52 protein-coding genes (1 of these 52 cut by a window edge) are annotated in these 56,125 nt (G+C 63.5%); 20 read left to right on the top strand and 32 right to left on the bottom strand.

Translation table 11 applies throughout. The features are described 5' to 3' along the window. Window positions 1–1,187, bottom strand: the 5' portion of a protein-coding gene (zwf, locus tag VSR72_RS04110; protein ID WP_342951153.1) for a glucose-6-phosphate dehydrogenase. 289 nt of this gene lie to the left of the window's left edge; the window shows 1,187 of its 1,476 coding nt (coding positions 1–1,187); the start codon lies at window positions 1,185–1,187; its stop codon lies off the left edge, out of view. 227 nt (window positions 1,188–1,414) lie between these two features. Continuing rightward, window positions 1,415–2,758, bottom strand: a complete 1,344-nt coding sequence (locus VSR72_RS04105) for an Nramp family divalent metal transporter (RefSeq protein WP_342951152.1) — start codon at window positions 2,756–2,758, stop codon at window positions 1,415–1,417. Window positions 2,759–3,004: 246 nt separating this feature from the next. On the opposite strand from VSR72_RS04105, the gene VSR72_RS04100 reads away from it, so the two are divergent. The 3 genes from VSR72_RS04100 (at window position 3,005) to VSR72_RS04090 (ending at window position 6,301) form a co-directional block, all read left to right on the top strand. Beyond that, complete coding sequence (locus tag VSR72_RS04100) at window positions 3,005–3,991, top strand: beta-propeller fold lactonase family protein (RefSeq protein ID WP_342951151.1); 987 nt, start codon at window positions 3,005–3,007, stop codon at window positions 3,989–3,991. A 13-nt stretch (window positions 3,992–4,004) separates the two neighbouring features. After that, window positions 4,005–5,012 (top strand): sterol desaturase family protein, encoded by a 1,008-nt coding sequence (locus tag VSR72_RS04095; RefSeq protein WP_342951150.1) that lies wholly within the window; start codon window positions 4,005–4,007, stop codon window positions 5,010–5,012. A 167-nt stretch (window positions 5,013–5,179) separates the two neighbouring features. Further along, complete coding sequence (locus VSR72_RS04090) at window positions 5,180–6,301, top strand: 3-deoxy-7-phosphoheptulonate synthase (protein ID WP_342951149.1); 1,122 nt, start codon at window positions 5,180–5,182, stop codon at window positions 6,299–6,301. 5 nt (window positions 6,302–6,306) lie between these two features. On the opposite strand, the gene VSR72_RS04085 is transcribed toward VSR72_RS04090, so the two are convergent. From VSR72_RS04085 to dbpA, 6 genes are all read right to left on the bottom strand, one after another. Beyond that, the gene (locus tag VSR72_RS04085) at window positions 6,307–6,954 is read right to left on the bottom strand and encodes a DUF2894 domain-containing protein (RefSeq protein ID WP_342951148.1); all 648 of its coding nucleotides are present in this window, start codon (window positions 6,952–6,954) and stop codon (window positions 6,307–6,309) included. After that, entirely contained in the window at window positions 6,944–7,591 is a 648-nt protein-coding gene (locus VSR72_RS04080) for an OmpA family protein (RefSeq protein WP_342951147.1), read from the bottom strand. Before VSR72_RS04080 ends, VSR72_RS04085 begins: the two co-directional genes overlap by 11 nt. Next, window positions 7,588–10,467, bottom strand: coding sequence for a DUF802 domain-containing protein (locus tag VSR72_RS04075; protein ID WP_342951146.1), 2,880 nt, complete (start codon window positions 10,465–10,467; stop codon window positions 7,588–7,590). The genes VSR72_RS04080 and VSR72_RS04075 overlap by 4 nt, the downstream gene beginning before the upstream one ends. Window positions 10,468–10,489: 22 nt before the next feature. Continuing rightward, on the bottom strand, window positions 10,490–11,197 hold the full coding sequence (locus tag VSR72_RS04070; RefSeq protein WP_342951145.1) for a DUF3348 domain-containing protein: 708 nt from the start codon (window positions 11,195–11,197) through the stop codon (window positions 10,490–10,492). 100 nt (window positions 11,198–11,297) lie between these two features. Beyond that, on the bottom strand, window positions 11,298–11,948 hold the full coding sequence (locus VSR72_RS04065; RefSeq protein WP_342951144.1) for a DsbA family oxidoreductase: 651 nt from the start codon (window positions 11,946–11,948) through the stop codon (window positions 11,298–11,300). A 90-nt stretch (window positions 11,949–12,038) separates the two neighbouring features. Beyond that, on the bottom strand, window positions 12,039–13,436 hold the full coding sequence (gene dbpA, locus VSR72_RS04060) for an ATP-dependent RNA helicase DbpA (protein ID WP_342951143.1): 1,398 nt from the start codon (window positions 13,434–13,436) through the stop codon (window positions 12,039–12,041). Window positions 13,437–14,044: 608 nt separating this feature from the next. Between dbpA and VSR72_RS04055 the strand changes: the two genes are divergently transcribed. After that, window positions 14,045–15,199, top strand: a complete 1,155-nt coding sequence (locus tag VSR72_RS04055; protein ID WP_342951142.1) for a porin — start codon at window positions 14,045–14,047, stop codon at window positions 15,197–15,199. Between the two features lie 185 nt (window positions 15,200–15,384). On the opposite strand, the gene VSR72_RS04050 is transcribed toward VSR72_RS04055, so the two are convergent. The 10 genes from VSR72_RS04050 to VSR72_RS04005 form a co-directional block, all read right to left on the bottom strand. Next, entirely contained in the window at window positions 15,385–16,650 is a 1,266-nt protein-coding gene (locus VSR72_RS04050; RefSeq protein ID WP_342951141.1) for an MFS transporter, read from the bottom strand. Window positions 16,651–16,712: 62 nt separating this feature from the next. Beyond that, window positions 16,713–17,522 carry a siderophore-interacting protein gene (locus VSR72_RS04045; protein WP_342951140.1) on the bottom strand — a complete coding sequence of 270 codons (810 nt, stop codon included), beginning with the start codon at window positions 17,520–17,522 and terminating at the stop codon, window positions 16,713–16,715. A gap of 62 nt (window positions 17,523–17,584) precedes the next feature. Then, window positions 17,585–18,229, bottom strand: coding sequence for a PadR family transcriptional regulator (locus tag VSR72_RS04040; protein ID WP_342951560.1), 645 nt, complete (start codon window positions 18,227–18,229; stop codon window positions 17,585–17,587). A 934-nt stretch (window positions 18,230–19,163) separates the two neighbouring features. Further along, window positions 19,164–19,580, bottom strand: coding sequence for a plastocyanin/azurin family copper-binding protein (locus VSR72_RS04035; protein ID WP_342951139.1), 417 nt, complete (start codon window positions 19,578–19,580; stop codon window positions 19,164–19,166). A 245-nt stretch (window positions 19,581–19,825) separates the two neighbouring features. Then, window positions 19,826–20,341 (bottom strand): DUF2127 domain-containing protein, encoded by a 516-nt coding sequence (locus VSR72_RS04030; protein ID WP_342951138.1) that lies wholly within the window; start codon window positions 20,339–20,341, stop codon window positions 19,826–19,828. Further along, on the bottom strand, window positions 20,334–23,447 hold the full coding sequence (locus VSR72_RS04025) for an efflux RND transporter permease subunit (protein ID WP_342951137.1): 3,114 nt from the start codon (window positions 23,445–23,447) through the stop codon (window positions 20,334–20,336). Before VSR72_RS04025 ends, VSR72_RS04030 begins: the two co-directional genes overlap by 8 nt. A 41-nt stretch (window positions 23,448–23,488) precedes the next feature. Then, complete coding sequence (locus VSR72_RS04020) at window positions 23,489–24,556, bottom strand: metal transporter (RefSeq protein WP_342951136.1); 1,068 nt, start codon at window positions 24,554–24,556, stop codon at window positions 23,489–23,491. Next, a complete protein-coding gene (locus VSR72_RS04015) occupies window positions 24,553–25,950 on the bottom strand; it encodes a TolC family protein (RefSeq protein WP_342951135.1) in 1,398 nt (465 codons plus the stop codon). The genes VSR72_RS04020 and VSR72_RS04015 overlap by 4 nt, the downstream gene beginning before the upstream one ends. Window positions 25,951–26,061: 111 nt before the next feature. Continuing rightward, complete coding sequence (locus VSR72_RS04010) at window positions 26,062–27,351, bottom strand: HAMP domain-containing sensor histidine kinase (RefSeq protein WP_342951559.1); 1,290 nt, start codon at window positions 27,349–27,351, stop codon at window positions 26,062–26,064. Further along, a complete protein-coding gene (locus VSR72_RS04005) occupies window positions 27,341–28,030 on the bottom strand; it encodes a response regulator transcription factor (RefSeq protein WP_342951134.1) in 690 nt (229 codons plus the stop codon). The genes VSR72_RS04010 and VSR72_RS04005 overlap by 11 nt, the downstream gene beginning before the upstream one ends. 249 nt (window positions 28,031–28,279) lie before the next feature. Between VSR72_RS04005 and VSR72_RS04000 the strand changes: the two genes are divergently transcribed. After that, window positions 28,280–29,119, top strand: a complete 840-nt coding sequence (locus VSR72_RS04000) for a phosphatase PAP2 family protein (RefSeq protein WP_342951133.1) — start codon at window positions 28,280–28,282, stop codon at window positions 29,117–29,119. Between the two features lie 543 nt (window positions 29,120–29,662). Further along, window positions 29,663–30,004: a glycine zipper 2TM domain-containing protein gene (locus VSR72_RS03995; RefSeq protein ID WP_342951132.1), complete on the top strand. Its 342-nt coding sequence runs from the start codon at window positions 29,663–29,665 to the stop codon at window positions 30,002–30,004. A gap of 48 nt (window positions 30,005–30,052) precedes the next feature. Here the strand turns inward: VSR72_RS03995 and VSR72_RS03990 are convergent, their stop codons facing one another. The 3 genes from VSR72_RS03990 to VSR72_RS03980 are packed head-to-tail and all read right to left on the bottom strand — an operon-like array spanning window position 30,053 to window position 31,826. Next, window positions 30,053–30,253, bottom strand: coding sequence for a DUF1289 domain-containing protein (locus tag VSR72_RS03990; protein ID WP_342951131.1), 201 nt, complete (start codon window positions 30,251–30,253; stop codon window positions 30,053–30,055). A gap of 3 nt (window positions 30,254–30,256) precedes the next feature. Further along, window positions 30,257–31,546 (bottom strand): CDF family Co(II)/Ni(II) efflux transporter DmeF, encoded by a 1,290-nt coding sequence (gene dmeF / locus VSR72_RS03985; RefSeq protein ID WP_342951130.1) that lies wholly within the window; start codon window positions 31,544–31,546, stop codon window positions 30,257–30,259. Window positions 31,547–31,553: 7 nt separating this feature from the next. Beyond that, on the bottom strand, window positions 31,554–31,826 hold the full coding sequence (locus VSR72_RS03980; protein ID WP_342951129.1) for a metal/formaldehyde-sensitive transcriptional repressor: 273 nt from the start codon (window positions 31,824–31,826) through the stop codon (window positions 31,554–31,556). Window positions 31,827–32,162: 336 nt separating this feature from the next. On the opposite strand from VSR72_RS03980, the gene VSR72_RS03975 reads away from it, so the two are divergent. Beyond that, window positions 32,163–34,031: a GGDEF domain-containing protein gene (locus VSR72_RS03975; protein WP_342951128.1), complete on the top strand. Its 1,869-nt coding sequence runs from the start codon at window positions 32,163–32,165 to the stop codon at window positions 34,029–34,031. A 92-nt stretch (window positions 34,032–34,123) separates the two neighbouring features. Here the strand turns inward: VSR72_RS03975 and VSR72_RS03970 are convergent, their stop codons facing one another. Continuing rightward, window positions 34,124–34,570, bottom strand: a complete 447-nt coding sequence (locus tag VSR72_RS03970; protein WP_342951127.1) for a GNAT family N-acetyltransferase — start codon at window positions 34,568–34,570, stop codon at window positions 34,124–34,126. Window positions 34,571–34,987: 417 nt separating this feature from the next. Beyond that, on the bottom strand, window positions 34,988–35,242 hold the full coding sequence (locus VSR72_RS03965) for a hypothetical protein (RefSeq protein ID WP_342951126.1): 255 nt from the start codon (window positions 35,240–35,242) through the stop codon (window positions 34,988–34,990). On the opposite strand from VSR72_RS03965, the gene VSR72_RS03960 reads away from it, so the two are divergent. Continuing rightward, on the top strand, window positions 35,229–35,498 hold the full coding sequence (locus VSR72_RS03960; protein ID WP_342951125.1) for a hypothetical protein: 270 nt from the start codon (window positions 35,229–35,231) through the stop codon (window positions 35,496–35,498). The two genes, VSR72_RS03965 and VSR72_RS03960, sit on opposite strands and share 14 nt — an antisense overlap. 97 nt (window positions 35,499–35,595) lie before the next feature. Beyond that, window positions 35,596–36,228 carry a glutathione transferase gene (yfcF, locus tag VSR72_RS03955; RefSeq protein WP_342951124.1) on the top strand — a complete coding sequence of 211 codons (633 nt, stop codon included), beginning with the start codon at window positions 35,596–35,598 and terminating at the stop codon, window positions 36,226–36,228. 40 nt (window positions 36,229–36,268) lie between these two features. On the opposite strand, the gene VSR72_RS03950 is transcribed toward yfcF, so the two are convergent. After that, on the bottom strand, window positions 36,269–37,315 hold the full coding sequence (locus tag VSR72_RS03950; RefSeq protein ID WP_342951123.1) for a LacI family DNA-binding transcriptional regulator: 1,047 nt from the start codon (window positions 37,313–37,315) through the stop codon (window positions 36,269–36,271). A 242-nt stretch (window positions 37,316–37,557) separates the two neighbouring features. Here VSR72_RS03950 and VSR72_RS03945 point away from each other — a divergent pair, with 242 nt between their 5' ends. From VSR72_RS03945 to VSR72_RS03930, 4 genes are all read left to right on the top strand, one after another. Beyond that, window positions 37,558–37,869, top strand: a complete 312-nt coding sequence (locus tag VSR72_RS03945) for a MocE family 2Fe-2S type ferredoxin (RefSeq protein WP_342951558.1) — start codon at window positions 37,558–37,560, stop codon at window positions 37,867–37,869. Window positions 37,870–37,920: 51 nt separating this feature from the next. Beyond that, the gene (locus tag VSR72_RS03940) at window positions 37,921–38,925 is read left to right on the top strand and encodes a sterol desaturase family protein (protein ID WP_342951122.1); all 1,005 of its coding nucleotides are present in this window, start codon (window positions 37,921–37,923) and stop codon (window positions 38,923–38,925) included. 66 nt (window positions 38,926–38,991) lie between these two features. Beyond that, entirely contained in the window at window positions 38,992–39,852 is an 861-nt protein-coding gene (locus tag VSR72_RS03935) for a sugar phosphate isomerase/epimerase (RefSeq protein ID WP_342951121.1), read from the top strand. Between the two features lie 148 nt (window positions 39,853–40,000). Beyond that, window positions 40,001–40,999, top strand: a complete 999-nt coding sequence (locus VSR72_RS03930; RefSeq protein ID WP_342951557.1) for a substrate-binding domain-containing protein — start codon at window positions 40,001–40,003, stop codon at window positions 40,997–40,999. Window positions 41,000–41,017: 18 nt separating this feature from the next. Here VSR72_RS03930 and VSR72_RS03925 read toward each other — a convergent pair whose 3' ends face one another. After that, window positions 41,018–41,572, bottom strand: a complete 555-nt coding sequence (locus VSR72_RS03925) for a flavodoxin family protein (protein ID WP_342951120.1) — start codon at window positions 41,570–41,572, stop codon at window positions 41,018–41,020. Between the two features lie 137 nt (window positions 41,573–41,709). Here VSR72_RS03925 and VSR72_RS03920 point away from each other — a divergent pair, with 137 nt between their 5' ends. Continuing rightward, window positions 41,710–42,666, top strand: a complete 957-nt coding sequence (locus VSR72_RS03920) for a LysR family transcriptional regulator (protein WP_342951119.1) — start codon at window positions 41,710–41,712, stop codon at window positions 42,664–42,666. A gap of 197 nt (window positions 42,667–42,863) precedes the next feature. Then, complete coding sequence (locus VSR72_RS03915; protein WP_342951118.1) at window positions 42,864–43,589, top strand: carboxymuconolactone decarboxylase family protein; 726 nt, start codon at window positions 42,864–42,866, stop codon at window positions 43,587–43,589. 21 nt (window positions 43,590–43,610) lie between these two features. Here VSR72_RS03915 and VSR72_RS03910 read toward each other — a convergent pair whose 3' ends face one another. From VSR72_RS03910 to VSR72_RS03890, 5 genes are all read right to left on the bottom strand, one after another. Next, a complete protein-coding gene (locus VSR72_RS03910) occupies window positions 43,611–44,114 on the bottom strand; it encodes an N-acetyltransferase (protein WP_342951117.1) in 504 nt (167 codons plus the stop codon). Window positions 44,115–44,254: 140 nt separating this feature from the next. Further along, a complete protein-coding gene (locus VSR72_RS03905; RefSeq protein WP_342951556.1) occupies window positions 44,255–45,115 on the bottom strand; it encodes a hypothetical protein in 861 nt (286 codons plus the stop codon). 285 nt (window positions 45,116–45,400) lie between these two features. Next, window positions 45,401–46,327, bottom strand: a complete 927-nt coding sequence (locus VSR72_RS03900) for a glutaminase (RefSeq protein ID WP_342951116.1) — start codon at window positions 46,325–46,327, stop codon at window positions 45,401–45,403. An 87-nt stretch (window positions 46,328–46,414) separates the two neighbouring features. Continuing rightward, window positions 46,415–47,092 carry a PAS domain-containing protein gene (locus VSR72_RS03895; RefSeq protein WP_342951115.1) on the bottom strand — a complete coding sequence of 226 codons (678 nt, stop codon included), beginning with the start codon at window positions 47,090–47,092 and terminating at the stop codon, window positions 46,415–46,417. A gap of 75 nt (window positions 47,093–47,167) precedes the next feature. Next, window positions 47,168–48,145: an ornithine cyclodeaminase family protein gene (locus VSR72_RS03890; RefSeq protein ID WP_342951114.1), complete on the bottom strand. Its 978-nt coding sequence runs from the start codon at window positions 48,143–48,145 to the stop codon at window positions 47,168–47,170. 159 nt (window positions 48,146–48,304) lie between these two features. On the opposite strand from VSR72_RS03890, the gene VSR72_RS03885 reads away from it, so the two are divergent. Together VSR72_RS03885 and VSR72_RS03880 are read left to right on the top strand one after the other, a co-directional pair. After that, a complete protein-coding gene (locus VSR72_RS03885) occupies window positions 48,305–49,102 on the top strand; it encodes an ABC transporter substrate-binding protein (protein WP_342951113.1) in 798 nt (265 codons plus the stop codon). Window positions 49,103–49,133: 31 nt separating this feature from the next. Then, window positions 49,134–50,378, top strand: a complete 1,245-nt coding sequence (locus VSR72_RS03880; RefSeq protein ID WP_342951112.1) for an FAD-binding oxidoreductase — start codon at window positions 49,134–49,136, stop codon at window positions 50,376–50,378. Window positions 50,379–50,416: 38 nt separating this feature from the next. Here the strand turns inward: VSR72_RS03880 and VSR72_RS03875 are convergent, their stop codons facing one another. Then, on the bottom strand, window positions 50,417–51,988 hold the full coding sequence (locus VSR72_RS03875) for a DHA2 family efflux MFS transporter permease subunit (RefSeq protein WP_342951111.1): 1,572 nt from the start codon (window positions 51,986–51,988) through the stop codon (window positions 50,417–50,419). Window positions 51,989–52,281: 293 nt separating this feature from the next. On the opposite strand from VSR72_RS03875, the gene VSR72_RS03870 reads away from it, so the two are divergent. From VSR72_RS03870 to VSR72_RS03860, 3 genes are all read left to right on the top strand, one after another. After that, window positions 52,282–52,932 (top strand): dienelactone hydrolase family protein, encoded by a 651-nt coding sequence (locus VSR72_RS03870; protein WP_342951110.1) that lies wholly within the window; start codon window positions 52,282–52,284, stop codon window positions 52,930–52,932. A 336-nt stretch (window positions 52,933–53,268) separates the two neighbouring features. Continuing rightward, entirely contained in the window at window positions 53,269–54,324 is a 1,056-nt protein-coding gene (locus VSR72_RS03865; protein ID WP_342951109.1) for a rod shape-determining protein, read from the top strand. Between the two features lie 219 nt (window positions 54,325–54,543). Next, the gene (locus tag VSR72_RS03860; RefSeq protein ID WP_342951555.1) at window positions 54,544–55,329 is read left to right on the top strand and encodes an alpha/beta hydrolase; all 786 of its coding nucleotides are present in this window, start codon (window positions 54,544–54,546) and stop codon (window positions 55,327–55,329) included. An 88-nt stretch (window positions 55,330–55,417) separates the two neighbouring features. Here VSR72_RS03860 and VSR72_RS03855 read toward each other — a convergent pair whose 3' ends face one another. Further along, a complete protein-coding gene (locus tag VSR72_RS03855) occupies window positions 55,418–55,819 on the bottom strand; it encodes a hypothetical protein (protein ID WP_342951108.1) in 402 nt (133 codons plus the stop codon). Between the last annotated feature and the right edge of the window lie 306 nt (window positions 55,820–56,125).

Here is a 56,125-nt window from a genome sequence, read left to right as displayed (position 1 = left end):
CTGCCCGGTTCCTTCGCGAGCATCTGCAACTGGATCGACTCTTCCGGTTGAAGCTGGATCACGAGACGGTTGCCGTAATGGCGCGGGCCGCTCGGGAAAATCGAGAACGGCAGGTCCGCGAATTCGATCACGATTTCCGACTGGCGCTTCTGCAGGCGCTTGCCCGTGCGCAGGAAGAACGGCACGTTGGCCCAACGCCAGTTGTTGATGTTGGCGCGCAGCGACACGAACGTTTCCGCCTTGCTGTCGGCCGGCACGTTGTCTTCTTCCAGATAACCCTTCACCGGCTTGCCGTCCACGGCGCCCGCCGCGTACTGGCCGCGCACCGTGTCGCGCGCGATGTCGGCGAGCGACATGGGGCGCAGCGAGCGCAGCACCTTGAGCTTTTCGTCGCGCACGGCGTCCGGGTCGAGCGAGACGGGCGGCTCCATTGCCACAATGCACAGCAGTTGCAACAGGTGGTTCTGCACCATATCGCGCAGCGCGCCCGTGTGATCGTAGAAGCCCGCGCGGCTGCCCACACCCACCGTTTCCGCCACCGTGATCTGCACGCTGCGAATGTACGGCGCTTGCCACAGCGGCCCGAAGATCGGATTGCCGAAGCGCAGCACCATCAGGTTCTGCACCGTTTCCTTGCCCAGATAGTGGTCGATCCGGTAGATCTGCGATTCGGCGAAATGCCGGCCCACCGACTCGTTGATCTCCTGCGCCGAGGCGAGATCGTGGCCGAGCGGTTTTTCGAGCACCACGCGCGAGCTGCTGTCGATCAGACCGCCTGCGGTGAGGTTGTCGCAAATCGTCGTGAACAGTTCCGGCGACGTGGAGAGATAGAACACGCGCAGCGCATGCTCGCGCGACGCCGACTTCAGGTTCGCGTAATCGGCGGGATCGTTCACGTCGATGATCACGTAATGGAACAGGTTCAGATAGCGGTCCCACGCTTGCGCGTCGAACGCTTTCGCGTCGATGAACGGACGCGACTGCTCTTCCATGAACTTGCGATAGTCGTCGATCGTCCAGTTCTTGCGGCCCACGGCGATGATGCGCGTTTCCGGCGGCAGGTTGCCGTGCAGGTGCGCCATGTAGAGCGCGGGCAGCAGTTTGCGCGCGGCCAGGTCGCCTCCGCCGCCGAAAATAATCATGTCGACGGGCTGTTCGGGCAAGGCTTGGGCAGGCTGATTCGTCATGGCAGGTCGGAGGTGACGCGCGCTCGGGTAACGGTGTTGGGCACGACCGCTAGCGCGCGGTTGCAAAACCCGCGCTCCTCGCAAGAGCGGGGCGCGGCGAAAACGCTAATGGTGCATGGTTTCGCGCGAGTTTGCACGCGTGGCGCGAACGGGGCGTTGCGTGAGACTTCTGTGACGATAAACCGACCGGCCGTTCAAATACGCATCGCGTGGCATTCCGCTGATCTTTAACCGAGCCCCGGCACCGCTACGCCGAAAGTCGTGAGCACCAGCGCGACATTGAGCACGAGCACCGCGACCGCGCCCGCCACGGCTCCCGCAGCGGTGAGCGCACGGTTACGATGAGGCCCCATCACGTCGCCGCGGCACGTGAACCACACGAGCGCGGCCATCGGGAACGGCAGCGCGAGGCTCAGCACGACCTGGCTCATGACGAGCGCTTCGGTGGCGTTCACGCCCAGCGCGACGACGATAAAACTCGGCACCATCGTGATCGCGCGGCGCAGCCAAAGCGGTATGCGGAAGTTCACGAAGCCTTGCATGATCATCTGCCCCGCGAGCGTGCCGACCACGGAACTGGAAATGCCCGAGGCGATCAGCGAAACGAGGAAGATGCTGGCGGCCGCCGCGCCCAGCAGCGGGGCGAGCGTGCGGTAAGCGGTCTCGATCTCGGCGACATCGGCATAGCCTTGGTGAAACGCGCCAGAGGCCATCACGACCATCGCCATGTTGATGAGCCCGGCCACCGAAAGCGCGACCACGACCTCGATGTTAGAAAACTTCACGAGGCGTTTGCGCTCGGCGTCGTTGCGCGCGAGCACGCGCGCCTGGGTGAGCCCCGAGTGGAGAAAGAGCGCGTGCGGCATGACCGTTGCGCCGATGATGCCGACCGCGATCGTCACGGCTTGCGCATCGGGCAGGCGCGGCGTGGCGAGGTGGCGCAAGAGGCTCGGCCAGTCGGTCGGCGTGATGAAAAGCTCCAGAACATAGCAAATGCCGATCACGCCCACGAGCGCGCCGATCAGGAGTTCGAGCGGCCGGAAGCCCGCGCGCTGGAGAAACAGCAGCGCGTAGGTCACGATGGCCGTCACTCCCATGCCCGCGAGCAGCGGCAGGTGAAAGAGAAGTGCAAGCCCGATCGCACCGCCGAGGAACTCGGCGAGATCGGTGGCCATGGCCGCGATCTCGCTCACGATCCACATGAGCCACACGAGTGGCGCCGGCAGGTTGTCGCGGCACAGTTCGGCGAGATTGCGCCCCGTGGCGATGCCGAGCTTCGCGGAGAGCCCTTGAAACAGCATGGCGATGACGTTGGCGAGCAGCACGACCCAAAGGAGCGCGTAGCCGTAGCGCGCACCGGCCTGGATGTTGGTCGCGATGTTGCCGGGGTCGATGTAGGCGACGGAAATGACGACGGCCGGACCCGCAAGCGGCAGCAGAAGGGCGACGCCGCGGCGGCGTCCTTCGAGCGCTTCGCGCACAGCGGCGGCCGTGTTGCGGGTGAGGCCGTCGGGGGCGCGCGCGGTGGAATCCGCGCTATCTGCGCGGTCGTCGCGGGCGCGATGATCCATGCAACTTCTCGTGCGACTCAGGGTCTGTATGCGCAGCCCATCGCCATGACCCTTGCATGGAGCACAGATAAATGCGGCAAATGCTTTGCACAGGCGTCATCGGATTCGGGCCCTCATGCGTTAAGCAGGCATTCCGCGCGCCTGCGTTGGCACTATCTCAGCACAAACCGGCGCGGCGCGCCTACGCTGCTCTCTTTCCCTTACGAAATGCCTGAATTCCCGATCTTTTCGAATGCACCGGCTCACATGAAAAACACGCTCGCGACTGCGCTGCTAATGAGCGGCCTTGCATGGGGCGCGCTCGCCCACGCCGACGACAAGGTCATCGTGCTCGACTCGGGCGAGGCGAAGCTCTCGCTCATCGACCAGGCGAGCCGTACCGTGGTCGGCACCGAGCCCACGGGCAAGGAACCGCACCACCTGATGATCACGCCTGATGGCAAGTCGCTCATCGTCGCCGATTCGGTGTCGAATGACCTGCTGTTCCTCGACCCGCATACGGGGCAGATACAGCGCCGCCTGGAAGGCATTGAAGATCCGTATCAGCTTGGTTTCTCGCCCGACCGCAAATGGTTCGTGACTGCGGGCCTGCGCCTCGACCGCGTGGACGTTTATCACTACGACGGCCAGAACCTCACGATCGCCAAGCGCATTCCGCTCGCGAAAACGCCGAGCCATATCACGTTCGCGTCCGACAACAAAACGGCGTTCATCACGCTTCAGGACACGGGCGAAGTGGCCGCGATCGACCTGCCGACGCAAACGGTGCTGTGGAAGCTGCAAGTGGGCAACACGCCCGCAGGCCTGTGGATGACGCCCGGCGACAAGTACCTGCTCGTGGGCATGACGGGCGAGGACAACGTGGCCGTGGTCGACTGGCACAACCGCACGGTCGTGAAAAAGATCCAGACCGGCCGCGGCGCACATAACTTCCGCAATCTGGACGATGGCAAACATATCGCCGTGTCCAATCGCGTGGAGAGCACGATCAGCATTCTCGATTACACGACGCTCACGAAAGTGGCCGACATCACGGGCCTGCGCCCCGGTCCCGACGACATGGAGCTGTCGGCGGACAAGCGTTACCTCTGGGTGACGTTCCGTTTCGCGAAGCACGTGGGCATCATCGACCTGAACACGCGTAAATTGATCGATACGATCCAGGTGGGCCGCTCGCCGCACGGCATCTACTTTGCGAACAGCGCGCCGGTGTACGCGCCGAACCCGGACTGATTGAGGAGTCTCGATGCTCGACACGCTGATTTCGCAGGCCGACAACCTCGTTTCGTGGCTGCAGACGCTCCTCTACGTGGACGTGGTGCAGCCGATCTTCTACAAGGTCGGCCTGATGGGCTACGACGAGGACACCTACGACGCGCTCTACTGGGTGATCGTGGGCATGCTGCAGATCTGCGCCTCGTATGTGCTGCTGCGTCCGCTCGAAGCGCTGCGTCCCGCGGAAGCCTGGCGCGATCGCAAGGCGCTGCGCGCCGACGTCTGGTACACGTGGATCGCGAAGCTCGGCATTCTGAACATCGCGTTCTTCTTTCTGCTCACGCCCGTGTTCAATCACTGGCAGAGCCTGATGGCGATCCACAACGTGCCGAACATCGAAGTGGATAGCCTGTGGCCCGGCGTGACCGACAAGCCGCTCGTGTCGTTCCTGATCTATCTCGTCGTGCTCGACTTCGCGGGCTACTGGTATCACCGCTGGCAGCATCGCTTCGGCGTGTGGTGGGAATTGCATGCGGTTCACCACAGCCAGCAGCAGATGTCGCTGTGGTGCGACGATCGCAATCATTTCCTCGACGACATCGTGCAGGCCGCGTTCTTTGCGGGCATCTCGCTCTTTATCGGCGTGCCGCCCGCGCAGTTCGTCGTGCTCGTAGCCGTGAGCAACTTCATGCAGAGCGTGCAGCACGTCAATGCGCGGCTCGACTTTGGCTGGCTGCTCGAGCGTATCGTGGTGAGTCCGGCGTTTCATCGCCGCCACCATGCGATCGGCTATGGCCACGAAGGCACGCGCTACGGCTGCAACTTCGGCGTGCTGTTTCCGTGGTGGGACGTGATGTTCCGCACGGCGTCGTGGAACAAGGAACATGAGCCCACTGGCATTCGCGACCAGTTGCCCGCGCCGCAGGGCCGCGGCGCGAACTATGGCGAAGGCCTGCTCGCGCAGCAGTGGTTCGCGCTTGTTCGCATTGCGCGGCGCCTCGCGGGCAAGGGGTATCCGATGGGGGACGCGGCGCGCTGATCTTCGCGGCGTGCGTTGCGGTGTCTCAAGCGAGGCGGCCTTCGGGCCGCCTCGTTGCATTCCGGCATGCCGTTTCGTGATGCCGCAGGCGCGGCGGATGCGATAATCGCGCATTCATCCCCCACACATGCATGATGCGCGCGTCAAAGGCGCAGTTGGAGAACATCTTGAGCCGTATCGACAATCCGCAGCACGACCAGGAAGTCGGCGTGGCCGACGCCACCCAGGACACGACCCGCATCGACGACACGCGCATCGGCGCCGTGCGGCCGCTTATTTCGCCCGCGCTGCTGCTCGACGAACTGCCGGTGCCGCAGGACACGCAGACGCTCGTCGAAACGAGCCGCGGCGAGATCGCCGAAGTGCTCGCGCAGCGCGACGACCGGCTCGTGGTGGTGGTGGGCCCGTGCTCGATCCACGACCACGACCAGGCGATCGAATACGCGAATCTCCTCAAGGCGAAGGCCGACGCGCTCAAAGACGATCTGCTGATCGTCATGCGCGTGTACTTCGAGAAGCCGCGCACCACGGTGGGCTGGAAGGGCTATATCAACGATCCGCGTCTGGATGGCAGCTTCCGGATCAACGAAGGGTTGCGCGCGGCGCGTCAGCTGCTGCTCGACATCAACGCGCTCGGCCTGCCCACGGCCACCGAATTCCTCGACCTGTTGAGCCCGCAGTTCATCGCCGACCTCGTGGCGTGGGGCGCGATCGGCGCGCGCACGACGGAGAGCCAGAGCCACCGGCAGCTCGCTTCGGGCCTCTCGTGCCCGATCGGCTTCAAGAACGGCACCGACGGCGGCGTGCAAGTGGCCAGCGACGCCATCGTCGCCGCACGCGCGAGCCACGCGTTCATGGGCATGACGAAGATGGGCATGGCCGCGATCTTCGAAACGCGCGGCAACGACGACTGCCACGTAATCCTGCGCGGCGGCAAGAGCGGACCGAATTACGACGCGGCTTCGGTGGCGGCGTGCTGCGCGTCGCTCGCGAAGGCCGGGCTGCGCGAGCAGGTCATGATCGACTGCTCGCACGCGAATTCGAACAAGGCGCACCAGCGTCAGATCGACGTGGCGCGCGATATCGGCGAGCAACTGGCGGGCGGCGACAAGCGCATCATCGGCGTGATGATCGAGAGCCATCTCGAAGAGGGTCGCCAGGACCAGAAGCCGGGCGTGCCGCTCAAGCGCGGCGTGTCGATTACCGATGCGTGCATCAGCTGGGCGCAGACGGCGCCGGTGCTCGATGGGCTGGCGCAGGCGGTGCGGGAGCGGCGGAAGGTGGGGTGAGGGGGCTAACGCCCCTTCCGCGCCCCTTTCCTGGCGGCCGTTGCCCGCGGCGCTTCCTTCACTGGCGTCGCAACCCCCACACTCGCACTCAACTGTTCGAGCCACGAAAGCGCATCGGCATAGGCGAGAAATTGCTGCAGATACCCCGGCGACACCTCGCGCATAAGCGAGAGCGCACGATGCACGAGGCTGCTCGAATTGAGCGGCCCCGCGTTTATGGGCACCTGATCCAGCGACTGCCGCAACTGTTTCTCGGAGCGCACGCGTGACCACGTTTGCCGGAAGTATTCGACCAGCTCCGGGTCCGGCTCGTGCCGCACGCGCGTTGTCGGTTGGGCAGGCTCCGCCCGCGCGAGCGAATCGACGAGGCGGCCCAGTTCGGTCCTCGCCGTATCGCCATCGAGCCCGCGTGTGATTTTCGATGCCTCGCGCGCGAGGTCGTCGGCAAAGGCACCCAGCAATTGCGCGAGCCGCGCGTCGATGAGCTTCCGCGCTTCGCCCGCATGCGCGGCGGCGCGGCGCTCCAGCGCCTCGATGAAGTGAAAGCGCACCGGGTCGAGCTGGTCGGCGCCGCGGGCGCGCCAGGCGTCGAGCAGGGCGCGGGCGTCAGGCGCGGCGGCTATTGCTACCTGCGGGCCCGCGTCATTGACCATGCTTGCCCTCGCCGACGGTCGGCCGCGGCACCGGCGCGATCTCCACGCGGCGGTTCTTCGCGCGGCCGGCTTCATCGCTGTTCGCGCTCACGGGCTGCTCGGAGCCGAACGCGGCCGCGAAAACCGACGACGCGGGAACGCCCGCGTCGATGAACGAGCGCGTGACCGTCAGCGCGCGTTCGGCGGAGAGCTCCCAGTTGTCGGCGAAGCGGCGGTTGCCTGCGTGCACCTGCTGGTCGTCGGCGAAACCGCTCACCATCAGGATTTCATCGCGGCTCTTCAGGTACGCCGTGAGCGGCCCGGCGAGGCTCTTGAGCAGATCGCGGCCTTGCGGTGTCAACTGGTCCGAGTTCAGCGCGAACAGCACGCTGCCGCTAATGCCGATGCGCCCGTTCACGAGCGTCACGCGCCCCGCCGCAAGCGGGCCCGCGAGCGCCTCTTCGAGCGTCTTGCGGCGCTCGGTTTCGGCCTTGCGTTGTTTCACCTCGTTCGCGAGCCGGCTCGACAGTTCGAGCTGCATGCCGACCACGCCCACGAGGATCAGCAGGAACGCGCCCAGCAGCACCGACATCAGGTCGGCGAACGCGGGCCAGACCGGCGCTGCGGGGGCCGCGCCGCCGTCGATTTCGTCGTTCATGCCGCATCGACTCCGGCGGTGGCGCGCTGGCTTGCGAGCTGCTGCAGGTTCTCGACGATCTGCTTCTGCGACAGCATGCTCAGGTCGATGACCTCACGCGCCTGCGCCACGTAGTAGGCGAGCTGATCGTCGCTGCGCGCGAGTGACTTGTCGAGCGCGGTCTCGATGCGCTCCAGATGCGCCACGAGCTTGTCGTTCGATTCGCCGAACACGGTCACGGCCGCGCCGAACGCGTCGCCGAGGCTCGCCACTTCTACGGCGCTGCCGCTCACCTGCGCTGCGATCGCGCCGAGCTTCCCGCTTTCGGCTTCGACGTTCGCGCTGAACTGGCCGCCCACGCGTTCGAGCAGATCCGACGACGTGGAGACGAGCGTGTCGATTGCCGAGCGTTGCTCCGTGGAGGCGCGGTTCACGGCGTCGAGCAGCGTTTCGAGCGTGGCGAGCAGGCGATTGCGCTCGTCGAGCATCGCGGTGTCGCGGACCATGCTGTCCGAAAGCTTCTGGCGCAATTCGGCGATGACTTCGGCGGCGGCTTGCGGTGCGACCGACGCCGCCCGCACGAGGCTGCCGATTTCGGCGATCGTGCTCGCGTTGTGGGCCTGCGATTGCGTGGTGATGTCGCTGGCGGTCTGGGCGAGCGTGTCGCAGATCTCCTGCTGACGCTGCGCCGTGGCCGCGCTCGTGACTTCCCATTCCTTGCGCAATGCAGCCGACATCGTGGCAAGCGAGGCGGCCCAGGCGTCGAGGCGTTGCTCGTCGCGCGAGGAGATTTCCGCGTGCAGGTTTGCTGCGGCCTTCGGTGCGTCTGCGGCGGCTTCTACCAAGCGATCGATTTCGGCAATCGTCTTGCTCGCGTGCTGCTGCGATTGCGCGGCGATATCGTTCGCGGTTTGCGTGAGCGCGGCGCAGACTTCCTGCTGACGTTGCACGGAGGCAGCGCTCGTGTCTTCCCACTCTTTACGCAGCCCGGCGGCCATCGTCGCGAGCGATGCAGTCCATGCTTCTATGCGCTGATCGTCGCGCGCGGAAATTTCCGCATGCAGGTTTGCTGCGGCCTTCGGCGCTTCCGAAGCGGCTTCCACCAAGCGATCGATTTCGGCAATCGTCCTGCTCGAATGCTGCTGCGACTGCGCGGCGATATCGTTCGCGGTTCGCGTGAGCGCGGCGCAGACTTCCTGCTGACGTTGCACGGAGGCAGCGCTCGTGTCTTCCCACTCTTTACGCAGCCCGGCGGCCATCGTCGCGAGCGACGCGGTCCATGCTTCGATGCGCTGATCGTCGCGCGCGGAGATTTCCGCATGCAGATTCGCAGCAGCCTTTGGCGCTTCCGAGGCGGCATTAACGAGACGATCGATTTCGGCAATCGTCTTGCTCGAATGCTGCTGCGACTGCGTGGCGATATCGTTCGCGGTTTGCGCGAGCGTCGCGCAGATTTCCTGCTGACGTTGCGCCGAGACCGCGCTCGTCGCTTCCCACTCCGTGCGCAGCGCAGCGGCCATCGTCGCGAGCGCTTCGGACCAGCTTGCGAGGCGTGCTTCGTCGTGCGCGCCGAGCTTCGTCTGCAGGTCCGCGTGCGACTCGTCGACCGCGCGCAGCAGCGACGCCGAGTGTTGCTCGAACGTCGCCGCCGCGGTGGCGAGCGCCTGCTGGTTGCCTTCGGCGAGCTTGACGCCCGCGCGCTCTTGCTGTTCGAGCGCCGCCTGCCACGCCTGCGACATCGTCCCCGATGCACTTTCGAAGCGCGTCGACACGCCATCGAGCAGGCCAGCGGCACGTTGCTCGAAGCTCGCGTTGAAACGCTCCAGCGCGCCGCCCAGGTCGGCGGCAAGCGCCTCGTTGGTCTGACGATGCTGCGCGAGCGCGCGATTCCAGATTTCGGCGACGTTCGTAGTCGATGCTTCGAAGCCGCTCGCGAGCCCTTCGAGTTGTTGTTGCACCGCCTGCGTGAGCGCGCCCTGCATCGAAGCCGATTCGCGCGCGAGGCCGGCCATCGTCGCTTCCACCACGGGCTGCAGCGCCGCGCCCGCGGCGCGCGCGCTTTCGGCGGCGCTCGACTTGAGCGACTGGCCCACGGAAGCCGCGAGGCGGCTCCAGGCGGCTTCGGCGTTCGCGGCGAAGGCCTGTTGAGTCGCGATCTGCTGTTCGTGCTGCGCGGCGCCCTGGCGCTCGATCAGCGTCATCAGCGCGCCGAGCTTGTCGACGAGCGCGGGCATGGCGTCGGCCTGGCGCTGCAGCAGCTTGAACGAGGCTTCGCGCTGATGGGCCGGCGAGAAGGCGCGCAGCGTCGTCCCGATCTTCACGTCGAGCTGCTGCGCGGCCTCGATGCGCTCACGACGGCACAGCGCGGAGAGCAGGCCGAGCATGGCCGAGGTGGCCACACCCGCGATGGAGGTGCCGAACGCGAAGCCGAGGCCGTTTACCGGCGCGGCGAGCGAGGCGCGGATGGCATCGAGGTCGGTGGCGCTTTCCAGCGCGGCGCCCGTGCCCTTGAGCGTGACGACCATGCCGAGCAGCGTGCCGAGCATGCCGAGCAGCACGAGCAGGCCCGTGAGGTACGGCGCGAGCGCCGGACCCGGCAGAGCCACGCGCTCGCCTTCGATACGCGCACGCACGGCATTGCGCAGGCCAGGATCCAGCGTGTCGAGCCAGCCGGCCAGGCGCGCGGGCGCAGCATTCAATTGCGCAACGGCCTTCGCGAGCGTGGTCGTGCCCTGGTGAAAGCGATAAAGCTCCCAGGCGCCCGCGACATAGCACGCGCCGATCAGCAGCGTGACGGCGCTCGCAAGCGGGTTCGTGACGGCGTAGCCGGCGCCGATCCAGCACACGGCGGCGAGACCCACGACGAAGACAACAGGTTCAATGCGAAATCGGGACATAGCGCGGGACATAGCGTTTGGGTTAGCTGGTGCGAAGGGCGGCAAGCAGCCCCTCCACCGGTTGAAACCGAATCTCAAGTTCGGCGAGCAACACGCTCTGCATATCTTTGCGAAAGCCGGCGAGCCAGGCGTGCGGCGCGGCTTCGCTGGCGGCTACGGCGGCCGCCGCTGCGCGCTGCCGCTCGAAATGCGCGCCGAGCAACGCCGGCACGCCGGCGAGCAGGCTGCGCTCGCGCGCGCCGAGCGCCTGCTCGATCACGGCATCCACCGTGGCGAGGCGTGCGAGCGCGGGCGCACGGGCGGCCAGCGCGGCGCGCAGACGGGCGCGCAGCGTGGCGATGTCAGTCTCCATCGCCTGCTGCAGCGCGAGATAGCGCTGGCGGAAATCCGCGAAATCGGGTTCCACATCGGCTGGCTGACTGGCGGCCTGTGTGCGGCGCCCATCGCGCCGCGCGGGCGCGCCTTCGCCCACAATGGCCTTTCTCAGCGCCGCACGCACGCGCTCGCTCTGGTTTTGTTCGGCACTGGCGCCCACGCGCGTTGCTGGCTCGCCGCCCGGCGTCTGCACGCTCAGCGCCGTCGAAAGGGCGATGGCGTCCGTCCAGCCGAGCCACTGGCTCAGATGGTCCGAGATCGATTGCCGGGATTCGGGCACTTCGGCGTCGCCAAAGCGGGCAAGTAAGCGAACGAGCGTCGGGCCGCTCAACGCGAGGCGTTGCGGGGCTAGCACTTTTCCACCTGGGCAAAAAACCCGCTAGTTTACACGTCCGCGAGGGGGCGGCCGGCATCCGCGGGTTGGCGGGCGTCGAAACGCCCGCTGGGTGGGCTTTTCAGGCCTTGGCGCTTTCGGCCAGGATCTGCTGGATTGCCTGCTCGAAGGTTTCGACGGGCTGGCCGCCGCTGATCAGGTACTGCTGGTTGAAGATGATCGCCGGCACCGACTGAATACCCGAAGCCTGGTATTCGTGCTCCTCGGCGCGCACCTCGTCGGCATACTGGCCGCTTTCCAGGACTTCGCGCGCTTTATCCGCGTCGAGGCCCACGGACTGCGCCGCCGCGACGAGCATCGCGTGGTCGCTCGTGTCCTTGCCCTCGCCGTGATAGGCGCGCAAGAGCGCGAGCTTGAGCGGCAACTGCTTGCCTTCGATACCGGCCCAATGCAGCAGACGATGCGCGTCGAAGGTGTTGTAGATGCGCTCACGCGGCCCGAACGCGAAGCCGACGCTCGCACCGCGCTCGCGGATCATGGCCTGCGTCTCGGCGATCTGCTCGGGCGTGCGGCCGTACTTCTTGCCGAGATACTCGAGCACGGATTCGCCGCCCGGACCCATCTGCGGATTCAGTTCGAACGGATGCACGATGATCTGCGCGTCGACGGTGTCGCGCAGACGTTCGAGCGCGAGGTTCAGCGACGACAGGCCAATTGCGCACCACGGGCACGCGATGTCGGAGACGAAATCGATTCTGAGCGGTTGTTTCATGGCTTTCCTGATCCGGTTGAATACGGTCGAGCGCGGGGGATTGACGCGCAGCACAGGGAGGGTGCGCAAGGCACGTGCGCACCCGCCGGCTTATTCGTCCATCATGCGGGCCTTGACCTTCTTGCCCTTGACCTTGCCCGCGTTGAGCTTGCGCAGCGCGTCGCGCGCGATGCTGCGCTCAACGGCCACGTAAGTCGAAAAGTCGGTCACGTTGATCTTGCCGATCTGCGCGCCGCTGAAGCCCGCTTCGCCGGTGAGTGCGCCGAGCACGTCGCCGGGGCGGATCTTTTCCTTGCGGCCGCCCAGGATCTGCAGCGTTTCCATCGGCGGCAACAGCGGCTGGTTGCTGGCGGGCTTCAGTTCCGCAAGCGGGCTCCACTCGACTTCGCGCTTGAGTGCCTGTTCGATGCCGCCCACGCGGCCCATCTCGTCCATGCTCGCGAGGCTGAGTGCCCAGCCGTCCTGGTCGGCGCGGCCCGTGCGGCCGATGCGGTGCACGTACACCTCGGGGTCGGGCGTAACGTCCACGTTGATCACGGCTTCGAGCTGCGCGATATCGAGGCCGCGTGCGGCGACGTCGGTCGCCACGAGCACCGAGCAGCTGCGGTTGGCGAACTGGATCAGCACCTGGTCGCGCTCGCGCTGGTCGAGCTCGCCGTGCAGCGCGAGCGCGTGAAAGCCCTGCGCGCGCAGCACGTCGAGCAGGTCGCGGCATTGCTGCTTGGTGTTGCAGAACGCCAGCGTGCTCACGGGGCGGTAGTGGTTGAGCAGCATGCCCACGGCGTGCAGGCGCTCGTCTTCCGTCACTTCATAGAAGCGCTGGCGGATCTTGCTGTCGTCGTGATGCTCTTCGAATTTGACTTCCTTCGGATTGCGAAGGAACTGCTGGCTCAGCTTCGTAATGCCTTCGGGGTAGGTCGCCGAAAAGAGCAGCGTCTGACGCTCTTTGGGGCACTGGCGCGCCACGGTGGCGATGTCGTCGAAGAAGCCCATGTCGAGCATGCGGTCGGCTTCGTCGAGCACGAGCGTATTGAGCGCGCCGAGCGCGAGGTTGCCGCGCTCCAGGTGGTCCATGATGCGGCCCGGTGTACCCACGACGATGTGCGCGCCGTGTTCGAGGCTCGCCGCCTGCGGACGCATGGGCGTGCCGCCGCACAGCGTGAGCACCTTGATGTTTTCTTCTGCGCGTGCGAGGCGGCGGATTTCCTGCGTGACCTGGTCGGCCAGCTCGCGCGTGGGGCAGAGGATCATGGCCTGCACGTCCTGGCGGCGCGCGTCCAGACGCGAGAGCAGCGCGAGCGAGAAGGCGGCCGTCTTGCCGCTGCCGGTCTTGGCCTGGGCGATCAGGTCGTGGCCCGCGAAAGCGATGGGCAGGCTCGCGGCCTGGATCGGCGTCATGTCGACGTAGCCGAGGCGCGTGAGGTTGGCGAGCATGGCGGGCGCGAGCGGCAGCTCGCTGAAGGGCGTTGCAGTAGCTTTGTTTGTCATGACGGGGTCTCGCGCCGGACGGGTTGGGGCGACGCGGCCGTTCGGTAGAAGTGGCGTCGATGCGGGTGGGGCGCGCGCGATGCGCGCGAGCGTCCCGGGATTTTAACGGATGCGCGCGCTCGCGCCCGCGCGCGTGACGCACAAGGGGTCATGGCGAGCACCACAGCGAATGCCGATAACGAGCCGCAAACACCGCGCTTGATAATCGCAATTTCACGCAATAATAATCGTCGCATATAGCAATAATGCACGCGCGCGTTAAGATCGGTATTGCCGTGATAAAGTTTCGCCGAGCGAAGAAATTTTAATTGCCGAGGATGCGCGGCATTTAAGTCGATTTCCACAATAATCGGATTTCTGTGCTGACCCGGGCGTCGCGTGATTGCCACACGGCCTTCGCGGGCCGATCGGTGTATTACTAGGTATTTCCCCTATATCACAAGCACTTACGGGATTTTCTTTCGATATTTCCAGATTTAGCAAATATCTGTTACAGCGTTTGCTGAAGCGATGTAAAGCCTTTGACACGTAGACTTCGCCCGGGATTGCCGGTGTGGCTCCAATACCCGGAGCCGCGTCAGCGCGGTCTGAATGTCATAAGGAAAGTCATGAAGAATACTTTGATTATCGCGGGCGTCCTCGGCGCTTTCGCAGCCTCCGCTCACGCACAAAGCAGCGTTACTCTCTACGGCGCGCTGGATGCGGGTATCGTCTACGCGAACAATGCAGGCGGCCACGCCGCATGGAACCAGGGTAGCGGCACCGTCGGCGACACGTACTTCGGCCTGAAGGGCAGCGAAGACCTGGGCGGCGGTCTGCATGCGATCTTCACGTTGGAAAACGGCTTCAACCTGAACAACGGCAAGGACACGGAAAGCGGCACGATGTTCAACCGTCAGGCGTTCGTCGGTCTGCAGAGCGACCGCTACGGTACGCTGACGCTCGGCCGCCAGTATGACTCGATGGTCGACTACCTCGCTCCGCTCTCGGAAGCCGGTCAGGGCTACGGCAACAACCTCGCCGCTCACCCGTTCGACAACGACAACCTCGACCACTCGTTCTCGATCAAGAACGCGGTCAAGTACCAGAGCGTCAACTACCAGGGCTTCAAGTTCGGCGGCATGTACGGCTTCAGCAATGACGCTGGCCAGTTCGCGAACAACCGCGCATGGAGCGCTGGCGCATCGTACGGCAACGGCCCGCTGAACTTCTCGGCTGCCTACCTGCAGATGAACAACACGCGCACCGGCAACACGAACGGCGCGAACTCGGCATCGAACGGCAACAACTTCAACCTGTCGGCTGAAACGCAACGCACGTTCGGCGCTGGCGTGAACTACAACTACGGCCCGGCAACGGTTGGCTTCGTGTGGACGCACACGCAGTACCAGAACCTGATCGCTGGCGGCCAGGGCGGCAACACGTTCTCGATCCCGACGGGCTCGAACCTGCACCTCGACAACTTCGAGCTGAACGGCGCCTACGCGCTCACGCCGGCTCTCGCCCTGAACGCGTCGTACACGTTCACGGACGGCAAGGTCACGGGTTCGAACGGTTCGGGCGATCCGAAGTGGCACACCGTTTCGCTGACGGCTGACTACTCGCTCTCGAAGCGCACCGACGTCTACGCCGGCGCCGTGTACCAGCACGCATCGGGCGAACTCGGCGATGCCGGCGCGAACGTTGCGATGATCAACACGCTGTCGCCGTCGACCTCGCAGAACCAGGTCGCCGCAACGGTGGGTCTGCGTCACCGCTTCTAAGCTTGATTTGCTGCTCCCTCGCGGAGCATTGAGACGCGAGCACCCGATCGGCCGGTCGGGTCCCGCGCTTCACGCGGCCCTGGGGCCGCGGTTTCATCCGCTTTCTACCTGAAGCACGACCGGTTCGCGGTGCGTTGCGCGCTCATGAGGCGCGCAACGCCTGCGAACCGGTTTTCTTTTGTGGCTCAGGATTTCGCAACAACGGGTGCAGCGCCCGCAGGCGCGGCGACGTCATTCGATACGTCTTCCGACGCGCCTCGCACCCGCGAAACCCACAGCACCGCGACACATGTGAGCGCCGCGGCGATCCAGCCGTTCTGCCCAAAGCCGATGATCGCGCCGTGCGCGCCATTCGTGAGCCACTGGCCGCCCAGCCACGCGCCGATGCCCGTGCCGAGCGCCTGCACCGCGCTGTTGGCGCTCAGGAACGCGCCGCGCCGCGCGGGCTCGGCAATCGTCGTGAGCAGCGCCTGCATCGGCACCATGCGGCCCGACATCGAGATCATGAACAGCGCGAAGAACGCTACGAGCGCGAGGAAAGGCAGCGCGGGCAGATGCGTGACGAACAGCACCGGCGCGAGCGACACGAGCGCCATCACGCGGAACACGCGGCGCTTGCCGTAGCGGTCCGCGAGACGGCCCACTGCGCGCGAGGTCATGAACGTCGCCGCGCCGCCCGCCATGTAGAGCCACGAGAGCTGCTGCGGCGCGATGCCGTGATTGCCGACGAGCATCGGCGCGATGAACGGGATCACGAGCATGTGCCCGGCCATCATCGTGAAGGTGAGCGCAAAGGCCTTCAGGTGACGCGGCAGCGTGAGCAGTTGCCAAAGGTTCGGCAGCACTTGCGCAAGCGGCGTGTGCTGGCCGAGATGCTCGGTGAGCGAGGGCACGACGCGCGAGCCCGCGAGCCAGATCGCCACGGAGAGCACCACGAGCAGCAGGAACGGCGCGCTCCACGAGTAATGGGCGCCGAGCAGCACGCCGGCCGGCACGCCCGCGATAGCCGCAATGGAAAACGCCGTCATGATGATGCCCGTTGCCGCGCCGCGCCGGGCAGCCGGAATCACGTCGCTCACGATCGCCATTACGATCGAGCCGAGCACGCCGCCGGTGAGGCCCGCGAACGCGCGCGCTGCGAGCAGCAGATGAAAGTTCGTGGCGAGCGCGCAGCCGAGATTGGAGAGTGCGAACAGTGCGTAGGCCACTTGCAGCAGGCGGCGGCGATCGAAGCGGTCGATATAGGTCGCCGCAAGGAGTCCTGATAGACCCGAACAGAGCGAATAGGCGGAAACGGCCGTCGCGAACGCTGCAGGCGTGATTGCGAACGCGTGCATGATCTGCGGGCCGAGCGGCATCATGATCATGAAATCCATGATGACGGTGAACTGCGTGAGCGCCAGCAGCCAGAGCAGGGTGCGTTCGCGCAGCGGAGTGAGAGAAGTGGTCATGTATGGGCTTGGAGCCAGAATGCAAAAAAGGCGCGGCAGTGTTGCCGCGCCAGTGAGATCGATCAGTCGTCGATCGTTTCGTGGGCCGCCTGCGCCCCGCGCCGCCAGTAAGCGGACGCGCGAATGCGCTTCTTGTCCACGCCGCGCTCGTTGCACAGATGCGCTCGCACCGCGCGGATCGCCGAGGCTTCGCCCGCGGCCCAGACGTAACCTTCGCCGGGCGGCAGCCACACTTCGGACACGCCGTCCACGAGCGGGTGTTCGGACTCGCTTTCGTCGCGATAGCACCAGATGGCGTACAGATCGGCCTCGGTGGGCAGCTCGATGCGGGCCGCGCGATTCGCCACTTCGACGACCACGGCCACACGTGTGCCGGCGGGCAACTCGGTGAGGCGCCGCTGGATGGCGGGCAGCGCTGTTTCGTCGCCGATCAGCAGATGCCAGTCGAAGCCGGTGGGAATCACCATGGAGCCGCGCGGGCCGCCCACGCCGAGATACTGGCCGGGCTGCGCTTGCGCCGCCCACGCCGTGGCCGGGCCGGCTTCGTGTAGCGCGAATTCCAGATCGAGTTCGTTGGCCTGCGTATCGAAGCGGCGCGGCGTGTAGTCGCGCGCGGCGGGGCGCTCGACGCCTTCGGGGAACACGATGCCGTCGGGACCGAAACTTGGCAGTACTGGCTTTGCTTCACCGGCGGCGGGGAAGAACACCTTGAGGTGATCGTCGAACGACGCGGAGACGAAGTCGCTCAGGTCGCCCGTGAGCGTTACGCGCACGAGCGCGGGTGAGAGCGCCGTGACGCGCGCCACGCGCAACAGTCGGAACTTCAGCGGGTGACGTACACGGACGACTTCGAGTTGGGACGGGTTCTGCATGTATGGCTCCGATGTTGGGGTGGCGCGGCGTGGGCCGCCGCGTGGCGCGTAGAAGCGATTTGTCAAACGTCGCTGCTTTCGCTGCCGTTTTCAATTTCCTGGGTGGCGCGCGCAAGAATCGCGGCGATGCGGCGCTGTTCTTCCGGCGCGACGTCGGTGCGGCGCAGCAGTGCGCGCTTGAGCGCGCGGCGCGCCTCGATCAGCTCGCGCACCCAGCCGCTGCCTTCGGCGGGATCTTCGCCGGCCATCGCGCGGCGCATGAGTTCCATCTTGCGGCCGAAGTGCGTGAGCTTCGCGATGATCAGATCAGCGCGTTCGCGGTTGGCTTCGAGGTGCGCACGGCCTTCAGGCGAAAGCTCATAGCGCTTGCGGTTGCCCTCCAGCGTCACGCTCACGTAGCCCAGTTCTTCCAGATACGTCAGGGCCGGGTAGACCATGCCGGGGCTCGGGCTGTAGAAGCCGTTCGAACGCGCGTCGAGCGCCTTGATGAGCTCGTAGCCGTGGCTCGGGCGCTCGGCGAGCAGCACGAGCAGCATGAGCTGCAGGTCTTCGGACGTGAACTTGCGGCCACGGCCAAAACCGTCGCCGTCTCCGAACCCGCCGAAGCCGCGGCCGAAACCTTCGCCGAAGCGATCGCCAAAGTCGCCGGGGCCTTCGCCGCCGCGATGGCGGCCCATGGCGTGGCGCAGCGCGTGAAGCGCCTGCATGGCCGGGTGGCGGCCGCCGAAGAAGTCGCGCGGATCGCGCGCCGCATGGCCGTGACGGCCGGTATGACCAAAGTGTGGATGGTGGCGCATAGGGCCTCCTTATCTCTTGAGTGTCTTAAAACATGTCTTAAGATATATATCGTAAGAGCGTTTGTCAAAGAGAATATTTGGGGCATGGGTGCGCAACCAAGTCTGCGGCAAAGGAGGAAATTATTGTGCAGTGCACCATTTTTTTTTGATGAAAACCCCGTCGTGGACTATTCGGTCCGTTGTGCGTCAGTAATAGGGGGCGGAGTTAAATTGTGAAGCGACGCGAAGCCGGTGGCGGTGGAGGCGGCGTGAGTACAGGCGCAATCAGGCAAGGCGAGACAAATGGGGGCAAAGAGGAACGCTTCGCAGTGACGAGTTTCCTGTGAGGGCCGGGTCAGAGCACACCCGTCCATGACCACACGACATGGGGTGTCATCACAATGATTCGGAGAACTGATCATTATCGGCGATTCACACCTAGCGCGCCAACGAAGCTCACCGTGAGTAGTCTCACCCGAATCAGGCAATATCCATCAGGTCACAAACGGCACGGATGGCGAAATCGCCTACTTATCGTTGTTCTTGCCGCCGACGCCAACCTTGCCGCGGCCGACCTTGAGATGAGGCGCACTGGGGCGCAGCCTCTTCCTGGAGCCAGCTGTCAACGTAACGTGCTCCGCAGGGTAGCGGGTTGTCCTGTCCGGTGCAGCCTGATGGGCGGGGTGGCCAGGATCGATGTGCTTGATAGCTGACATAACTGGAACCTCCTCAGAGGATTCTATGCCGAAGCGGCACGGCGGTTACGCCGTCCTCCCGGATATGCTGTAGCCAAACCTGCAACCAGGCGGTCAGCAAACCGCGCGCGCGCTTCGCGGTCGGCCAGACTTCGGGTTTGCCGACGGCCTTACGGTGTCACGACAAGCTCCGTATGCATTCCCGCCGCATAGTGTCCCGGCTTGTTGCAGATCAGCGCGTAGTGCCCGGGCGCAAGCTTGAATGACACGCGCTTGCTCTTGCCCGGCGCGATATCTTCGACTTCGCCAATTTTGTTCAGCCTGCGCTCCAGCACCTCTCCTTTACTGACGGGGAGTGCATCGTCGGAGAGATCTGTCTTGAGCACAACGAGCTCGTGTTCCATGTTGTTGTTCGCAGCATTCCTGACTTCAAGTGTGATGCGGCCCGCCCTCACGTTGTGCGTCCCGAGCTGGATCGAGTTCGAGAGCAATGTCGCGTTGACGGTCTGTTCCGCCCAGCTTGCATGCGATGTCATTCCGAATGCGATCACACTGGCGAGGATAGTGAATCTGTAAGTGGCATACATGGTTGCCTCCTTTGCGCCGAAATATCGCGTGTGCCTCGCGTCGAGCGATTGCTGCGCGCAATGCTTTGAGTGCGCAAATGCCCCTGCCTGTGCGAGGGCATGAACGCTTTCTGCGGCGCGCGATACGTGCAGTAAACGTGCAAGGTGAAAGGCATATTCCAGGAGCCCGCTGGCGTCTGTTTGAGCAGGTGTCTGGAACCCCGCATCCACAGGTATGTGCCCGGAAAGAGAAGCACCGGCACCGGTCACGAACCTGGGGTGACGATCTCGCGGTTGCTTCGAAGATACCGATACTCGTGCCACGTGAGGGCGATGACGACGACGTCGAGTGCAGTCACCAGCAGCAACCAGACCGAATGGGTGTACGTGAAGCGGTAGGCCTGATACGCGATAAACAGCGCGAAGATAACGATCGAGACAGGAAAGTACCAGAGTTTTTCACGTAGCAAACCGGCCACGAGCCAAAGCTTGATCACACCATGACCAAGCAGATAGAGCCCGGCGAATCGCTGGGCATCGACAGACAGATGCTGCACGGTGTGAAGGAGAAAATTTGCCACCAGATCATGTGGATCCTCGGCAAACTCATCCCTGGTAACCCACAGCACAAGCGCCAGAAAGTACCGCTGCGGGATCAGCCAGGTAGCGACACCGGCGGCAATTTCGGCAAGCGCGAAGATTGCCTTGAACCCCAGGGTCAATTCGAACAGCAGGTGCAGGTTCTTCTCGCCCAGTAACCTCCTTTTGCCCGTCTCATGCATTCGCGGTCCCCGGTTCTGCGGTTTCGTCGCGCGCGAAGCGCCCGTAACGCAATGCCAGCGTTGGCAGGACGATCAGGTTAAGTGCAGTCGAGGTGATCAACCCGCCGAGAATGACGATTGCCATCGGCCCTTCGATTTCGTTGCCGGGCGCGCCGCTCGTCACGGCAAGCGGCGCCAGTGCGAGCGCGGTCACCAGCGCGGTCATGAGGATCGGCACCAGCCGTTCCGATGCGCCTCGCACTGCAGTGTCCATCTTCCAGGTCAGCCCGTCGACGCGTACCAGATGCTCATAGTGGCTGATCAGCATGATCGAATTGCGCAGCGATATGCCGAGCAGCGTGACGAAGCCCACCATGCTGCCAAGCGACAGGTTCCCGCCGGTGAGCACCACGCCCAGCACACCGCCCACAAGTGCGAAAGGCAGGTTGATCATGACGAGCAGCACGGCGCGGAGGTTCTTCAACGCGAGGAACAGCAACAAAGCGATGCCCACCAGCGCAATCCCGCCGTATGCGAGCAGATCGCGCTGCGACTGGGCGCGCGCTTCGCTCTCTCCGCTGAATACGGCATAGGTGCCTGACGGCATCCTGATCTCGCGATTGACACGCGCCTGCGCTTCCTTCACGAAGTCGCTGACCGGCCGGCTGCCGAGATTCACTGACACCGTCTGCACACGCTGGCCACCGTCGTGCGTGATCTGGTAGCGGCCGGCGACCTGCCGGATCGTCGCGAGCGTGGAGAGCGGCACGGCGAAGCCATCGGCGTTGCGCACCATGAGTTTGCCCACGTCGCTGAGCGAGGCGCGCTGAGCCGGGTCGAGCACGACAGCGACGTCGTGGCTGCGGCTGCCCTCGTAAATCTGCGAGACGGTCACACCGGCGTACGCGGCCTGGATCGCATCGAGCACTTCGACCGGACGAAAGCCCCAGCGGCTCAGTGCATCAGGATTGAGCCCCACATCCAGCTCGGGAATCCCGGGCGGCGAATCCACCCGCACGCTGGCAACGCCGTGGATCGTGCCGATCAACTGGGCTATCTGCTGCGCCGTGCGATCGATGACGTCGAGATCGTTGCCAAAGACATTTACGACCACGGGCGCCGTCGTGCCCGAAATAGTTTCGTCGATGCGTTCCTCCAGAAACGTATTGACCGAGGTGGAGAGCCCCGGAAAGCGCGCCAACGCCTGGCGAATCCGGTAGAGCGCCCAGCTCTGTCCCGACGCCCCCATCGGCTTGAGGTCGACCTCGAACTCGGAGAGCTGCACGCCGGTCGGATCGACCACACCGTTCGCGCGGCCGGCACGCTGCGCCACGAGACGCACGCCCGGTACCTGCAGCAGCGCATCCGAAACCTGCGTGCCGATGCGCATCGATTCGGCGAGCGAGGTGCCCGGTGCGAGCCCCATGTGAACGGTGTAATGGCCTTCGCGCAGTTGCGGAATAAAACTGCCGCTCATGAAGGGCAACGATGCGAGCGCCGCGGCGCACATCGCGGCGACGATCACCATAACCGCCTTCGCGTGCTGCTCGACTTTCGTAAGCAATCCGATGTAATGTGTCTTGAGGCGTTCGATCAGTCGTGGCTCGCGCTCGGGCAGTGGTCCCTTGGCCAGCAGGGCGAGCGCCATTGCGGGTGTAAGCGTCAGGGCGACGCCCAGCGATGCGAGCACCGCAAGAATGTACGCGATGCCAAGCGGCGCAAAGAGCCTTCCACCGATACCCGTGAGCGTGAGCACGGGCAGGAAGATCAGCATCACGATGAAGGTGGCGAAGACCACGGCACTGCGCACTTCGAGCGAGGCGCGCAGTACGACGCGAAAGGGCGGCAGCGGCTCACGCAGCGTGCGGTTTTCACGCAGGCGCCGGTAGATGTTCTCGACGTCGATGATCGCATCGTCGACCACTTCGCCCAGTGCGATGGCGAGCCCGCCCAGCGTCATCGTGTTCAGGCTGACCCCGAACGAAGTGAGCACGATGATCGCGACCAGCAGCGACATGGGAATCGCCACGGCGGAGATCAGGGCGGTGCGCACGTTGAGCAGAAACAGGAACAGCACCGCAATGACGAGTATCGAGCCGACGATGAGCGCCATGCGCAGGTGCCCGACGGAGGCCACGATGAAGTTGGCGGGCCGGAAAACATTGGCGTTCACGTCCACGCCCTGGCGGGCGAGCACGGGCGCGAGCCCGGCGAGTGTCTTTTCGATGTCGCGCGTCACGGCCATCGTGTTGGTCCCGTACTGGCTTTCCATCACGACCATCACGCCGGGCTTGCCCATGATCGATGCGGCGCCAACGGCAGGTGCGTCGCCCCACGTCACACTGGAAACGTCGCCGAGGCGAACCGTTGCGCCGTTGCTGGAGCGCAGCACGACGCTGGCGAGTTTTTGCGGTGTCGTGATCTGGCAATCGGCGTTGATGGCGATGCGCTGGTTGCTGTTCTCGATGAACCCGGCGCCGCGCACGCCCGTGGCCTGGCGCGCCGCGGCAATGACATCCTGGATCGACAGGCCGTGGCGCATCAGCTTCGCGGGATCGACCTGAATCTGCATCTGGCGAGTTTCACCGCCGAACACGATCGCATCGGCCACGCCTCGCGTACTCAGCAACTGCGGTTTGACGGTCCACTGTGCGATGTCGTAGAGGTCCGCGAGCGAGCGCGTCTTCGACGTGAGGCCAATGGTGCGCACGACGCTCGTCGTCGTGGTGAGCGGCAGGAGCTGGGGAGCCGCGACACCCGCCGGCAGCGCCCCCGCGAGACCGCCGATGCGCTCGGTGACGAGCTGGCGGACCTGCATCACGTTGGCATGGTCGTCGAAGACGAGCGTGACCGAGGAGAGGCCCTGCATGGACCTTGAGCGGATCGACTGCAGGCCGGTCATGCCGCCAAGGGCATTTTCAACCGGCTGGGTGACGAGGGTCTCCACCTGCTCGCTGGTCATGCCCGGCGCGGCCGTCTGTACGATGCTCATCGGCGGCGCGAATTCGGGAAAGACATCGAGCCTGGCACGCGTGAGCGAAAAGAGCCCGTAGCCCGCGGCCATGACGGCGAGTGAAAAGATGACGCCGCGAAAGCGCAGCGAAAAGCGGATGATCGCGTCAAGCATGGGGCTCTGTGTGGCGTTGTGCTGGGCGGGGTATGCGCGGGTCAGTCGTCACACTCGGGCGGATCCTTGCAGGCGGTGCCGATGCCCTGTGGCTTGATCTCTTCGGAGAGCAGCAGTTGCGCGCCCTGCGTGACGATCTGGTCGCCAGTATGGAAGCCGGAGGTCGCGAGGAATCCGTGATCGCCCTCATTGGCTGCTGGCACGTAGCGCCGCGCGAAGCGGTCGTGCGCCGTGCGCACGTATGCCCAGGTCTGCCCGCCGTACCACACCACCGCCTGCGCAGGAATCAACAGTCCGGATACGGCCTCGCTCGACGTCGCCACGCGCGCGCTCGTGCGCAGATTTGCCGGGAGCACGGTGTCGGCGACATATAGCCACGGCGTTCCCTGTACGGCGGGATCGGCGAGCGGCGAAGCGGAAAGCCTCTGGGCGGCCACCGTCCCGCCGTTGGGCGTATCGACCGGGATGCGCTCGGGCGGCGTTGTTCCGAAGCTGGCTGGCAACGTGATGCGCAGGACAACCGACTGACCCGCCTGGAGACGCTGGAACAGCGTCGAGGCGGGTGCCGTTGCAGCGTTCGCGAGCGCTACGCCGAACTGCTGGCGCATCGTGCCGACAAGGCCGTCCAGCGCGACCCGCGCGGACTGCAGTTTCGCCGCGTCGCCCTGCATCGTCGCCTGCGCGGCCTGGAGACTCTTCTGCGAAATATTGCGGTCGTCGGCGAACAGCGTCCGGCTGCCCTCGTACTGTGCGCGCGAACTGGCCGCCTGGGCGGTGAACGTGTCGACGTCCGCGCGTGCACTGGCAACGCGGTTGCGCAGATCGAAGAGGGGCTGCAGATCGACGACAGTGGCGTCGGCGCTGATGCCGGATTGGCGCGTGACGGCGGCGAGCGGCGCGACTTCGATATGGCCGGCGCGCTGCGCATCCGGGCTCAGTACCACGACCGTTTCACCGTTGACTGTCTGCACGGCGGGCGGTGGAGCCGATTGCGCCGTCGTGGCTGTCGATGCGCCGGAGTCGTCAAACGCCTGGTTGATGATGTACCAGCCAGCGCCTGCGCAGAGGGCCAGCGAAAGCATGCTAAGGAAGATCAGCCGGAATTTCATCGTGTTGTCCCCTCGCTGAGGGTCTGGCTCACTTCCGCGTGGCCGAGGGGCAACTGCATCGCATCTTCGAGCGCGCCGGCAGCCTGCTGGACGGCGACTTCGGCGTCGAGATGAGCGGTTTCACTCGTCTGATAGTCGGCTTTCGCCTGTGTGTAGGTCAGCCGGTCCGCATTGCCGCTCGCGAATGCCGCCGCCTGACTGTCGAGCTGGCGGCGGGCGCTCGCCAGATGTTCATCGGATATTTGCAGGGCTTCGGCGCTCGCCTGGTAGCGCGCCAGTGCGTGCGCAAGGTCACCAATGATCCGGTCCTGCAGGGCGCCCGTGCGTACCGCCGCTTCCTTGCGTTTGGCCTCGGCCTGTTCGATGCCCCCCTGATTCTGATCGAAGATCGGCAATGTAATGCCGGCCAGTCCGAAGCCGATCTTGTTGGTGCCGGTGTCGTACGTGTAGCCGGGACCGAGATGGATATCCGGATACTGTTTCGCAACCTCGAGCTGAAGCGCCGACTCGGCAGCGGCGTAATCGGCCAGCGAGGCGCGCAGATCGGCGCGATGGAAGATCGCCGCGCGCTGCGCGTCCGCCGCCGGCGGCGCGGGCGGAACCGTGCCGAAGTCGCTCAGATCGAGCGTCACGCCGTCGAACGCGGTGACCGGCACGCCGATGCTGGCGGCCAGTTGCGCGAGCGCATCGGCTTCGGCGCTTCGCGCGGCGGCCAGATCGCTCTGGGCCTGGGTGTCGGCGAGCATGGCGGCATCGACATCGAACTGCGAATACTGGCCGACAGCGAGCCGGTGGCGGCTCATCGCCGTGATCTGCCGCTGGGCCTGCGCCTTCGTGGAGAGCAAGGCGATGCGCGTACGGGCAGCGTAAAGGGCGAGCATGGCGTCGCGCACCTGCGCGCTGACCGTCCACGCTGCGGTGATGATGTTCAGCCGCGCCGCTTCGGACAGGTGGCTCGCCTGATCGACGCGATAGCCGCGCTTGTGCGCAGTCTCGATCGGGATATCGAGCGAAGGGCCCCAGGTGAACGGCGCCCCTGGCCCCGGGTTGGGCGTATTGAACTGGAACGGCAACTGCAGGACCGGGTTGGGCATCGCGTTGGCGACGTCGATGCCGGCTTTGGCGGTGCCCCATTGCGCACGGGCCAGGTCGAGGGCGGGGCTGTAATAGAACGCCGCCAGGGTAAGCCGTTCGCGGTTCCAGGCTGCAGGTGGCCACGGCGTGACATCGTGGCCCGCTTCGCGCGCGATCCAGGCGTGCAGGTCCTCGCTCGCAAGCGAACGCTGCTCGAATTGCCGGGCGATCTGGTCGGGGGCGATCGGCTGGGGATGATAGGTCGCGCAACCCGCCACCCCGGTCAAGGCAATGAAGACGATCGATAACGCGCGGCGCATTCTGGCATCCCATCCCGGACGTTGTGCCGCCCACGCGGGCAGCCTTCGGGCCGGATGCTACGCCACTGGTTGTGAAGTTTTCGTCAAGAGCAGGGGGCAGCCGGGGCGGGCTCAGCTCCTGTTTGCAGCGGGCAGGCGAAGCGAGACGCAGGTCCCTTTGCCGGGTTCGCTGCCGATCTCGATCGACCACCCGTAGCGCTCGCACAGCTTCCGGACGATAGACAGGCCGATCCCGATTCCCGGCGCCGGGGTGTCGGGCGATGTCGCCTGGTAGAACCGGTCAAAGACATGCGGGATCGCATGCGCTGGAATACCCGGCCCCGTGTCCTCGATGTACAGCCAGCCGTTTGCGAAGCGAAACTGAAGGCGGCCGTGGTCGGTATGCCGAACGGCGTTATCGATGAGGTTGGATAGCACGATCGCAAGCGCCGGCCGGTTCGCCACAACCTGAAGTTCGCCGTCTACGTCAATGACCGTCTCGAGTCCCTTGTGCGCGAGCTGATCGGCGAAAGGCGTGAGCGCGGTTTCGATCATCTTCGCCACTGCCACCGGCTCGACCTCGCGCGCCGAATCTTCCCGCGCGAGCATGAGCAACGCGTTGGCGAGTTCGCGCATGTTGTCGGCCGCCCGCTCGATCTGCTGCAAACGCGCGCGGGATTTGCCGCGGATCGCCGTATCCTGCTCGAGCAGTTCGCAGCTTGTCTTGATGGTCGTGAGTGGCGTGCGCAGTTCGTGGCTGACGTTTCCCGTGAACGCCTTTTCGCGCGCGATCATGTCGGCCATGCGCCGGTGATAGTCGTTGAAGGCCTCCACGAGTCCCGCGAGTTCGATCTCATCGTATTTGCCCGGGTGGATCGGCGCCGATTCTCCGAGTCGCAGCGTCTTCACCTGGTTTGCGAGTCCCGCCACCTGACGTACGAGCAGTCCGGACAGTCCAAAGGAAAGCCAGATCGTCAGGAGTGCAAATATGCCCGTACCGCCCATCAGGGCGTTGATGACTTCCTTGAAATGCTTTTCATAGATGTTGAAGTTGTAGACCCGGTACAGGCGTGCCGTGCCTGCCGTGCCCATTGGCGCGATCGCAACGTGGATTTCCCGTTCGTCGATAATGATTTCGTGCGTGCCGAACGGCAGATTCCCGACGTTTTCGGGCAATACGACGGTCCCGCGGTCCGCGCCTGAAACATAGCCGTTCATTCGTACGTCGAACGGCGGCAGCAACGCGGGATTGGCCTGATAGCTCTTGAGCACACTCGCCATGTCGTCACGGATGAGCGCCGCGATCAGCCTCTCTTCCTGCGCCTCAGCCAGGGCTCTCACGCCCAGCGCCTGGGCGACCAGTAGCGCGATGGTCAACACCGAAAAGAACAGGGCGACCTTGAAGCGCAGGCTATTTCGCATCGTCACCACTCGCCGCGAGCCGGTAGCCGACGCCATGGAGCGTTTCGATCACGTCCGTTTCGCCGTGCCCGGACAGCGCCCGGCGCAGCGTATAGACATGCGTGCGCAGCGTGTCGCTGTCCGGCAGTTCCTCGCCCCAGACTTCGGACTCGAGCTCGGCGCGGGTGAAGGTGCGGTTGGGCGACTGCATCAGGATACGCAGCAGGTGAAGGCATTTGGGAGGAAGCTTGACCGGGCGTCCAGCGCGTTCGACGCTCATCGTCGACAGGTGGAGGCGCACGTTCGCAAATCGAAGATCCATGGTGGCGACCTGGCCACGATAGCGTTTGATCATCGCGCCAAGGCGTGCGCCGACTTCCTTCAGGGAGAACGGTTTGACCAGGTAGTCATCGGCGCCGTGCACGAAACCCGCGAGTTTGTCGTCGAGCGCGTCGCGCGCGGTCAGCATCAGCACGGGCGTGTCGCGGGCCGCCTCTTCACGCAGCTTGCGGCAGAGCGTGAGCCCGTCCATGCCCGGCAGTGACAGATCGAGAAGGATGGCGTCCCATGAGTCCGCGAGCGCCATGTGCAGCCCCGCGTTGCCGTTGGAGGCTACGTCGACCTCATAACCGCCAGCCTCCAGATAGTCGTAAAGGTTCGCGGCAATCGAGGAATCGTCTTCGACAATGAGCACCTTCATGGACATCCGTTCATCACGCGCTGGCTGGAAGTGAGGTGATGCTACCGCAAACCGTCGTGCGCAGCGGTCGCGAAAGGCCAGTGATTCGCGATTCTGCGTCGCCGGCGCTTAACGCTTATAAGTTTGCGTCCAGATTGCAGGTAGAGTCGGACTGTCGCGCCATTGCGTCCCGAGCGCCTGATCGAGCTGGTGCCTGGGCCTGACGTTGCGTGTTGCAGATTGTCCACTGCGGGTTACGGGAGGTTCCCGATGAAGGCGCTGAGCATGCTTTTCAGCAAGTTGTTGCGACAGTTCTCCCAAATGAAGCCGGGGGCCGAAGTCGGCAACGAAGGGGGATGGCGATTCGTGCTGCGCCGTACCGGCGTCGCGAGGTTGGCGGCGGCTGTCCTTCTGGTCCTTGGAGGCGTCTGGCTGTTTCTCGGTATTCTCGAAGACATTCTCAGCGGTGACCCCCTGGTCACCGTCGACCGGATGCTTCACACGGCGTTGCAGGGACTCCGCGTTCCCCTCATTGACCATGTGATGGTCGCGATTTCGGCGCTTGGCGATGCGGCAGTCACGATTCCCGTGGCTACGGCCGTGCTGATCACGCTTCTGCTACGGCGCGAATGGCGGTCGGCCGGCTACTGGGTTGCGGCGATCGCGGCGGCTGAGGCGTCAGTCAAATTGCTCAAATTGACTGTCCAGCGCTCACGCCCGGTGTCTGTCTATGAAGGTATCGAAAGCTTCTCCTTCCCCAGCAGCCACGCGACATTGAGCATTGTCGTCTATGGCTTCCTCACGTACCTCGTGTGTCGAGGCCGTCAGAAGGAGGCGCAATTCAGGATCGTCGTGACAAGTAGCGCGGTAATAGGGCTGATTTCGTTTTCACGCATATACCTCGGCGTTCACTGGTTTTCTGACATTCTTGCTGGTCTCAGTCTCGGCATGGCGTGGGTCGCGTTTCTGTCCGTTGCCCATCATCTCAGGGACCGCGACACTCGGGGTTCCCCCTTGCTGTCGGTGGTTGCGCTTGTCACGTTTCTGACGTCTGCTGCAATTCACATCGCTCTGCACCATAGCGTCGACTTTGTCCGCTATGCGATGTAGCGGGAGTGCGCACGTGATCGACGTTGACGCGGTGACGCACCGATCCTCGTTTGCGCTGAACGGCATCAGTGGGCGTCCGCGCTTTCGCAACATTTGCTTGCAGAAGTCACACGTCATTCGTAATCCGCGGCGGTCTTCCCGGCGTTGAGGAGGCAGGTGACACAAGTGCGAATCTTCACCGCCTTTCCTCAACGGAGCTTGCAAATGAACACGAACCCGGTTCCCAATCTGTCGTCGCGTGCCCGTATTCACCCGCTCGTCGCGGCTGCTGCGGTCGCTGTGATTCTTGCGAGCACCACTGGCATCGCCGCCATGACGGGTTTGCTGCCTGCCACGCACGCAAGTGCGGCTTCCACTACCGCACAAGTTGACACTGCGACGCCTGGCGGCGTTCGGCCGGATGCCTATCGAGCTTCTGTCGTGCAAGCGCCGACGCGTCACGAGCCCGTCCGTCATTCGCACGTCTCCCAAGCCTCGTCGGCTCCACGCTATACGAATGACAGCACATATCGAGGTGTAGCCGGACCGGCAGAGCCGAGGCAGGTGGCCCAGGATCCGAATTCAGGCTTTATCGCCGCAATCAATGCGATTCAGACGCCCGAGCCAGCGACGGGCATCGGCGCCGTAGGCGGAGCCGTTGCCGGCGGCCTTCTCGGAAATCAGATCGGTCAGGGGCGTGGCCGCACGATCGCGACGATCGCGGGCGCGATTGGCGGCGGCCTCGCGGGCAACGGCATCGAGCATGAGGTGCGCAGGTCCACCACTTACCAGGTCCAGGTTCGAATGACGGACGGCACCTACCGGAACTTCACCTACCCGACGCAGCCTCAACTGGCCGTCGGCGAGCGCGTGCACGTCGACGGCGATACGTTGAACGCGTCTTGACGGCTTTGCCGGTTGAAATCGCTCATGCAGTTGAGACGCTCGATCGCTTCAGTCTTCCGACGAAGCTTTCGGCGTCTCACGGACCACCTTTACCTGTCGCCGGGACCGCTCGTTGAGGATCTGATGACGCCGGTGGTCCGTCATTTTTTTCCAGTCCCGGGCTTCCGCACGCGTCCGGTAGCAGCCGGTGCAGAACCCGGTCTTGCCATCGAACGCGCATAGGTCGATGCAGGGCGATTTGACAGCCATGATTCAGGCTGCAGCGCGGGCTGGATTCACTTCGACCGTGACGTGCGATAGTCCCTTGAACCGCTTGAGCGCCGCATGATAGAAGCGCGGGTTGCGCTGCGCTTCACTGGTCGCAACCGACACGACGGCGCTCATGTGCCCAGGGCCGACGCGCCAGACATGCAGGTCGAGCACGGTGTCGCCGTTGTCTTCGATGACATGGCGGACGTTCTCGGCCATGCGGCGGTCCGTGCTCATGTCGAGCAGAATGCCGCCCGTATCGCGCATCAAGCCCCACGACCAGTTTGCAATCACCAGTGCGCCGATCACGCCCGCGAGCGGGTCCATCCAGACCCAGCCGAACGCACGCGCGAGCAGGAGGCCGATGATCGCCAGCACGGAAACCGCCGCGTCGGCGATGACGTGAATATAGGCTGACCGGATGTTGTGGTCACGGTTCGCGGCGGCCTGTGCGTCGTCGTGAACGTGCTCGTGTTCCTCGAACTCGACCTCATGTTCACCGTCGGGCAGGCGGACAACAGCCCTGAATGCGTGCGGTTCAGGAATGTCGTCCTTCGACTCCAGATAGCCGCCGCGATCGGCAAACGCGAAGGTCTGGCGCGTGCCGTCGGGGCGGATCGTCGTGACTGAAACAGCACCGGCGTTCAGTTTCGAGGAAGCCGTTTCTGGCTTGATGCGGAAGACGGGCGGCACGCCATCTTCGAAGATCGACACGGCAAAGATGCCAGCGCCACCGACGATGTGCTGCATCTCGTCCTCGTGGGCGTGTTCGTGTTCATGCCCGTGACCATGTGCGTGGCCGTGACTATGTCCATGGCTGTGCCCGTGGTGGTTGCCGCTCAGCAGCCAGACGCTCGCCAGATTGACCAGCAGGCCAAGCACCGCGATAGGGATCGCCTGACCGAAGTGAATGGGCACTGGCGAAAGAAAGCGCGAAACGGCCTCGTACCCGATCAGCAGCGCGATCATGGCGAGCACGATGGCGCTGGTAAAGCCGGCGAGATCGCCCAGCTTGCCGGTACCAAATACGAATCGGTTGTCGCTCGCGTGTTTGCGCGCGTAGGTGTATGCCAAAGCGGCGATCAGCATCGCGCCAGCATGTGTCGACATGTGCAGACCATCGGCGACGAGTGCGAGCGAGCCAAAAAGACTCCCGCCGACGATTTCGGCCACCATCATCGCGCTGCACAGCGCAATCACCATCCAGGTTCTGCGCTCGTTCTCTTCATGGGCTGCGCCCAGAAAGATGTGATCGTGTCCCGCCCCGAAAGCGGCGTTCTCGAATTGACTCATGCTTCTCTCACTTGAAGTAGCTGTGCACTACCTCGATTAGCTGTTCCTTGCCGCTGCCATGATCGTCATCGGTTTCCGCGTCGACGAGATGGGTGCGGATATGGTCTTCGAGCACTACAGCCAGCAATCCATTCATTGCGCCACGGCTACTCGTAATGAGCTGCAGCACGTCCATGCAGCCGCGCTCTTCCTCGAGCGCACGCTCGATGGCCTCGACCTGTCCCTTGATGCGGCGCACCCGGTTGAGCAGTTTCTGTTTATCGCGAATCGTGTGGCTCATGCCGCGCCTCCAGTTATAGCGTAGGGGGGTATATTATCAAAATAGGGTGGAGGGGTATACTAAATCGGCTCAAATGGCACGGCGCGCAGCGTTTACGCCGCCCGCCGGTTTGGCACGATGAGAATTAAACGGGCTTTGGCGACACTCCGACGCATACAAATTGCTTACACGCGAGCATATAGTTGATTTGTCAACTTGATGCTCGCCTGAAGCATCCAGTTTGTCTGCAAATCCGGCATCACGTTGCCGATGTCCGTGTCGAGCCCAACTCATCGACTCCGATGCAATGGTTGATGCTTGTTGTTCGCACACAGCCTTTACAACCTGCCAGCCACCATGAAGTTGCTCGCCGCTCCGTCCACGCTCCGCGCGTCTCTATCTGCGCCCCAGGTTCGCCGGGTGTCCTGGCTTAAGTGGGCGCTTCCGGTAATGGTATTTCTCGTGTTGCTGAGCCTGGCCGCGAATTTCGCGAAGACGCTAGGTGACTTCAGCAGCCTCAACGAGCGAACCGCCCGTCGACTCGAAACATTGGCATCAGCCATTGCGCTGCGCGTCGAGGATCGCGCCAAGGTCGTTGACCAAACGTTTCTGGCGGTCGGCGACGCTATCGAGACCGGGGCGCTGAGTGACAAGAAGCTCAGACAGATTGCGATGCACGAACGAGAAAATCTAGGCAACGTGTCGATCGCGGTATTGGATTCAGACAATCGCGTGCTCGCGAGTTCGATCCCGCATGCGGATCTCAACGATGCCTGGCTTGAGACGCTGCGCGGCGCGACCGCCAAGCTCCCCGCGATTGCGCAGCCCGTTCACCATGAATCGCGCTGGGACGTGCTCTTCATAAGGGAGCATCGCGGCAGAGCGGGCATGGCGGATATGCGTATTGTCGTGGCGGTTCCTGTCGACCAGGGGGTGGTGTCGAGCGTTAGACTTCCGCCGGGCACCACCGCACTCGTGCTCAACCCGGATGACCGGGTGATCGGTCATTACCCGTCGACCCTGGCCGTCGAAAACGGATCGGTGTACCCCGTCGATGGGTTGAGGACCCATGGCCCCACGCCTTCAACGTACTACGCGATTTCAGCGCAAGATGGTCGCAAGCACCTCAAGACGATGCATGGCATTGCCGTTGGCGACTCAGGGGAATACTGGGAGCTCGAACTTGGCTATGCGGTGGACGAGTACCGCGCGCCCTGGCTGCATAGCCTCTATCTCGCTCTGCTGGGCATGACAATTGAATTCACACTGCTGGTCGCAGGCGTTGTGATGCTCCGTCGTGAAAAGCGGCTGCTCGAACAGATAGAGACCTGGTCGGGCTTCGTGTCAACCATTGTCAGGAACATCCCGACGCCGATTGCACTGGTGAGCGTCGATACCGGCAAGATCGCACTGGCCAATGAGGGGCTCAGCGCTATTTTCGGCCCACGGGCGCAAGTCGGAGAGCGCTTTTCGACTCTGTTTGCCAATCCGTCGAACTGGACCGACAGCGGCGTGTGGGACAACAGCGAGCCCATGGCCATGCTTACCAGCGCGGGCCCAGTCCAGATGATCGTCCGTTGCACGCGCCTTCTGGATCACACTAGCGAAGCCGAAGGCAAAGGACTCGTGCTGGTCACTCTGCTCGACGTCAGCAAGCAATGCGCACAGATCATCGAACTGCGCACTGAAGCCGATTTCGACGCACTGACGAAACTACCCAACCGGCGCAATTTCACCCGTGCGAGTGAGCGCGCGGTGGCGCACGCACGGCAAGGCGGCGGTGAGCTTGCAGTCCTCGCAGTGGATCTCGACCACTTCAAGCGGGTCAACGACACCTGGGGGCATGCCGCAGGCGATCGTGTTCTGGAGGTCGTAGCCGAGCGGATCCGTGCGGCGCTGCGCGATCGGGATTTCCCGGCGCGCCTCGGCGGTGAGGAATTCGCGGTGATCCTGCAGGGCGCAACGTCCAGGCACGCTCATTCCATTGCGGAACGGATCCGGTGCGCTGTGGCTGGCACTCCGATTGCCCTCGGCGATGGGCAGTCCATACGCGTAACCATGAGCATCGGCATAGCGACGTACCGGTATGGCGAGCCCGATCTGGCTGCAGCGCAGGCGCGTGCCGACAGGGCACTGTATTACGCCAAGGCGTCTGGACGAAACCGTGTTGCGGCGGATGACGATTTGAGTGCATGTGAGCGTGATGCTCGGGAGACTGCGCCGTGAGATCGACCGCTAATGCTGTGGCGGTCCCGCACTGCGTCACACCGCCGAGCGTGACGATCGAGTCAGATGCTTGCCTTGTTCAAAGGGCACAGTTAGCGACCGCTTCTCCATTCCATTTTTTGCAGATTGATCGCGGGTTGACCGGCTAGCGCTTCCCGTTCGGGCAAGAACTTGAAACCATGCCTGCTATAGAGGTCCGCAGCGTGGCTGTTTTCTGGCGAGACTCTCAATACGACTCTTGCATGTCCGCGTTCAATCGCGCGTGCCTGGATTGCATTGACAAGGCGGCCGCCAATTCCCATGCCTCGGCGCTTTGGGTGAACCCACATGGCGATCAGGTGGTATTCGTGCGAGCGGGTTATCCCGTCGCCGATCAGTCCGACTGCTTGTCCTTGCTCCATGGCTACCAGATATAGCGGTTGCGTTTGAACTGACGCGCAGTCGCGCCATTGCTGCTCGCTATACGCGGCTGCCGTGGCGTAACTCAAGCCGAACGCCGTTGGACTGTCAAACAGCGCAGCAAGGAAGATTGTCTTCAAGATCGCCCAGTCTTCTTCAGTGGTTGGGCGAATTTGTACGGGCCGCAATTCTGTAGCCGTAAGGGAGCTGAGGAGCGAAATCAAATCAATTATCGAAAAACTTGCTGCATCGGCATGGTTGATTTACGGCACGCAACTTACATTCTTTACCGTTTTCACCCCGTCCCGATTTGATCGGATTCAAGCGAGGCGAAAGCATTCAAATTGTTTTCAAATTCCGATCTTTTTTATTACGCAGGTGCGGACGGCATAAAGCGGGAGCCTGGCGCTGAAATAAAAAGCGTGCGAGCAGGCTCAAGAACCCTTCAGGCTTGCCGATAAGACACGAATACGGCGTTATTCGGCGACTCGTAGCGTTTCCACTCACGGCGAGAAAGACTCCATGCAGATTCAACCCATTAGTGCGGCTACGCCCACCTACGACAGCGCCACGAGCGGCGGCACGGCCTCGAATTCGGGCGCCGGCGCGCAGACTTCGACGAGCGGCGCAGGCAACGGCGCTTCCTCGGGCGCGGCATCATCGAACTCGAATGGCAGTGTGTCCAGCAGCGGCACCTCATCGACTTCGACGCAAAGCACTTCGGCATCTTCGAGGGCGGGAGCGGGCGGAGGCGGCGCGGCATCCTCCAGCAGTTCTTCCTCGAGCGAACTCGACGCGTTGAATGCGCTCATCGCTTCGCTTCAGGCGCAGCTCGCGCAGGTGTCGTCGCAGACTTCCAGCGCGGCCGCGCAAGACTCGAACTCGGGCGAGATCAGCCAGATCAAGGCGCAGATTCAAAGCGCGCAAAGTGCGTTGAGCTCGGCGTCGCAGTCGGACACGAGCCAGGTCAGCCAGATCGCATCGCAACTCGCGAGCGTGCAGAGTTCGCTGGCGCAATTGATGGTCGCCAACGGCAAGACCACGGGGCTGGTTTCGGCGACGGCGTGAGCGGGGCGCGGCGGGCTGGTGCGATCAGCCTGTCGTTGTTCAAGCGGGACGGCGGCCGCGCTTGCTACTATCGTCGGCGCTAACCACGGAGCCGACTTTGACAAACCCAACTCTTCACCTCTACGCCGACGCCCAATACGTCAGTCCCTATGCGATGTCCGTCTTCGTCGCGCTGCACGAGAAGGCGCTCGCGTTCGAGCTTTCAACGGTCGATCTCGGCAAGAGCGAAAACCAGAAGCCGGATTTCGCGGCGAAGTCGCTCATGCGGCGCGTGCCGACCTTGATCCATGATGGCTTCGCGCTCTCGGAGTCCTCGGCGATTACCGAGTATCTGGACGAAATGTTCCCCGGCGTCGCGCTCTATCCGGCCGATCGACAACAGCGCGCCCGCGCACGCCAGGTTCAGGCGTGGTTGCGCAGCGATCTCATGCCGATCCGCCAGGAGCGCTCGACCGAGGTCGTGTTTTACGGACCGACTACGGCGCCGCTTTCCAGCGCGGCGCAATTCGCGGCAGAGAAGCTGTTTGCAATGGCCGACGCGTTGCTCGCGCAAGACGAAAAGCATCTTTTCGGTGAATGGTCCATCGCGGACGTGGATCTTGCGTTGATGCTCAACCGTCTGGTTCTGAACGGCGATCCGGTGCCGCAACGGCTGGCGCAGTACGCGCTGTATCAGTGGCAGAGGCCTTCGGTTCAGCGCTGGCTCAGGCTCGAGAGGCCGCCTCTCTGAGGCTGCGTCGCCGCAGTCTGCGCGAGGGTGTCGCGGCCGCCTAGATCGTTTCGACTGTGTGCAGTTCGAAGGGCACGAATACCGATTGGCCTACCGCTTGCGGTTCGGATAGTCGTTTCGTGCGAACCAGCGCTGCGATCGCCTCGCGCGCGACCCGGTCGAACGGGTGAGCGACAACCATCGTCAATGTGCGATCCACCAGCCCGCCTCTCGTCGACTCGAACAAGTCGTACGCGACCGCACGGATGGTCCCCTTGCTCTTTCGACTCTTCAAGGCGGCAAGCGCGCCGCCGACACCGCCGCAAAAAATGGCAATCCCGGCCAAGTCGGGATGAGCGTGAAGCAGTCCTTCCGTTACCTCGCGACAGATCGTGTCGGACTCGAATGTCGAGATGGGTTCGAGGATCGCGAATTCCCCTTCGTTTTCCCGGAAATAAGATCGAAATCCGCTCTCATTGAGGTCGTGGTTTCGAAACCGATGCGTCCCGACGAGAATCGCGAGCTTGCTTGGGCTCCGAATGGTATGGGCTAGCGCCCACGCCGAAGCCCTGCCGACTTTCCAGCTATCGAGTCCTACGTAGCCCACCGGTACGCGTGCGGAGAGCGGCGAAATCAGGGCGACGACTGGGACTTCCTTTTCTGCGAGGCGATCTATCGCCTCCGAGACGATCGGGTGGTCCGGGGCGACCACTGCGAGCGCGTCGACTTCGGCGCTGAGCGCAGTCATTTTCGACACCACCCGCTCGGGAGACAGGTCTTCGACGACCTCGACCCGAAGTCGAACGTCGCCTTCCGTGGACTCGGACGCCGCGCGCTCGAGGTTGCTGGCGAGCGTGTCGGTGAATGGACGATGGGGTGTCTGCAGGACGACGCCAAACCTGAAAGCCTGACGCGAGGTGGCCGCCACACGATGCTGTAACGCGCGCAGACCGTAGAACCCGATTTGCTGAGCGGCATCGACGACTCTTTGCGCCGTGGCCTCGCGAACCCTTCCTGTTCCACTGAGCACGCGGTTGACGGTCGCGACAGAGACGCCGGCGGCTGCGGCCAGGTCGGGGATGGTCGGACGACTCACGGTTTCCTCCATGTCTTGTGTCTCATCGTCGCACGAAAAAGTGATACGAACGTATCAAATTCGCCGGGGGTTTTCCCGGTGTTGATATCGCATTCGGCTCAATGCCTCGGCATGAGGCACACCAAATGGACATGAAATGAAACGAAATGATAGAGATGGTGAGATGACGATTGAGCCGTGCTGATCCGGGAAGTACATTGATTCCAGACCGACTGTTTCATCAAGAGCAGTCGCAAGAACTCAAGGAGACAGCCATGGCGCAATGGATTCGTGTCTGCGCGGCAGACGATATCGATCAGGAGGATGTGAAGCGCTTTGACCATGAAGGCCGCACGTTCGCAGTCTATCGAGGTCCCGACGACCAGTACTACTGCACCGATGGACTGTGTACTCACGAAGCCGTTCATCTGGCGGATGGCCTCGTGATGGATTACGCCGTGGAGTGCCCCAAGCATCAAGGCGAATTCGATTACCGCACAGGCGAGGCGACACGGATGCCGCCTTGCAAGAATCTCAAGACCTGGCGCGCGCGCGTCGATGGCGAAGTCGTATTCATCGAAATCTGAAAGCACCAGCCACGGGCGCGTCATCGCGCTTTCCCTTTGGGCGGAAACATCATGGACGACCTGCAGTTCGGCAAACGCAACAAGCGCGGCGACTGGGCGCCGAATCAACCTCTGGACTCGGCCGGGCTGTGGTCGTGGCCGCCGAGCCTCCCGCGCGTCGGCAACTGGATCAAGGGCTATTTCTGGCCGTGGAATGTCCTCTTTATTCTGCTGACCGCTGTCTGGTGGAAATATGTTTTGCCTGATGTCGAAACGATGCGAACGCCCGCCTGGGGGTGGACGCTCAAGCTGCTGGCTGCAAACTGGATCGGGATCTTCCTCTTCTATGGCGCATTCGAGCTTCGCTATTACGTATTGCGCGTGCAGGGGCAGGGCTTCAAATACAACGGCAAATTCCCTTCTGAACAGCCTTCGGATGTGTTCTGGTTCAAGAGTCAAAACATCGATAATTTCATCCGGAGCTTCTTCGTAAGTGTTCCGATCGGAACAGCCATCGAAGTGTTCATTCTTTGGTCGTTTGCGAATCACACGGTGCCGTTCGTTCAGTGGAATGAGCATCCCGTCTATCTGATTTGTGTGTTCCTGCTTGCCCCCGCGATTCATGAAGTCCATTTCTTCGTGATTCACCGCGCGATGCATTGGGCCCCGTTCTATCGCTTCGTGCACTCGGTGCATCACAATTCGACCAATCCATCGCCCTGGTCGTCGATGTCCATGCATCCTGTCGAGTCGACACTGTATTTCGGTGTCGCGCTCTGGACGCTGGTGATCCCTTCGCATCCCGTCATCGCCGTGTATCTGGTGAATATCGCCGGGTTCGGCGCAATCGTCGGACATATCGGTTTCGACCAACTCCGTGTAGCCAACGGCACGTCGATGAGCAGCCACGCCTACGCTCATTATCTGCATCATAAGTTCTTCGAAGTGAATTACAGCGATAACGGGACGTTTCCGCTCGACCAGTTGTTCGGTTCCTGGCATGACGGTTCGCCGGAGGGCGAGCGGCTCATGCGGGAGCGCTTCGAGAAGAAAAAGCGTCGCCTCAATGCGACCTGAAATCCACATACCGGCAAGCCGACGCGAAAAGGCATGTGCGCCATTCCTCTTGGTTGCGGAGGCACAATGAGTCAACGATTTCTCGTGTTTCAGTCGCTGTGGGCAATGGAGCGCCGCCATTCGGACGGGTTCGAGCGCTCGCTCGAAGAGAACGTGCGGATGATCGCAGAAGCCGGTTTCGATGGGGTCAGCGCACACTGCACGAATCGCGACGACTTCCGCAGGCTGGCGTCGCTGCGTGCTCCGCTCGGGCTTGATGCAGAGGGTCAATGCTTTCCGGCCACGGTTGATGATTTACAACCGGCGCTCGAGATTGCGACGGAATTCGGCCTGCATCACCTCGACATTCAGCCAGACGTGCGACCACGCACGATCAGGGAATGCGTGGCCTTGCTCGATGGGTGGCAGCGACTCGCCGAGCAGGTCGACTTCCCGGTGTACATCGAGACACATCGGGACAGAATGACGACGGATCTTCATTTCACACTCGATCTGCTCGATGCGCGGCCTGACCTCAAGCTACTGGGCGACATATCGCATTACCTCGTCGGACGAGAGTTTTCCTGGCCGGTATCCGAGGAGAATCACGCGCTCATGCGCCGAATTCTCGACAGCTCGTGGGCATTTCACGGAAGAGTGGCAAGTCGGGAGCAGGTCCAGATCGAAATATCGTTTGAGCCCCATCGTCAGTGGCTTGAATTGTTCCTCGACTGGTGGCGGTATGGATTTGCCTCATGGCGCCGTCGGGCCGGTGAAAACGATTCCCTTGCCTTCGTGTGCGAACTCGGTCCGAAACCCTACGCAATCATTGGCCGCGATGGCAACGACACAACGGACCGATGGGCCGAGTCGTTGATGTTGCGCGACCTCGCACGACAGTTATGGGCGGACGTGGCGGCACAGCCGATCAGGCAGAACGCAGCTTGACCAGACGCAGCAGGTATGCCGATTCACGCAGCAACCCTTTCGCTTCAGAAATAGGATTCCTTACAAATAAGGTGGAGACATGAAACATTCGGCAAGACGTGCTTTATACGGCATCGCGGGCTCGCGCGTGCGCACCGCATGCGTGGCGATGGCAGCACTGGTCGGATGCGTTGTCGCGGCCGGCGCGCAGGCCACCGATGCGCATTTCGTGCTCGTCAGTCACGCGCCCGACTCGGACCTTTGGTGGAACACAATCAAAAACGCGGTTCAGCAGGCCGATGAGGACTTCAACGTCACCACGGATTACCGCAATCCGCCGAACGGCGACATGGCCGACATGTCCCGACTCGTGGAACAAGCCGCCGCTCGAAACTACGATGGCGTCATTCTCTCGATCGGTGACTTCGACGTATTGAAGACCTCGGCTGGGAAGGTGACCGCGAAACACATTCCGCTGGTGACCATCAACTCCGGCACCGAAGAGCAAAGCGAGAAGCTCCACGCCATCATGCACATCGGCCAACCTGACTACGTGGCGGGTAAGGCAGCAGGCGAGAAAGCGAAGGCAGCCGGAGTCACGTCATTTCTTTGCGTGAATCATTACGCAACGAATCCGACGTCGTTCGATCGCTGCCGCGGTTTTGCAGATGCCATTGGGGTCGACTACAAGTCGTCGACGCTCGATTCGGGTAACGATCCGACCGAGATTCAGTCGAAGGTGAGCGCTTACCTGCGTAATCACCCCGGCACGAAAGGCATCCTGACGCTGGGGCCCAATTCGGCGTCGCCGACGCTCAAAGCGCTTCAGCAGAGCGGACAACTCGGAAAGATCTTCTTCGCGACCTTTGACTTCTCGGATGATATCGCCAAGGCGATTCAGAACGGGTCGATTCAATTTGCGATCGACCAGCAGCCTTATCTTCAGGGATACATAGGCGTTGCTGTTCTCGCCATCGCGAAGAAGGACCACACCACGGACGCAGCGAAGATTCGCACGGAACTTCAGAACAACCCGAAGTTCAAGGAGCGTGTGGCAATGTACGGTCTTAAACCGATTTATACCGACAAGAATATTCGATCGGGTCCCGGCTTCATCGACAAGTCGAACATCGATACCGTGATCAAGTACGCCGGACAATATCGGTGATTTGCCGCGGAACGGATATCAACTGGACGATTTCAGGCGGCCTGCCAGTTCCGCAACGCGTTGCCCGAGATGCGCTGCAGTTTGCAGGTCGCTCGCAATCGGTGAGATATCCGGCGAGACGTCGTCGGACTGCGCCATAGCGCCGAGCCAGCCACCCAGGCGGTTCATATCGTTTTCTCCGCGGCCCGGAAGCATATCGACGCCGACCCAGATCATGCCGTGCTGGGCGGCGAACATTGCCAAAGCGATCAGCGTGTTCAGCTTGTCGCCGCTTTGTGCGCCGGAGTTGGTGAAGCCCGCGGCGATTTTATTGCGCCAGGCCAGCGGCAGCCACGCGGGACGGGTGCTGTCTTCCATGAACTTCTTGAGCCGGGAACTCAAGGTCCCGTTGTACGTGGGTGAGCCGAAAATAATGGCATCGCTCGCTGCCAGAACGTCCCAGGGAGCGGCGCCATCCGCCACGGCGATGAGGTGCGCTTTGGCGCCCGGCACGCGCTGGACCCCCTGTGCCACGGCTTGAGCTTGCTTTGCGGTGTGGCCGTAGCCGCTGTCATAGACGATGGAAATCATCATGGTTGTGCAATTCCTTCAGTTTGTCGGTCCGGCAAATTGTGGCCGCTCTCACGGGTAGCCGGAAGTTGGGGCAGGGTTGAACTTCCCTAAACTTAAGGTTGATAATGTCCCGACTTTTTTTTCCGGTAGCAGAGTCGATGGATTCGTCCCAACGAGTGCGTGCAATCCTGTCTTTCGTCCATGCAGCGGACGCGGGGAGTTTTTCTGCTGCGGGACGCAACCTCGGCATTACGTCCGCGGCCGTCAGCAAGAACGTTGCTAGCCTGGAGAAGGCACTGGGCGTACGACTGATGAATCGCACGACACGTGTGCTCCAGCTTACCGATGAGGGCGAAGCCTTCCTGCAGCAGGCCCGTGTCGCGTTGGATGCGCTCGATGTCGCTGTCGATGCCGTTGCGGCGCGGCGCGAGGGACCCAGCGGCCGGATTCGCATCTCGACCAGTTCGGCATTCGGCCAGGATCACCTCATGCCCGCGTTGCCTGGCTTGCTCACCCTTTATCCGGAGTTGTCGGTCGAAGTCGACTTCGACGACCGGGTTGTCGACTTCGTTCGCGCTGGATACGACATTGCTATTCGCGGTGGGGCCATTCCGAATTCAAACCTCGTATCAAAGCCGGTATTCCGAATGAGCCTGGTTCTGGTGGCCTCGCCGGAGTACCTTTCACGCAGAGGAGTGCCAGGTTCGTCCCAGGACCTGATGAAACATAAGCTCATTGCACGCCGCTTTCTTGGCGGCAAAATGTCGACTTGGGGATTTTGCGCGGAAGATGGCAGCGTTATTTCGCTAGACCCGTCAGCATCTGCGGTCTTGACCCTGTCGGCTCCCGAGGCGGCACTTCAGGCGGCGCTTGCAGGGGTAGGCATTGCACAAGTGGGCTTGCATCTGGCGTGGGACCATTTGCAGTCTGGGGCATTGAAGCTGGTCTTGCACGAAGTCCATCACACAGGCGCGTATGAGATGGTGATGCAATATCCACATCGGGCATTGATCGCGCCTCGCGTCCGGGCAACGCTCGATTACCTGTCTGAAGCATTCGCCGCCGACACGGGCTTGCATCTGCCCGTCGAGTCATTGGATGCGTTTGCGGCGTAAGCGCAAATTTCAACCTGAGGTTGAAACACCAACGACTTGAACGCTCGATTGCCGGCCGGTTTCTTCGCAGATAATGGAATCCCGGTCCAAGCCCTGGAGCGCGCCGTCCATGCTTCCCATGTCAGGCCCTGATTGAATTGCAAGCGGCTGATACGCGCTTTTCGGCGAGGGCCTTTTCACGGTCCAGGAAGAGAACCATGGCTGAAAAAATTGGCTCGGCAGCTAGCGTTTCGTTTGATGATGTCACTGCCGTTGCGCCCGCACTCAGCGCTTATACGCGCTCCCGTATCGTCGAGGACCTGTGGAAACGCCCTGGACTTTCGCCGCGCGATCGCAGCCTTGTCACGCTATCGGCGTTGATTGCGCGCAACCAGACAGTCGGCTATCCGCACTACGTCGAATTGGCGCTTGAGAGCGGCGTCACACCGCGTGAACTCTCGGAAGTTGTCACGCATCTGGCGTACTACGCGGGCTGGCCGAATGCGCTTTCCGTCGTCCCAGCGATCCGTGAGTGTTTCTTGCGGCACGGCGTCGATGCTGCGGCCGTACCGCTTGCCAATCCCGATCTGTTGCCGCTCGATGAAGTCGCAGAGTCACAGCGTGCCGAGCGAGTGTCAGAGCTATTTGGCGATCTTTTCCCAGGCGTGGTGCAGTACACGACCGACGCGCTGTTTCGCGATCTTTGGCTGCGCCCGGACCTCGCGCCGCGTGACCGAAGTCTCGCAACGGTCAGCGCGCTGATTGCGCTTGGCCATGTGGCGCAGTTGCCTTATCACCTCAACCGCGCAATGGACGCAGGGCTCACTCAGGCGGAAGCTGCCGAAGTCGTGACGCAACTGGCGTTCTATTCGGGTTGGCCCAACGCGTTCGCGGCGATGCCGGTGATCAAAGAGGTGCTGGAAAAGCGGGTGAAAGCGGGGTGATATTGGCCAGATCGGCTGCTTTCAGCCCGCTTCGAAAGCCGCGTGATATCGCACCGTAGCGGCGGGCACCTCACCGCGCAACGCTATCGCCTGAAAGTATTCAGGCGGTACGCCAGGCAGCACGAGCGTTGCTTCAGGCTCGAACCCGAAGCGCGCGTAATACGCCGGATCGCCGACCACCACACAACCCGCTGCGCCTTGCGTGCGCAGCGCATTCAAAGCGTCTTTCATCAGCATCGCGCCAATGCCTTGCCTTTGGCGCGCAGGCGAAACCGAAATCGGCCCGAGCCCGAACCAGCCGCTCGAACCATCGGAAAGCGTGACAGGCGATATCGCCACCTGACCGACGATCTCGCCGTCATCTTCGGCCACGAGCGAAACGGCGAGCGCATCGGCCGAGCGCAACGCATCGACGATCAACTGCTCCGTGTGGTGCGTATGCGGCGCGTTCAAGAACGCGGCCTCGGTCAGCGCGTGAATGGCGGCGTGATCGGCAAGCGTTTCTTCGCGGATGCGTAGCGACATGACGGTCACCTCAGGTTCAGAAAATCGAGCGCCCGGTACGCGTCGTCAACCACGCCAGCGCCGGCGAACTTGCGTCTGCCCGATGTATACCGGCGCTTCCCCGGCCGGTGAGAGCCGGCGGTCTGGGGTCGCGCCGCGCGCTATTGCGCGATCTGCTGACGCTGATATTCGTTGTGCTTCATTTGCAGGTAGTCGGCGCGGCTAACCTCGTGCAATTGCCGCGGATACTGCTCGGTCGCATCGAACCACTCAGTGAGGCGTTTGTCGAGGCGGGCGCCGGGCGCGCTGGAAAGCGCATCGAGATACGCTTCGATGGCGAGGTAATAGCGCATCGTATTGCGTTCGACCAGACCGCGTACGCCGCCGATGTATCGCGTCTCGTTCGTTGACGGATCGCGGGTCGTCGAAAAGCCGACTTTGTCGCTCCCGATCGTCGCCAGATAGGCTTTCATGGCAAGCCGTCCCGCCGTGCCGTAACCGTAGGCGTAAGTCAGATGAATAAAGGTGCGACTATCGCCCACGGGTATGGCCTCCAGCACGATCCGGTAGTCTTTCGTGCTTAGCGGTCCCGTGGCGGCGGAGAGTTCCACGCGAAAATAGTCCGTGCTGCTCGCGGCCGACTGATAGTTGAATTGCACACGGTAGGACGAGGAAAGCGATTCTTCGGTTTTCTTGCCGATATTCACTGCGAGAACCGTACCGCTCGCGCTAGTGGAGGCATGGCAGTACTTGATGTTCAAGTGCAGGATCAACACGTCGCACCAGTTGGCAGGCCCTTGAGTGGGGTGGTTGAGCGTGTCGCTGACTTTCGCGAAAGGAAAGCTGACCACGCCGTAAATATCGCCTTTGAGTGCCGATGGCAACTCCTGCGATTCGAGGAACAGCGGCCGCTGAAACTGGTTTTCCGCGAGTTGCTGCGTAAGACTTTGATATTTTTCGCGCAGGCTTGCCGCCCTGTCGTCCGCTTGCGCGAAGACGCTCTGGCCCAGAAAGCAGAGCATCGCGGTCATGATGGCCATCCACCACTGGCGCGTGCGCCGGTTGCCTGCTGTGGATCTGGCGTGCGTATCCATAGGCTTCCTCCCGCTTTGACTCAGGTTGTGAGTGAGCCGCATCGACCCAACTACCCATTTGGGTGGTGCGCGCCGCCTGTCGCTCTGTCATTGTGAACCCACTAATTGTGAGCCCACCGGCAGGAGACTTGAAATGGAAACGACATCCTCGAGTGCAAATCCTCTAATGGCGCTATCGGTCAAAATAAACCGGGTGACCCTGCCTGGGTAGTCTCAGAAAATCGAGCGCCCGGTGCGTGTCGTCAACCACTCCAGCGCCAGCGAACCCACCAGCGAATTCCCCGTTGCGTCGAGTCCCGGCGACCACACGCACACCGCGAATTCGCCGGGCAGTACCGCGATGATCCCGCCGCCCACGCCGCTCTTCGCAGGCAGCCCCACGCGGTAGACGAAATCGCCCGCCGCGTCGTAGGTGCCGCAGGTCAGCATCAGCGCAGAAAGCCGCTTGGCCGAACTTGCGTCGAGCACCGGCTCGCCGCTCGCGGGCGAGACGCCGCCGTTGGCCAGAAACAGCGCCGCGCGCGCCAGTTCTACGCAGCTCATCGAGATCGCGCACTGGCGGCAATACGCGTCGATCACGGTATCGGCGGGCATTTCCAGGTTGCCGAAGCTCGCGATGAAATGCGCCATCGCGCGGTTGCGCTCGGCGTGCGCGAGTTCCGACTGCGCAACGCGCAGATCGTAGTCGATGCCAGGCTCGCCCGAGAGCCGTCGCATGAAATCGACGAGCGCGGTTTCCGCCTGCACGAAGCGGCGGCACAGCACGTCGGTGACGACGAGCGCGCCCGCGTTGATGAACGGGTTGCGCGGCTTGCCGCCCTCGAATTCGAGCTGCACGAGCGAGTTGAACGCCGTGCCCGAAGGCTCGCGGCCCACGCGCTGCCAGAGCGCGTCGCCGAGCAGCTGGAACGCGAGCGTGCAGGCAAACAGCTTCGAAATACTCTGGATGGAAAAGCGCACGTCGGCGTCGCCTGTGCGGTAGACCTGGCCGTCCACTGTGACGATGGCCATGCCGAAGTGATCGGCGCGCACCGTGGCGAGTTCGGGAATGTAGTCGGCCACGCGGCCAGTGCCGATATACGGCTGCAGGTCGCGATGGATGGCGTCGAGGACGGGTGTGTAGTCGAACGTGTGGTTCATGGGCGGCGCAGGGCAGGCGCGGCGGAGCGCCCGCCGCGGTCCCGCGATTGTAGCGGGTCGCGATGACCGCCACGGCTTCGTTGCGCGCTATTCGGCGTCTATCTTCATTTCGCGCAGATGCTTGTACACGGTCGCCCGCCCCATGCCCAGCACCTTCGCCACATAGTTGGCCGAACTCTTGCCTTTGAACGCGCCTTCGGCATACAGCGCTTCGACCAGTTCACGCCGATGCTCGCGCGTGAGCGAATTGAGCGCGATCTGCCGCTCGCGCAGCCAGCCATGCAAAAAGGTGTTGATGCGCTCCTGCCAGTCGTCCTTGAAGAGCTCTTCGGGCTGCGCGATCACGCCCACGCCGCGCAGGAACAGGTCGAGCGTGGCCTGCACGTCCTGGAAGGCGGCGATGTTGAAGTTGATGCACATGACGCCCGCCGCCTGTCCTTCGTCGTCAAAAAGCGCCGTGCTCACGCAGCGCATGCGGCGGCCATCCCAGTTCACCTTCTCGTAAGGGCCGAGCAGCTTGTTGCGCGTGGTTTCCTCGACGTCTTCGAGTGCCGAGTCGTCGCCGATCTCGCGCTTCGAAAGATTGTTCGAGAGATAGGCCACGGTCTGGTCCGACAGGTCGTGAATCACGACTTCCGCGAACGGGAAGAACAGCGTCGTGATGCTGTCCGCCACATGGGCGTAGCGCGCGAGCAGCATGTCGCGAGACGTTTTCGGGCTGGCGATTTTTTTCGCGCGGGTGGTGTCGCTTTCTCGTTTCGGCATCGGACGTGGACCGGGTTGCGGCAGGATGGACGTCGATGATACTGCGATCACTCGACGCCGCGCATCAAGGGACCATCAACGGACGTTACGCAGGTGCTCGTACAGCGCATGCGCGATGGCCATGTCTTCGAGACCGAGGCCAATCGAGCGGAAAAACGCATGACGTGCGTAAGCCGGCCGCGGGCAAGCGTTGTTGGCGAGTTCCGCGAGATCGCCCACGATCGATTCCGGCGACCAGCCGTGCTCGCGTGCGGCCAGCACCATTTCGCCCGCGCTTTGCGGTGTGGTGTGGCGATAGTCGCAGTACACGTCGAGCGAGGGCAGTGCGGCCGGGGCGATCTCGTGGGCCTGCGCGACGTTCGTGCTGATCGACGTGATGAGCGCGGGCTTCGTGAGGGCATCCAGCGCGAGAACCGGCTTACCCGACGACGTGCACAGCATCACCACGTCGGCGTCGCGCACACAGGCTTCGGTTGATTCAGCGGTGCTTGCGCGTGCGTCGAGCGCGCGTAATTCGGCCTGGCGGTCGGCGTCGCCGGCGAGTTTCGGCGAGTACACGCGAATGGTCTCCCACGCGCGCAACGATGCAACATGGCGAATGTGCGCGAGCGCGACGGCGCCCGAGCCGATCACGGCCAGGCGTTTCGCCTCGCGCGGCGCGAGCTGGTCCACCGCGAGCGCCGTGGTGCCCGCGGTGCGTTCCGTGGTGAGCAGCGCCGAGTCGCACCACATGAGCGGCTGGCCCGTCTTCATCGACATCAGCGCGGTCCATGCGGTGATGACGGGGGGCTGGCCGTTCGCGCCCACGATGTAGGGCGAGAGCTTCGCGCCGAATACGCCGGCTTCGGCGAGCACGCCGAGATAGGTGATGAAGTCGCCAGCGTCCTTCGGGAACAGCGTAAGGGTTTGCGGCGGCTGCACGGCGTCGCCGCGGCCGAGCGAGGCGAACAGGCGGCCGAGTTCGCCGCGCACGTCGAGGCTGGGCAGGGCGGCGCGCACCTGAGCGGCGTCGACGACGAGCGGTGCGGCGGCGGGTTGAGACGTCTTGGTCATGCTGGGCTCCGGAATTTCAAAGTAGACATTTTTGTCCATTCTAGACTTTCTTTTTATTTTTCGTCTATATTCCTCCTGCGGCCGCGGTCCTCGCGAAAGGGCGCCGCACGACAGCGCAGCGCGCTTGAACAGACACTTATTACGAATTGGGTGACGACGATGAACAGGAAGATGATTCGCTTCGCGGCTGCGGCCAGCCTTGCGTGCTTTGCGGGTTTGACGGCGGGCGCGGCGCATGCGCAGGATCCGAAAACGCTGCGCTTCGGCGTGGAGGCGTCGTATCCGCCGTTCGAGAGCAAGACGCCCTCGGGCGATCTGCAGGGCTTCGACATCGACATCGGCAATGCGGTGTGCCAGAAGTTGCAGATGAAGTGCGTGTGGGTGGAGAACAGCTTCGACGGCCTGATCGCTGCGCTCGAGGCGCGCAAGTTCGACGTCATCAATTCGGCGATGAACATCACCGATAAGCGGCGTCAGCAGATTGCGTTCACGCCCGCCATCTACGTGATGCCGATCCAGATGGTCGCGAAACGCGGTTCGGGCCTCATGCCCACGCCCGCGAGCCTGAAGGGCAAGTCCGTGGGCGTACTGCAGGGCTCCACGCAGGAAGACTACGTGCGCAAGCACTGGGGTACGCAAGGCGTGAACGTCGTCACGTATGAAAACCAGGACCAGATTTTCGCGGATCTCGCGGCGGGACGTCTGGACGGCGCGGTGCAGGAAGTGCAGACCGCAACCGACGGCTTCCTTTCGAAGCCCCAGGGCAAGGGCTTCGACTTCGCGGGTGCGCCGCTCAAGGATCCGGCCACGCTCGGCGAAGGCACTGGCTTCGGCATGCGCAAGGACGACGCGGCGCTCAAGGCCAAGGTGGTCGCGGCGATCGACTCGCTGCGCCAGGACGGCACGCTCACGAAACTGTCGATGAAGTACTTCGGCCGCGATATCGTCGCGAAGTAATTTCCATTACTTTGGAATCCAGAGCAGATTCATGAGCAAGAGCGCGATCGTTCTCGGCGCAGGCATTGTGGGCGTGAGCGTCGCGCTGCATTTGCAGGCGCGCGGCGTGCAGGTCACGCTCGTCGACCGGCGCGAGCCCGGCGAAGAAACGAGCCATGGCAACGCAGGGTTGATCGAGTCGTCGTCCGTGGTGCCCTACGGCTTCCCGCGCGACTGGCGCATGCTGCTGCGCCTCGTGCGCAACGATTCGACGGTGCTGCGCTATGACGTGCGCTCGCTGCCCGCATACGCGCGCTGGCTCGCATCGTTCTGGCGCGAGTCGTCGCCCGCGCGGCTCGCGCATGCCGCGCGGGACATGCTGCCGCTCATCGAGCGCAGCGTGGCCGAGCATGACGCGTTCGTCGCCCGCGCGGGGCTGCGCGACATCGTGCGGCCGACGGGCTGGCTGGAGGCGTGGCGCTCGCCGAGATCGTTCGAGCAGGAAATGCGCACCGCGCGCAGCGTGGCGGACGCCCATGCCTTGCATATCGGCATGTTCGACGCTCAGGGCTTGCGCGCGCTGGAGCCTTCGCTGGGCGAAGGCTATGCGGGCGCGATCCACTGGATCGATCCCGCGAGCGTGGCCGATCCTGGGGCGTTGACGAAGGGCTATGCGCAACTGTTCCTGCGCGATGGAGGGTCAATCGTGCGCGGCGATGCGCGCACGCTCGCAGCCGAGGGAAAAGGCTGGCGAGTGCAGACCGCCGACGGCCCGGTGAGTGCCGAGCTTGCCGTCGTGGCGCTCGGTCCGTGGTCGGATCTCGTGACGCGGCCGCTCGGCTACCGCGTGCCGCTCATGGTCAAGCGCGGCTATCACATGCACTACGCGAGTGAGGCGCGCGCGCCGCTCGTGCGTCCGGTGGTGGATATCGAAGGCGGCTACGTGGTAGCGCCGATGCGCCGCGGCTTGCGGCTCACCACGGGCGTGGAGCTCGCCACGCGCGAACGTCCGCCCAACCATGCCCAGCTCGACGCGGCGGAGCGCGAGGCGCGCCCCGTGTTCGGCCTTGGCGCGCGCCTCGACGAAGCGCCGTGGATGGGCTTGCGCCCCTGCACGCCGGACATGCGCCCGGTGCTCGGGCCCGCGCCGCGCCATACGGGGCTGTGGTTCGCATTCGGCCATAACCATCACGGCCTCACGCTCGGGCCGGTCACGGCGCGTCTCGTTGCCGAGCAGATGGTCGGCGAAACACCCTTTATCGATCCTGCGCCGTATTTGCCCGCGCGCTTTGGCTAGCTCGCGCGGGTCAAAGCGTTAGTGCGAGTTAACGCGAGTTAATGCGCCCCGGCTGAGCCGCCGCCACCGCCGCCTCTCGTCGACTTCGTGATCCAGATGAGCGGAATGATCACGAGAAAGATGATCGCCGAAATATAGAAAATGTCGTTCAGCCCCATCATGGCGGCCTGCGATGTGAGCTGAAAGTCGAACAGCGCGTGTGCGGACGGCTCGCTCAGGTTCAGCACCTTCTGGGTCTGGTCCATCGCCTGGACGAAAGTCGGGTTGTTGACCGAAGCCTGCTCCGTGAGCCGCGCGTGATGCAGGATCGTGCGGTTGTTCCAGGCGTTCGTCGCGATCGAGGTGCCCACCGCGCCGCAGAACACACGCACGAAGTTCGAGAGGCCCGCAGCCGCGGGCACGCGGCTCGGCGGCTGCCCCGCCAGAATGATGGCCGTGAGCGGCACGAAGAAGAGCGCCATGGGGATGCCTTGCAGCAGCGTGGGCAGCACGAGATGGAAGGTGTCGATTTCGAGCACGTACTTCGAGCGCATATAGAACACGCCCGCGAACATCACGAACGCGATCGTCGCGATGATGCGCGCATCGGAGCGCGGCAAGAGACGCCCGACCACGGGCGCGAGGATTACCGCAAACACGCCGAGTGGTGCGGTCACGAGGCCCGCATCGACAGAGCGGTAGTTCAGGTACTCCTGCATCCATTGCGGCAACAGCACGAGATTGCCGAAGAACACGGCATACGCCACGGAAATCGCGATGGTCCCGCCAAGAAAGTTGCGCTGCCCGAAGAGCCGCAAATCGACGATCGGGTGCTCCTCGGTCAGCTCCCAAACGAGAAAGAACGCAAAACTGACGAGCGCGATAAGCCCAAGCGTAACGATCGTCGGCGAGTTGAACCAGTCGAGGTCCTTGCCCTTGTCGAGCATGATCTGCAGCGAGGCGACCCAGGTGATGAGGAGGCCGAGGCCCACGACGTCGATGGGCGGTTTGCGCGTGGGCGACTCCCGGTTGCGGTAGATCGTCCACGTGACGAAGCCGGCAAAGAGGCCCACCGGAATGTTGATGTAGAAGATCCACGACCAGTTGTAGCTGTCGGTGATCCAGCCGCCGAGCGCCGGGCCTGCGATCGGGCCGACAGTCGTGGTCATGGCCCAGAAGGCGAGGGCGGTGGACGATTTTTCTTTCGGCCATGAACCGAGCAGGACGGCCTGCGAAAGCGGGATCAGTGGGCCGGCCACGGCGCCTTGCAGCACGCGTGCTACGAGCAGGATCGGCAGCGTGGGCGCGATGCCGCACAGCCACGAGGCCACCACGAACGAAAGAATCGAAGCGACGAACAGGCGCACCTGGCCGAAGCGTTGCGTGAGCCAGCCGGTGAGCGGAATGGAGACCGCGTTGGCCGCCGCGAACACGGTGATGACCCACGTGCCTTCGTCCACGGAAACGCCCATGTCGCCGGAGATCGTCGGAATGGCGACGTTCGCGATCGACGTGTCGAGCACGTTCATAAAAGTCGCCAGCGCGACGGCGATGGTCGCGAGGATCAGCTTGCCGCCTTCGAGCGGAGGCGGTGGCGCGGGCGGCGACGATGAAGCGGCGGGCTGGTTCAAGCGTGTTCTCCGCAAATCCGGTTTTGCGGCACAGGATACCTGCAATCATCGTTTGTCATCGCCCGCCGCGGAGCGTCCCCATGCGGCACAGGGTCATGGGGCTTGCGAATGGCTTTCGCGTGCGATTGTGCCGTAGATCGCGCGGCTGATTTCGCGGCTTTATGTAACGCCGGGAAATGGAGTCTTTCATACACGCTGCGCGCGGCGAGCGTATCCTTGCGCCTGCCGCGCGCCGCGCAAAAAGCGTGCGCTGGACACACAATACGATCGTCAGTGACAGGGGAGGTCCGACCATGAGCTGGGAAGCATTTGAAGGGGGCTGGCGTCTGGCGCCAGCCGATGGCCAGGCGCGCGCGCTGGTCGTGCTGCTGCACGGCGTGGGCAGTAACGCACAAGACCTCACGCCGCTCGCCGATGTCTGGCGCGATGCGCTGCCGGGCGTCGCGTTCACGTCGCTCGACGGGAGCGAGCCGTTCGACGGCGGCTTTGGCGGACGCCAATGGTTCAGCCTGCGCGACATCAGCGAGAGCAATCGCGAGGCGCGCGTCGTTGCCGCCTCGCAGGTGTTCGAGCGCCGGCTCGACGCCGAACTCGCCCACTGGGGGCTCGGCCACGACACGCTCGCGTTGGTCGGCTTCTCGCAAGGCTCGATCATGTCGCTCTATTACGTGGCCACGCAGGCGGCGGGCGCGTCGGCCGTGGTCGCCTATGCGGGCCGGCTTGTCACGCCCGTGATCGCGAAAAGCCGCACGGTGCTCACACTCGTGCACGGCGAGGACGACGAAGTGATTCCGGCGAGCGAACTGGAGCGCGCCGCCGCCGCGTTCAGCGACGCGGGCTATGCGGTCGCCGCTTTCGCGCTGCCGGGCGTGGGCCACACGATCACGCCGCAGGGCGTCGTGCTCGGGCGCGACGCGCTGGTGCGCGCGCTCACGCGCGGCTGATCGCACGGTTATCTGGATAGCTGGCGGGGTGAGGTCGGACCCCGCTAATCAGCGCCGATCCGGGCTAAATCGGTACAAAAGGCCGGTCGAACAAGTCCGTAGTGTCGTATTTCGGCCATATTTTCCGGATAACCTATGCAGTTGTTTTTGGACCGGCTAAAGTTCGCGCCGGTCGCGGCCGTTAATACGGGGAGTCGCCGCGACCTTATGGGCCGCGTAGGCCCGTTCCGCCCGGCGCGCGGCCAGTCCGCGCTGCCTGGATGAGGCTGCCATCGGGAATGCCATCCGCTGGCGCTTCGTCAGCCGGGTCGCCAAAAAACCGAACATCAGACCAATATGGCCCGAGCCAAGCCGCATTCCATCTTTTCCAAAAGGCTGTTCCGCCAGGACGTGGCGCTCGATCTCGGTACGGCCAACACACTGATCTATACCGCCGACAAAGGCATCGTGCTGAACCAGCCCTCCGTGGTCTGCTTCGAGCGACGCGCGGGCGCGAGCGAGACGACGGTGGCCGCGGTGGGCCGCGAGGCGAAGGATCTGCTCGGCCGCGCGCCTGCCAATCTGGAGACGGTGCGGCCGCTCTCGCACGGCGTGATCGCCAACGTCACCGCTGCCGAACACATGATGCGCCGCTTCGTGGCGATGGCGCAGCCGCGCCGTCTGCTTGGGCGCCGTGCGGCATTCACGGTATGCGTGCCGGCGGGCGCGACGCGCGTCGAGCGCCGTGCGATCCGCGAGGCGGCCTTCGCGGCGGGCGCGGCGAGCGTGAACCTGATCGGCGAGTCGCTGGCTTCGGCGCTCGGTGCGGGGCTGCCTGTGCATGCGGCGACGGGCTCGATGGTCGTGGATATCGGCGGCGGCACGACGGAAGTGGGCATCGTCGCGCTGGGCGGCGTGGCGTGCAGCGGTTCGGTGCGCGTGGGCGGCGACCAGTTCGACCGCGCGATCGTCGATCATGTGCGCACGCTGTATGGCGTCGTGCTGGGCGATCAGACCGCCGAGCACGTGAAAAAGACGATTGGCTGCGCGCTCTACGGCGAACCCATCGAACGCATGCGCGCGACTGGGCGCAGCATGGAGGACGGCCTGCCGCGCACGGTGGAGATCACGAGCCACGACGTGGCGGACGCGCTGGCCGCGCCGTTGCGCGTGGTGATCAACGCGGTGCGGCAGGTGCTCGAAACGGCGCCCGCCGAACTCGTCACCGATATCGCCGATAGCGGCATCGTGCTCACGGGCGGCGGCTCGCTGCTCCTGAGGCTCGACCAGTGCCTCGCCGCCGAGCTTGGCGTGACCGTGCGCGTGGCCGACGAGCCGCTCACCTGCGCGGTGCGCGGCGCGGGCGCTGCGGCCTCGCTCATCAGCGAGCACGCGTTCGAACTGGTCGAATAACGGCGCAAGTCGACTGACGAAAACGCGGCGCCTCAGGAAGGCGCCGGCGTGCGAGGTGTTTGCGGCGAGGGCGTGGGACAATACGCCACTTTGCCGGCGTGCGCCGCTATCAGCCTTGCCAGCCGCGCTGCCGATCCGTTGTCTCCACATCGACCAGCCGTGAATCCAGCCGCGTTTCCTGCCCCCGGTACGTTCATCGAACTCCCCGGCGGCCTGCCCATGCCCTATGTCGAAAAGGGCGAGGGCGAACTCCTTCTCTTCGTGCACGGCTCGCTTTGCGATTACCGCTACTGGCGGCCGCAACTGGCTGGCCTCGCGCAGCAGTATCGCTGTGTGTCGGTGAGCCTCACGCACTACTGGCCCGCCGGGGATGCCGCGCGCGACCAGCCTTTCAGCTGGCGGCAGCACGCGGACGAACTTGCCGCGTTTGTCGAAGCATTGGGCGCAGGCCCGGCGCACGTGATCGGGCATTCGCGCGGCGGCCTCGTGTCGTTCCAGTTCGCGCGGCGCCATCCGCAGCACGTGCGCACGCTCACGCTCGCCGACCCGGGCGGCCCAGTGCAACTGCCGGGCCAGACGCTCGCCACGCTGCCCGAGACCGTCAACGCGCTGCGCGCCCGCGCGGTGGCGCTGATCGAATCGGGCCAGGTGGATGCGGGTCTGGAATTGTTCGTCGATTCAGTGAGCCGGCCCGGCTTCTGGGCGAAGAGCACGCATGGGTTTCGCCGCATGGCCACCGACAACGCCCACACGCTTGGGCCGCAGTTTCAGGATCCGCTGCCTGCGTACACGCGCGAGCAAGCCGCCGAGGTGCAATGCCCCGTGCTGCTGATCGACGGCGAGCTGAGTCCGGAAGTGTTTCACCGGGCCGTGGCCGCGCTCGACGCATGGCTGCCCGATGCGCGCCGCGCGAGCGTGGCGGGCGCGTCGCATGGGATGAATCTGGCGCGGCCCGCGGCGTTCAACGAAATGATCGATCGATTCGTGAGCGGCCACGGGCGCTGAAGCACGCTGATGCAAAAAAGGGCGGCCATGCAAAGTGGCTGCCCTTTTTTATTGCTGCGGGAAATATCGCAGTCCGAACGACTCTCGCTCAGTCGCGGCCGTGCGCGTGTGCGTCGAGCTTGTGCTCGGCGGCTTCGCCCACGAGGCCCGCGTAGTAGAGATGCACGCCGATCGCGAGCGAATCGTTGCGGATTTCGTGGAAGGCCTTCCACGCCTTCGCGGGGTCCTTGAACACGAGATAGTGCGCTTCCTGCGAAACGAGGCGGGCGACCTGATGCAGGCCGTGGCCCTTGAGCGCGTCCACGAGGTGATCGAGGCTGCGGTGCGTGCGCGCGTCGGTGCGCGGATACAGCATGTGCAGCACGGCCACGCGTTCGTTGGCGAGCGCGGCCGACAGTGCGACCACGATGTCCTGGTGATTGAGTGCCGTGACGATGGCGCCCTCTGCTTGTTCGTCTTCTGCGAACAGGGTGTCGACCGAGATGTTCATCTGTTGCTTCCTTACGTTTTGCTTTAAGCGCGTGTGGCTGTGAAAAAGCCCGCGAGGGGTAGCGGGCTAGCTTACAAAATGCAAGTAATGGAAAACCCTTGCATGTCAAGCAGTATCGCAGAGGTGAGGTGTCGCATGTGTATTGCAAGAGCAAAATATTGTTGCAGAAACCGATGTTAAGGAAGCCGCAAGCTTTGAGTGTTGCTCACTTGTAGAGGGATTGTTGCTGAGTACGCTATCAATCGATGCTGCACCGCGCCGTAGAATGCGGCAAGCGGTCGCAGCAATGCCGGCCCGGACGAATGG

Origin of the sequence: Paraburkholderia sp. JHI869 (genome assembly GCF_038900775.1) — a bacterium.
GTDB lineage: Bacteria > Pseudomonadota > Gammaproteobacteria > Burkholderiales > Burkholderiaceae > Paraburkholderia.
Note: the sequence above shows the minus strand (reverse complement) of the source record. Positions and strands in the feature narration are given on the sequence as shown.

What these genes read in the sequence shown, in the direction of transcription:
- VSR72_RS04105 (WP_342951152.1), bottom strand. Translation starts at nt 2,758, where the DNA reads ATGGATCATCGCGCCCGCGACGACCGCGCAGATAGCGCGGATTCCACC.
- VSR72_RS04100 (WP_342951151.1), top strand. Translation starts at nt 3,005, where the DNA reads ATGAAAAACACGCTCGCGACTGCGCTGCTAATGAGCGGCCTTGCATGG.
- VSR72_RS04095 (WP_342951150.1), top strand. Translation starts at nt 4,005, where the DNA reads ATGCTCGACACGCTGATTTCGCAGGCCGACAACCTCGTTTCGTGGCTG.
- VSR72_RS04085 (WP_342951148.1), bottom strand. Translation starts at nt 6,954, where the DNA reads ATGGTCAATGACGCGGGCCCGCAGGTAGCAATAGCCGCCGCGCCTGAC.
- VSR72_RS04080 (WP_342951147.1), bottom strand. Translation starts at nt 7,591, where the DNA reads ATGAACGACGAAATCGACGGCGGCGCGGCCCCCGCAGCGCCGGTCTGG.
- VSR72_RS04075 (WP_342951146.1), bottom strand. Translation starts at nt 10,467, where the DNA reads ATGTCCCGATTTCGCATTGAACCTGTTGTCTTCGTCGTGGGTCTCGCC.
- VSR72_RS04065 (WP_342951144.1), bottom strand. Translation starts at nt 11,948, where the DNA reads ATGAAACAACCGCTCAGAATCGATTTCGTCTCCGACATCGCGTGCCCG.
- dbpA (WP_342951143.1), bottom strand. Translation starts at nt 13,436, where the DNA reads ATGACAAACAAAGCTACTGCAACGCCCTTCAGCGAGCTGCCGCTCGCG.
- VSR72_RS04055 (WP_342951142.1), top strand. Translation starts at nt 14,045, where the DNA reads ATGAAGAATACTTTGATTATCGCGGGCGTCCTCGGCGCTTTCGCAGCC.
- VSR72_RS04050 (WP_342951141.1), bottom strand. Translation starts at nt 16,650, where the DNA reads ATGACCACTTCTCTCACTCCGCTGCGCGAACGCACCCTGCTCTGGCTG.
- VSR72_RS04045 (WP_342951140.1), bottom strand. Translation starts at nt 17,522, where the DNA reads ATGCAGAACCCGTCCCAACTCGAAGTCGTCCGTGTACGTCACCCGCTG.
- VSR72_RS04040 (WP_342951560.1), bottom strand. Translation starts at nt 18,229, where the DNA reads ATGCAGGCGCTTCACGCGCTGCGCCACGCCATGGGCCGCCATCGCGGC.
- VSR72_RS04035 (WP_342951139.1), bottom strand. Translation starts at nt 19,580, where the DNA reads ATGTATGCCACTTACAGATTCACTATCCTCGCCAGTGTGATCGCATTC.
- VSR72_RS04030 (WP_342951138.1), bottom strand. Translation starts at nt 20,341, where the DNA reads ATGCATGAGACGGGCAAAAGGAGGTTACTGGGCGAGAAGAACCTGCAC.
- VSR72_RS04025 (WP_342951137.1), bottom strand. Translation starts at nt 23,447, where the DNA reads ATGCTTGACGCGATCATCCGCTTTTCGCTGCGCTTTCGCGGCGTCATC.
- VSR72_RS04020 (WP_342951136.1), bottom strand. Translation starts at nt 24,556, where the DNA reads ATGAAATTCCGGCTGATCTTCCTTAGCATGCTTTCGCTGGCCCTCTGC.
- VSR72_RS04015 (WP_342951135.1), bottom strand. Translation starts at nt 25,950, where the DNA reads ATGCGCCGCGCGTTATCGATCGTCTTCATTGCCTTGACCGGGGTGGCG.
- VSR72_RS04010 (WP_342951559.1), bottom strand. Translation starts at nt 27,351, where the DNA reads ATGCGAAATAGCCTGCGCTTCAAGGTCGCCCTGTTCTTTTCGGTGTTG.
- VSR72_RS04005 (WP_342951134.1), bottom strand. Translation starts at nt 28,030, where the DNA reads ATGAAGGTGCTCATTGTCGAAGACGATTCCTCGATTGCCGCGAACCTT.
- VSR72_RS04000 (WP_342951133.1), top strand. Translation starts at nt 28,280, where the DNA reads ATGAAGGCGCTGAGCATGCTTTTCAGCAAGTTGTTGCGACAGTTCTCC.
- VSR72_RS03990 (WP_342951131.1), bottom strand. Translation starts at nt 30,253, where the DNA reads ATGGCTGTCAAATCGCCCTGCATCGACCTATGCGCGTTCGATGGCAAG.
- dmeF (WP_342951130.1), bottom strand. Translation starts at nt 31,546, where the DNA reads ATGAGTCAATTCGAGAACGCCGCTTTCGGGGCGGGACACGATCACATC.
- VSR72_RS03980 (WP_342951129.1), bottom strand. Translation starts at nt 31,826, where the DNA reads ATGAGCCACACGATTCGCGATAAACAGAAACTGCTCAACCGGGTGCGC.
- VSR72_RS03975 (WP_342951128.1), top strand. Translation starts at nt 32,163, where the DNA reads ATGAAGTTGCTCGCCGCTCCGTCCACGCTCCGCGCGTCTCTATCTGCG.
- VSR72_RS03965 (WP_342951126.1), bottom strand. Translation starts at nt 35,242, where the DNA reads ATGAGCGCATTCAACGCGTCGAGTTCGCTCGAGGAAGAACTGCTGGAG.
- VSR72_RS03950 (WP_342951123.1), bottom strand. Translation starts at nt 37,315, where the DNA reads ATGGAGGAAACCGTGAGTCGTCCGACCATCCCCGACCTGGCCGCAGCC.
- VSR72_RS03945 (WP_342951558.1), top strand. Translation starts at nt 37,558, where the DNA reads ATGGCGCAATGGATTCGTGTCTGCGCGGCAGACGATATCGATCAGGAG.
- VSR72_RS03940 (WP_342951122.1), top strand. Translation starts at nt 37,921, where the DNA reads ATGGACGACCTGCAGTTCGGCAAACGCAACAAGCGCGGCGACTGGGCG.
- VSR72_RS03935 (WP_342951121.1), top strand. Translation starts at nt 38,992, where the DNA reads ATGAGTCAACGATTTCTCGTGTTTCAGTCGCTGTGGGCAATGGAGCGC.
- VSR72_RS03930 (WP_342951557.1), top strand. Translation starts at nt 40,001, where the DNA reads ATGGCAGCACTGGTCGGATGCGTTGTCGCGGCCGGCGCGCAGGCCACC.
- VSR72_RS03925 (WP_342951120.1), bottom strand. Translation starts at nt 41,572, where the DNA reads ATGATGATTTCCATCGTCTATGACAGCGGCTACGGCCACACCGCAAAG.
- VSR72_RS03920 (WP_342951119.1), top strand. Translation starts at nt 41,710, where the DNA reads ATGGATTCGTCCCAACGAGTGCGTGCAATCCTGTCTTTCGTCCATGCA.
- VSR72_RS03915 (WP_342951118.1), top strand. Translation starts at nt 42,864, where the DNA reads ATGGCTGAAAAAATTGGCTCGGCAGCTAGCGTTTCGTTTGATGATGTC.
- VSR72_RS03910 (WP_342951117.1), bottom strand. Translation starts at nt 44,114, where the DNA reads ATGTCGCTACGCATCCGCGAAGAAACGCTTGCCGATCACGCCGCCATT.
- VSR72_RS03905 (WP_342951556.1), bottom strand. Translation starts at nt 45,115, where the DNA reads ATGCTCTGCTTTCTGGGCCAGAGCGTCTTCGCGCAAGCGGACGACAGG.
- VSR72_RS03900 (WP_342951116.1), bottom strand. Translation starts at nt 46,327, where the DNA reads ATGAACCACACGTTCGACTACACACCCGTCCTCGACGCCATCCATCGC.
- VSR72_RS03895 (WP_342951115.1), bottom strand. Translation starts at nt 47,092, where the DNA reads ATGCCGAAACGAGAAAGCGACACCACCCGCGCGAAAAAAATCGCCAGC.
- VSR72_RS03890 (WP_342951114.1), bottom strand. Translation starts at nt 48,145, where the DNA reads ATGACCAAGACGTCTCAACCCGCCGCCGCACCGCTCGTCGTCGACGCC.
- VSR72_RS03885 (WP_342951113.1), top strand. Translation starts at nt 48,305, where the DNA reads ATGAACAGGAAGATGATTCGCTTCGCGGCTGCGGCCAGCCTTGCGTGC.
- VSR72_RS03880 (WP_342951112.1), top strand. Translation starts at nt 49,134, where the DNA reads ATGAGCAAGAGCGCGATCGTTCTCGGCGCAGGCATTGTGGGCGTGAGC.
- VSR72_RS03870 (WP_342951110.1), top strand. Translation starts at nt 52,282, where the DNA reads ATGAGCTGGGAAGCATTTGAAGGGGGCTGGCGTCTGGCGCCAGCCGAT.
- VSR72_RS03865 (WP_342951109.1), top strand. Translation starts at nt 53,269, where the DNA reads ATGGCCCGAGCCAAGCCGCATTCCATCTTTTCCAAAAGGCTGTTCCGC.
- VSR72_RS03860 (WP_342951555.1), top strand. Translation starts at nt 54,544, where the DNA reads ATGCCCTATGTCGAAAAGGGCGAGGGCGAACTCCTTCTCTTCGTGCAC.
- VSR72_RS03855 (WP_342951108.1), bottom strand. Translation starts at nt 55,819, where the DNA reads ATGAACATCTCGGTCGACACCCTGTTCGCAGAAGACGAACAAGCAGAG.